Origin of the sequence: Kribbella sp. NPDC051936, from assembly GCF_040680955.1 — a bacterium.
In the GTDB taxonomy this organism is placed as follows: Bacteria; Actinomycetota; Actinomycetes; order Propionibacteriales; family Kribbellaceae; genus Kribbella.
On sequence record NZ_JBFAXS010000013.1, the window covers coordinates 111817 to 160525 of the forward strand.

48 protein-coding genes and 1 tRNA gene (1 of these 49 cut by a window edge) are annotated in these 48709 nt (G+C 70.0%); 11 read left to right on the forward strand and 38 right to left on the reverse strand.

All coding sequences use genetic code 11. The features are described from left to right. The 5 genes in view from metG to AB0L64_RS38010 are tightly spaced (at most 29 nt apart) and all read right to left on the reverse strand, a layout consistent with a single transcriptional unit that may run on beyond the window. On the reverse strand, positions 1-1074 hold the 5' portion of the coding sequence (metG, locus tag AB0L64_RS37990; RefSeq protein WP_363717816.1) for a methionine--tRNA ligase. Its footprint begins 492 nt before the window's first position; 1074 of the gene's 1566 nt are visible here — the first part of the coding sequence; the start codon lies at positions 1072-1074; the stop codon falls past the left edge of the window. Between the two features lie 29 nt (positions 1075-1103). Continuing rightward, on the reverse strand, positions 1104-1946 hold the full coding sequence (gene rsmI, locus AB0L64_RS37995; protein WP_363717817.1) for a 16S rRNA (cytidine(1402)-2'-O)-methyltransferase: 843 nt from the start codon (positions 1944-1946) through the stop codon (positions 1104-1106). After that, entirely contained in the window at positions 1943-2170 is a 228-nt protein-coding gene (locus AB0L64_RS38000) for a PIN domain-containing protein (RefSeq protein WP_363717818.1), read from the reverse strand. The genes rsmI and AB0L64_RS38000 overlap by 4 nt, the downstream gene beginning before the upstream one ends. Further along, positions 2098-2358, reverse strand: a complete 261-nt coding sequence (locus tag AB0L64_RS38005; protein WP_363717819.1) for a PIN domain-containing protein — start codon at positions 2356-2358, stop codon at positions 2098-2100. Before AB0L64_RS38005 ends, AB0L64_RS38000 begins: the two co-directional genes overlap by 73 nt. Then, positions 2355-2594 (reverse strand): hypothetical protein, encoded by a 240-nt coding sequence (locus tag AB0L64_RS38010; RefSeq protein WP_359926831.1) that lies wholly within the window; start codon positions 2592-2594, stop codon positions 2355-2357. The genes AB0L64_RS38005 and AB0L64_RS38010 overlap by 4 nt, the downstream gene beginning before the upstream one ends. A gap of 83 nt (positions 2595-2677) precedes the next feature. On the opposite strand from AB0L64_RS38010, the gene AB0L64_RS38015 reads away from it, so the two are divergent. Then, positions 2678-4360, forward strand: a complete 1683-nt coding sequence (locus tag AB0L64_RS38015; RefSeq protein ID WP_363717820.1) for a phospholipid carrier-dependent glycosyltransferase — start codon at positions 2678-2680, stop codon at positions 4358-4360. 552 nt (positions 4361-4912) lie between these two features. Here the strand turns inward: AB0L64_RS38015 and AB0L64_RS38020 are convergent. The 14 genes from AB0L64_RS38020 to AB0L64_RS38085 all read right to left on the reverse strand — a co-directional run bounded on the left by AB0L64_RS38020 (position 4913) and on the right by AB0L64_RS38085 (position 17665). Further along, positions 4913-5392: a hypothetical protein gene (locus AB0L64_RS38020; protein WP_363717821.1), complete on the reverse strand. Its 480-nt coding sequence runs from the start codon at positions 5390-5392 to the stop codon at positions 4913-4915. Positions 5393-5437: 45 nt separating this feature from the next. Then, complete coding sequence (locus AB0L64_RS38025) at positions 5438-6109, reverse strand: DUF1707 domain-containing protein (RefSeq protein ID WP_363717822.1); 672 nt, start codon at positions 6107-6109, stop codon at positions 5438-5440. 62 nt (positions 6110-6171) lie between these two features. Next, the gene (locus AB0L64_RS38030) at positions 6172-7389 is read right to left on the reverse strand and encodes an MFS transporter (protein ID WP_363717823.1); all 1218 of its coding nucleotides are present in this window, start codon (positions 7387-7389) and stop codon (positions 6172-6174) included. Next, complete coding sequence (locus tag AB0L64_RS38035; protein ID WP_363717824.1) at positions 7386-8183, reverse strand: DUF364 domain-containing protein; 798 nt, start codon at positions 8181-8183, stop codon at positions 7386-7388. Before AB0L64_RS38035 ends, AB0L64_RS38030 begins: the two co-directional genes overlap by 4 nt. After that, a complete protein-coding gene (locus tag AB0L64_RS38040; protein ID WP_363717825.1) occupies positions 8176-9261 on the reverse strand; it encodes a pyridoxal-phosphate dependent enzyme in 1086 nt (361 codons plus the stop codon). The genes AB0L64_RS38035 and AB0L64_RS38040 overlap by 8 nt, the downstream gene beginning before the upstream one ends. Then, positions 9258-10892, reverse strand: a complete 1635-nt coding sequence (locus AB0L64_RS38045; protein WP_363717826.1) for an ATP-binding cassette domain-containing protein — start codon at positions 10890-10892, stop codon at positions 9258-9260. The genes AB0L64_RS38040 and AB0L64_RS38045 overlap by 4 nt, the downstream gene beginning before the upstream one ends. Continuing rightward, positions 10889-11692: an ABC transporter permease subunit gene (locus AB0L64_RS38050; RefSeq protein WP_363717827.1), complete on the reverse strand. Its 804-nt coding sequence runs from the start codon at positions 11690-11692 to the stop codon at positions 10889-10891. Before AB0L64_RS38050 ends, AB0L64_RS38045 begins: the two co-directional genes overlap by 4 nt. Continuing rightward, a complete protein-coding gene (locus AB0L64_RS38055; protein ID WP_363717828.1) occupies positions 11689-12627 on the reverse strand; it encodes an ABC transporter permease in 939 nt (312 codons plus the stop codon). The genes AB0L64_RS38050 and AB0L64_RS38055 overlap by 4 nt, the downstream gene beginning before the upstream one ends. Next, positions 12628-14160 carry an ABC transporter substrate-binding protein gene (locus AB0L64_RS38060; RefSeq protein WP_363717829.1) on the reverse strand — a complete coding sequence of 511 codons (1533 nt, stop codon included), beginning with the start codon at positions 14158-14160 and terminating at the stop codon, positions 12628-12630. A 219-nt stretch (positions 14161-14379) separates the two neighbouring features. Further along, positions 14380-14862 (reverse strand): MarR family winged helix-turn-helix transcriptional regulator, encoded by a 483-nt coding sequence (locus AB0L64_RS38065; RefSeq protein ID WP_363717830.1) that lies wholly within the window; start codon positions 14860-14862, stop codon positions 14380-14382. 43 nt (positions 14863-14905) lie between these two features. Next, complete coding sequence (locus AB0L64_RS38070) at positions 14906-15901, reverse strand: CopD family protein (RefSeq protein WP_363717831.1); 996 nt, start codon at positions 15899-15901, stop codon at positions 14906-14908. Beyond that, positions 15901-16407 (reverse strand): copper resistance CopC family protein, encoded by a 507-nt coding sequence (locus AB0L64_RS38075; RefSeq protein ID WP_363717832.1) that lies wholly within the window; start codon positions 16405-16407, stop codon positions 15901-15903. The genes AB0L64_RS38070 and AB0L64_RS38075 overlap by 1 nt, the downstream gene beginning before the upstream one ends. Positions 16408-16409: 2 nt before the next feature. Next, positions 16410-17099, reverse strand: a complete 690-nt coding sequence (locus AB0L64_RS38080) for a YcnI family protein (RefSeq protein ID WP_363717833.1) — start codon at positions 17097-17099, stop codon at positions 16410-16412. Positions 17100-17146: 47 nt separating this feature from the next. Then, entirely contained in the window at positions 17147-17665 is a 519-nt protein-coding gene (locus tag AB0L64_RS38085; protein WP_363717834.1) for a hypothetical protein, read from the reverse strand. Positions 17666-17805: 140 nt separating this feature from the next. Here AB0L64_RS38085 and AB0L64_RS38090 point away from each other — a divergent pair, with 140 nt between their 5' ends. From AB0L64_RS38090 to AB0L64_RS38110, 5 genes are all read left to right on the forward strand, one after another. Continuing rightward, positions 17806-18327, forward strand: coding sequence for a SigE family RNA polymerase sigma factor (locus AB0L64_RS38090; RefSeq protein WP_363717835.1), 522 nt, complete (start codon positions 17806-17808; stop codon positions 18325-18327). Beyond that, on the forward strand, positions 18324-19094 hold the full coding sequence (locus tag AB0L64_RS38095; RefSeq protein WP_363717836.1) for a hypothetical protein: 771 nt from the start codon (positions 18324-18326) through the stop codon (positions 19092-19094). The genes AB0L64_RS38090 and AB0L64_RS38095 overlap by 4 nt, the downstream gene beginning before the upstream one ends. 20 nt (positions 19095-19114) lie before the next feature. Then, on the forward strand, positions 19115-19948 hold the full coding sequence (locus AB0L64_RS38100) for an ROK family protein (protein ID WP_363717837.1): 834 nt from the start codon (positions 19115-19117) through the stop codon (positions 19946-19948). A gap of 139 nt (positions 19949-20087) precedes the next feature. After that, a complete protein-coding gene (locus AB0L64_RS38105) occupies positions 20088-20750 on the forward strand; it encodes a pentapeptide repeat-containing protein (RefSeq protein ID WP_363717838.1) in 663 nt (220 codons plus the stop codon). Positions 20751-20812: 62 nt separating this feature from the next. Next, on the forward strand, positions 20813-23029 hold the full coding sequence (locus AB0L64_RS38110; protein WP_363717839.1) for an NADP-dependent isocitrate dehydrogenase: 2217 nt from the start codon (positions 20813-20815) through the stop codon (positions 23027-23029). Positions 23030-23081: 52 nt separating this feature from the next. On the opposite strand, the gene AB0L64_RS38115 is transcribed toward AB0L64_RS38110, so the two are convergent. Then, on the reverse strand, positions 23082-24095 hold the full coding sequence (locus tag AB0L64_RS38115; protein ID WP_363717840.1) for a metallophosphoesterase: 1014 nt from the start codon (positions 24093-24095) through the stop codon (positions 23082-23084). A gap of 154 nt (positions 24096-24249) precedes the next feature. Between AB0L64_RS38115 and proS the strand changes: the two genes are divergently transcribed. Beyond that, entirely contained in the window at positions 24250-25662 is a 1413-nt protein-coding gene (gene proS, locus AB0L64_RS38120; RefSeq protein WP_363717841.1) for a proline--tRNA ligase, read from the forward strand. Positions 25663-25670: 8 nt separating this feature from the next. Here proS and AB0L64_RS38125 read toward each other — a convergent pair whose 3' ends face one another. The 9 genes from AB0L64_RS38125 to AB0L64_RS38165 form a co-directional block, all read right to left on the reverse strand. Continuing rightward, a complete protein-coding gene (locus AB0L64_RS38125; RefSeq protein ID WP_363717842.1) occupies positions 25671-26654 on the reverse strand; it encodes a LuxR C-terminal-related transcriptional regulator in 984 nt (327 codons plus the stop codon). Positions 26655-27028: 374 nt separating this feature from the next. Beyond that, positions 27029-28468 carry a GuaB1 family IMP dehydrogenase-related protein gene (locus AB0L64_RS38130; protein ID WP_363717843.1) on the reverse strand — a complete coding sequence of 480 codons (1440 nt, stop codon included), beginning with the start codon at positions 28466-28468 and terminating at the stop codon, positions 27029-27031. A gap of 46 nt (positions 28469-28514) precedes the next feature. Then, entirely contained in the window at positions 28515-29345 is an 831-nt protein-coding gene (locus AB0L64_RS38135) for an NAD(P)-dependent oxidoreductase (protein ID WP_363717844.1), read from the reverse strand. Continuing rightward, a complete protein-coding gene (locus tag AB0L64_RS38140; RefSeq protein WP_363717845.1) occupies positions 29342-31618 on the reverse strand; it encodes a hypothetical protein in 2277 nt (758 codons plus the stop codon). Before AB0L64_RS38140 ends, AB0L64_RS38135 begins: the two co-directional genes overlap by 4 nt. Further along, entirely contained in the window at positions 31615-33912 is a 2298-nt protein-coding gene (locus AB0L64_RS38145; protein WP_363717846.1) for a hypothetical protein, read from the reverse strand. Before AB0L64_RS38145 ends, AB0L64_RS38140 begins: the two co-directional genes overlap by 4 nt. Beyond that, complete coding sequence (locus AB0L64_RS38150; protein WP_363717847.1) at positions 33909-34775, reverse strand: carbohydrate ABC transporter permease; 867 nt, start codon at positions 34773-34775, stop codon at positions 33909-33911. The genes AB0L64_RS38145 and AB0L64_RS38150 overlap by 4 nt, the downstream gene beginning before the upstream one ends. Further along, positions 34772-35707, reverse strand: a complete 936-nt coding sequence (locus AB0L64_RS38155; RefSeq protein ID WP_363717848.1) for a sugar ABC transporter permease — start codon at positions 35705-35707, stop codon at positions 34772-34774. The genes AB0L64_RS38150 and AB0L64_RS38155 overlap by 4 nt, the downstream gene beginning before the upstream one ends. Then, positions 35704-37074, reverse strand: coding sequence for an extracellular solute-binding protein (locus AB0L64_RS38160; RefSeq protein ID WP_363717849.1), 1371 nt, complete (start codon positions 37072-37074; stop codon positions 35704-35706). The genes AB0L64_RS38155 and AB0L64_RS38160 overlap by 4 nt, the downstream gene beginning before the upstream one ends. Before the next feature lie 78 nt (positions 37075-37152). Beyond that, positions 37153-38127, reverse strand: coding sequence for a LacI family DNA-binding transcriptional regulator (locus AB0L64_RS38165; RefSeq protein WP_363717850.1), 975 nt, complete (start codon positions 38125-38127; stop codon positions 37153-37155). Positions 38128-38287: 160 nt separating this feature from the next. On the opposite strand from AB0L64_RS38165, the gene AB0L64_RS38170 reads away from it, so the two are divergent. From AB0L64_RS38170 to AB0L64_RS38180, 3 genes are all read left to right on the forward strand, one after another. Further along, positions 38288-39427: a mandelate racemase/muconate lactonizing enzyme family protein gene (locus AB0L64_RS38170; RefSeq protein ID WP_363717851.1), complete on the forward strand. Its 1140-nt coding sequence runs from the start codon at positions 38288-38290 to the stop codon at positions 39425-39427. Between the two features lie 111 nt (positions 39428-39538). Beyond that, positions 39539-39787 (forward strand): hypothetical protein, encoded by a 249-nt coding sequence (locus tag AB0L64_RS38175; protein WP_363717852.1) that lies wholly within the window; start codon positions 39539-39541, stop codon positions 39785-39787. Between the two features lie 61 nt (positions 39788-39848). Further along, the gene (locus tag AB0L64_RS38180; RefSeq protein ID WP_363717853.1) at positions 39849-40073 is read left to right on the forward strand and encodes a hypothetical protein; all 225 of its coding nucleotides are present in this window, start codon (positions 39849-39851) and stop codon (positions 40071-40073) included. Positions 40074-40121: 48 nt separating this feature from the next. Here AB0L64_RS38180 and katG read toward each other — a convergent pair whose 3' ends face one another. From katG to AB0L64_RS38195, 3 genes are read right to left on the reverse strand one after another with little or no spacing between them, the layout of a single operon-like run. Beyond that, entirely contained in the window at positions 40122-42335 is a 2214-nt protein-coding gene (gene katG / locus AB0L64_RS38185) for a catalase/peroxidase HPI (RefSeq protein WP_363717854.1), read from the reverse strand. Between the two features lie 36 nt (positions 42336-42371). Further along, positions 42372-42797 carry a Fur family transcriptional regulator gene (locus AB0L64_RS38190; protein ID WP_355700780.1) on the reverse strand — a complete coding sequence of 142 codons (426 nt, stop codon included), beginning with the start codon at positions 42795-42797 and terminating at the stop codon, positions 42372-42374. A 54-nt stretch (positions 42798-42851) separates the two neighbouring features. Continuing rightward, positions 42852-43736, reverse strand: a complete 885-nt coding sequence (locus AB0L64_RS38195) for an SDR family oxidoreductase (protein WP_363717855.1) — start codon at positions 43734-43736, stop codon at positions 42852-42854. Positions 43737-43822: 86 nt separating this feature from the next. On the opposite strand from AB0L64_RS38195, the gene AB0L64_RS38200 reads away from it, so the two are divergent. After that, on the forward strand, positions 43823-44398 hold the full coding sequence (locus AB0L64_RS38200) for a helix-turn-helix domain-containing protein (protein ID WP_363717856.1): 576 nt from the start codon (positions 43823-43825) through the stop codon (positions 44396-44398). A gap of 224 nt (positions 44399-44622) precedes the next feature. Here AB0L64_RS38200 and AB0L64_RS38205 read toward each other — a convergent pair. The 6 genes from AB0L64_RS38205 to glp form a co-directional block, all read right to left on the reverse strand. Then, positions 44623-44695 (reverse strand) — tRNA-Ala (locus AB0L64_RS38205). Between the two features lie 72 nt (positions 44696-44767). Next, positions 44768-45550 carry a hypothetical protein gene (locus tag AB0L64_RS38210; RefSeq protein ID WP_363717857.1) on the reverse strand — a complete coding sequence of 261 codons (783 nt, stop codon included), beginning with the start codon at positions 45548-45550 and terminating at the stop codon, positions 44768-44770. 97 nt (positions 45551-45647) lie between these two features. Beyond that, positions 45648-46265: a GNAT family protein gene (locus AB0L64_RS38215; protein ID WP_363717858.1), complete on the reverse strand. Its 618-nt coding sequence runs from the start codon at positions 46263-46265 to the stop codon at positions 45648-45650. Further along, on the reverse strand, positions 46265-46753 hold the full coding sequence (locus AB0L64_RS38220; RefSeq protein WP_363717859.1) for a MogA/MoaB family molybdenum cofactor biosynthesis protein: 489 nt from the start codon (positions 46751-46753) through the stop codon (positions 46265-46267). The genes AB0L64_RS38215 and AB0L64_RS38220 overlap by 1 nt, the downstream gene beginning before the upstream one ends. Then, a complete protein-coding gene (gene moaC, locus AB0L64_RS38225) occupies positions 46750-47232 on the reverse strand; it encodes a cyclic pyranopterin monophosphate synthase MoaC (protein ID WP_363717860.1) in 483 nt (160 codons plus the stop codon). Before moaC ends, AB0L64_RS38220 begins: the two co-directional genes overlap by 4 nt. Beyond that, complete coding sequence (gene glp / locus AB0L64_RS38230; protein WP_359926935.1) at positions 47232-48452, reverse strand: gephyrin-like molybdotransferase Glp; 1221 nt, start codon at positions 48450-48452, stop codon at positions 47232-47234. Before glp ends, moaC begins: the two co-directional genes overlap by 1 nt. Between the last annotated feature and the right edge of the window lie 257 nt (positions 48453-48709).

Below are 48709 nucleotides of genomic sequence, written 5' to 3' on the forward strand. Positions count from 1 at the left end.
CAGGCCGTTCGCGAGCTCGGAGGTGTAGACCGCGCTCAGGTGCTCCCACGAGAACGAGCCGTCGGACCCGAACTGGATCGTGCGCAGGAAGTAGTACCGGAAGGCGTCGGAGCCGAAGTGGTCGGTGATCTCGTGCGGCGCGATCGCGGTCAGCTTGGACTTGCTCATCTTCTCGCCGCCGACGAGCAGCCAGCCGTGCGCGAACACCTGCTTCGGTACGGCGACCTCGGCGGCCATCAGCATGGCCGGCCAGATCACCGCGTGGAACCGGAGGATGTCCTTGCCGACCAGGTGCACGTTCGCCGGCCAGAGCTCCTCGAACCGCTCCGGGTCGGTGCCGTAGCCCGCGGCCGTCACGTAGTTGAGCAGCGCGTCGATCCACACGTAGAGGACGTGGTCCTCGTCCCACGGGACCGGGATGCCCCAGTCGAACGTCGAGCGGGTGATCGACAGGTCCTGCAGGCCCTGCTTGACGAACGCGATCACCTCGTTGCGGGCGCTCGACGGCGCGACGAAGTCCGGCTGCGACTCGTACAGCTCCAGCAGCTTGTCGGCGTACGCGGAGAGCCGGAAGAAGTAGTTCGTCTCCGAGACCGTCTCCAGCTCGGTCCCGTGGATCATGCACCGCTGGGTGCCGTCCTCGTCGGTGCGGATGTCCGCGGGGAGCTTGAACTCCTCGCAGCCCACGCAGTACAGCCCCTCGTACTCGCCCTTGTAGACGTCGCCCTTGTCGTAGAGCGTCTGCCAGAACTCGCGGACCCGCTCGGTGTGCCGCTGCTCGGTGGTCCGGATGAAGTCGTCGTACGCGATGTCGACGTCCACCCAGGCCGGCTTCCAGGCCTCCTCGACGAGCTTGTCGGTCCACTCCTTCGGGGTCATGCCCTGGGCCTGCGCGCTGCGCATCACCTTTTCGCCGTGCTCGTCGGTACCCGTCAGGTACCACTTGCGCTCGCCGCGCTGCGCGTGCCAGCGGCTCAGGACGTCCCCGGCCACCGTCGTGTACGCGCTGCCGATGTGCGGCGCGGCCGTGACGTAGTAGATCGGGGTGGTGACGTAATAGGCCTTCTCGGACATGTCAACAAGGGTAGTGGCGCGCGCCAGTGCTATTTACCGGGGTCCCGGGCAGCGAGTACGGCGTCGTACACCGTCCGTTTCGGCACGTTGAAGCGCTTCGCGACGTCGGCGATCGCCTGCTTGCGCGGCGTCCCCGCCTCCTCGTCCACGGCCACCTCCCGCGCCAGGTCCTCCGGCGTCATGACCCGGTGCGGGTCGGCGCCGGACACGACCACGGTGATCTCACCCCGGACACCCTCCTTCGACCACAGGACGAGATCGTCGAGAGGGCCGCGCTTGACCTCTTCGTACGTCTTGGTGAGCTCCCGGCACACCGCCGTCCGCCGATCGCCCCCGAACGCTTCGGCCATCGCCTCCAGCGACTGCGTGAGCCGGTGCGGCGCCTCGAAGAACACCATCGTCCGCTGCTCGTCCTTCAGCTCGCCGAGCCGTCGCCCGCGCTCGCCGGGTTTGCGCGGCAGGAACCCCTCGAAGGTGAACCGGTCGACCGGCAGCCCGCTCAGCGCGAGCGCCGTCAGCACCGCCGACGGCCCCGGTACGGCGGTCACGTCCACGCCGGCCTCGATCGCGGCCGCCACCAGCCGGTACCCGGGGTCGGACACGCTCGGCATCCCCGCGTCCGTGACCACGACGACCGTCTGCCCCTGCTGGAGCGCTTCGAGCAGCTCCGGAGTCCGCTCCCGCTCGTTCCCCTCGAAGTAGCTGACCACCCGCCCACCGACGTGAATCCCCAACTCGGAGGTCAACCGCTTCAACCGCCGCGTATCCTCCGCGGCCACCACGTCCGCCGCCGCCAGCACCCGCCCCAACCGCGCCGACGCGTCCCCGACATCCCCGATAGGGGTCCCTGCCAGCACCAGTCGCCCGCTCATGGCAGAAGGGTGAACGCGTCGAGGTGCCGAGGCCGGATCACACTGAAATGCCGCCGATCAAGCGTGGCGATCTCCCGTGCGCCGAGCGCCTCTGCAACAGCCACCACGGAGGCATCGGCCAGTCCGAGCGGCAGGTCGGCGTAGTTGTGCATCAGATCCGCGATCCGATCCAGCTCGGTGTCGCACTCGGCGATCGTGAAGTCGCCCGCAGCGAGCGATTCCACGAAATCGGCTTCCACCTTCGCACGACCTCACGCTGGATGAGGTAGCAGACCTCGGGTATGACGAAGCTCGGGACGACCAGCTGCTCCCGGTTCAGGTGCGCGGCGGCGAAGAGGTCGACGCACTCACGATGGTCGGCGTCGTTGGACAGTACCGCGGCGACAAGTGGGCCGGTGTCTACGACGATCACTCGGGCCGACCGAACTCGTCCCGCAGGATCTCCTCACTCCGCCGCGCGATGTCAGGCCGACTGCCGGTGCCGGCGCCGAACCAGGACGGTGGCCACGGCCGCGGTTCGGCCGCGCGGCGCCGGCGCACCTCCAGGCGGTGCTTGAGGATCTCTCGCATGTCGGGAACGAGCTCCGCGGCGGCTTCGTCGGGCAGCTCGTCGATCAGCGCATGCAGTTCCTCGCGGGGCGTGCTCATACGGGTGATTCTAGGAGGTCGGGCGCCGCGGGTTCCGGTTTTCCACAGGTCGGAGGAGGCAGTGGTACCGCCGCGTCCGTACGATGGCGGGCGTGGCTGCTGTGATCGAGGACGGTACGGCGCGGCGCGGTGACGCCGGCGCGGAGCGGGAGACGCTCGGGCGGGACGTGCTCGGACGACGGCTGCCGCCGCTCAAGGAGCGGTTGTACCCGGCGATGCCGCGGGACTTCGACGGGGGCTGGATCGCCACGCTGGCGATCACCCTGCTGGCCGGCGTGCTGCGGTTCTGGCACCTGAGCAACCCGGTGAAGTTCGTCTTCGACGAGACGTACTACGCCAAGGACGCGTACAGCCTGCTCAAGTTCGGCTACGCACGGCAGTTCATCGACCAGCCGGAGGGCGCCGCCGACAAGGCGATCCTGGCCGGCAACCTGGACGTCTTCAAGGACACCCCGAGCCTGACCGTGCACCCCGAGGTCGGCAAGTGGATGATCGCGGCCGGTGAGCAGCTGTTCGGGATGACCCCGTTCGGCTGGCGGTTCATGCCGGCCCTGTTCGGCACGCTGACCGTGCTGCTGCTGATCCGGACCGTCCGCCGGATGACCCGGTCGACCCTGATCGGCTGCATCGCCGGCCTGCTGCTCGCGGTCGACGGCCTGCACTTCGTGATGTCCCGGGTCGCGCTGCTCGACATCTTCCTCGCGTTCTGGCTGGTCGCCGCGATCTCCTGCCTGGTCGCCGACCGGGACTGGACCCGCCGCCGGCACGCCGAGACCCTCGACACGCCGACCCCGGACGGCGAGCGCCGAGGTGTCGGCCGGTGGCTGCTGATCCGGCCGTGGCGGCTCGCCGCCGGCGTCTGCTTCGGCCTGGCGCTCGGCACCAAGTGGTCGGCGATCTGGGTGCTCGCCGCGTTCGGCGTGATGACGTTCGCCTGGGACCTCGGCGCCCGCCGCGCCCTCGGCGTCCGGTTCGCGTTCGTGAAGTCGGCGCTGGTCGACGGCATCCCGGCGTTCGTCAGCCTGGTGCTGGTCGCCTGTGTCACGTACGTCGCCACCTGGACCGGCTGGCTGCTGCACGACAACGCCTACGACCACAACTGGGCCGCGAGCAACCCGGCGCACGGCGTGATGAAGGTCGTGCCGGACGACTTCCGGTCGCTGGCCTACTACCACAAGGAAGTGCTCGCCTTCCACACCGGCGACTACATCAAGCACGCCACCCACCCGTACGCCTCGAACCCGGCCGGCTGGCCGATCATCGCCCGCCCGATCGGCTTCGACGCGGTCAACGACATCAAGCCCGGTACGCCGGGGTGTGACGCGCCCGCCGGCACCAACTGCCTGCAGGTGATCTCTGCCCTCGGCACGCCGCTGCTGTGGTGGGGCGGTGCGCTCGCACTGATCGCCGCGCTGGTGCTGTGGATCGGCGCGCGCGACTGGCGGTTCGGCGTGCCGATCGTCGGGTTCGTGACGTGCTGGGTGCCGTGGTTCGCGTTCGACGACAGACCGATCTTCTTCTTCTACGCCGTCACGATGATCCCGTTCACGGTGATGGCGCTGGCGCTGGTCCTCGGCAAGATCCTCGGCCCGGCCCGCGCCGCGATGAGCACCGCCACGCCCCGCCGCCTGATCGGCAGCGCGGTCGTCGGCGCCTTCGTCGTCCTGGTCGTCCTGAACTTCGCCTACATCTGGCCGATCCTCACCGACAAGGTCCTCCCGCACCCCGACTGGCTCAGCCGCATGTGGTTCAAGTCCTGGATCTAGCCTGAGTACCCCGGGCGGGACGCCCGGTTCCGGCCGCTGCAATTGCGCAGCGGCGCGCTCCTGGCGGCGGCGAACTGAGCGGCGGATCCATCACCGTTTCGGTGATGCGAGGGACCGTGTCACCAAGTTGCGGTGACCTGAGACAAGACGTGGTGTGTGGGGACCTGATATTGCCTGTCTCAGGTCACCGTTGCCTGTTCCGGGTCCCGGGTCGAGGCATCCCGTCGCCCGGCCTGCCCCCGCACAGTGCCACCGCTGCCGACCTCGGCGTCGGGCACAACCCGGCGCGGCCCGGGCCACCAGGTCCGCGGTCAGCACGGAGCCTCGCTACGACGAGCAGGCGAGCAGGCCGCCCACTGCCCCCGGCCACTGCACGGCTTAGGGGTTGACCCCTCGGCTGGCGGGTTGACCCCTCGCATTCCGAGGGCCAACCGGCAAGCTCAGGGGTCAACCCCTCGAATGGCCGACTCCGCTCGACCGCCCGGGCCGGACGAGCAGGGCCCGACGAGCGGGGCCCGACGAGCGGGGCCGGATGAGCGGGGCCGGACGACTTCAGGACCCGGACGGGTCTTGGAGCGGCTCTGGTGAGCGGGACGCGTAGTCGATGGATTCGAACGGCCAGTCCTTCGTCAGCCAGGCGCATACGGCGTCGTACAACGGCTTGTCCAACGCCGCGCGGTCGCTGCGCACCCACGAACGGACGTCGGTGATCCGCTCGTCCTGGCGGGACGGATAGATGTACACGCACCCGATCACCTCGCCGGTGCCGGGCTCGAGCACCGTGAATGTGAAGCCCCGGCGTCCGGCGAAGTCGTCCGCGTGACGCTGCAGGTCGGCGAGGTTCCGCTCGAGTGACATGCCGTCGGCCGGCGGCCAGCTGCCCTGGAACCCCGGGGTCGCGCGGACATAGTCGATGCTGCCGGTCCACGCGGCGTGGTCGGAGACGTTGTGCTCGGGACCGAGCGGTTCGAGGCGGAACCGCGGCGTGATCAGTTCGGTGGGCACGTCGAAATCGGCCGGCACGAAGTCCATGGCCGAAGGTTAGGTCGCGCCGCCGCCGGGTCGCACCCGAATTGCTCAGTGCAGCTCGTGGTGGCCTTTGCCCTTGTTCTTCTTGCCGTGGCGTTTGACCGAGGACTGGCCGCCGACGCCGCCGAACAACGCCAGGCCCTTGACCACCACGACGGGGGCATTCGGGTCCGGGTCGTCGCTGCCGCGGGCGCCGAAGCCGCCGAAGATGCCGACGCCCTCGTTGCGCACCGTCACGCCCTCGGGGACGGTGATGTCGATCCCGCCGAACACCGCGAACGCGTAGATCGTCACCTCACGCCCCTCGAAGACCGCGTTGGTCATGTCCAGGTCGTGCCCGCCGAAGACCGCGAACGCGTTCGTCCGGCGCTTCACCCGCCAGCGTCCCTTCCGCTCACCGCCGCCGAAGATCGCGACCATGGTGTCGAAGCTCTGCGACGGGTCGGCCGGCTCCTCGATCGGGACCAGGCTGGTCGACGCGACGGGCACCGGCTGCGCTGCGGGCAGCGGCTGACCGGGGACGACGAGGTCGCGGGTGATCGGCTCCAGTTCGCCCAGGGTCTTCGCCCCCAGAGTCTGCTCGAGCCGCTCGGCGTGCTCGTCCTGCGTCAACCGGCCCGACATCAGGGCCTCCCGCAGTACGTCGACGACCTGGTCACGATCGGTGTCGGACGCCCGCAGATGCGCGTGCGGGTGCGGGCGGTCGGGCAGGTTCTCCATAAGACCGAACGATATATCGTCAGCGGCTCGGTGAGGACCCCGATTCATCCCGGAACCAGCCCCTACCCGGCGATCCTCCGGCGCTGCACGCGCAGTGCGCACCCCACCGCGGCGAGTGTGATCGCGGCGAACGTGATCGCCGTACCGGGGTAGCCGCCGAGGCCCAGGCCGAGGCCGCCGATCGCGGCGCCGAGAAACGTGCCGAGACTCATCCCGGCCGCGTTGACGCTGAGGGCGGAACCGCGCAGCGCACCGCTGCGGTGCACCAGCAAGGTCGTGACGCAGGCCGCCACCGTCGCGTGACTGGCGCCCATGACCGCGGTCAGCAGCAAGGTGAGTGGGAGCGACGGCGAGAAGTAGAACGCCGACACCGCGATCAGCGCGACGGTGATCCCCGCGAGGAGCAGCCGCTCGGGCGCGATCCACGGACGTGAGGTCGCCAGGTACCGGCCGGCGAGCAGGTTGCCGAGGAAGAACGACGCGCCGCTCAGCGACCAGACCAGCGCGAACCAGCCGGGCGGGAGGTCGAACTTCTCGTCGTAGAACGCGGCCAGGTACGCCAAGTAGCCCATGAAGGCGGCCGTCCTCAGCATCGCCACGGCCAGCAGCGGCAGGGCACCCGGGACCCGGGCGAGCTCGCGGTACGTCGCCAGATAGCTCACCCGCTCCTCGCCGGTGATCGGCGCCTTCCGGCCGCGCCCGCGCCAGAAGAAGGCCGCCGACAGGGTGAGCGAGATCGCCGAGGCCGCCAGCAGGTTGCCGCGCCAGCCCCAGACCAGCCCGGGCCCGGCCAGGACCGGAGCCGCCAGCATCGCCATCGCCGAGGTCGTCGCGGAAACCAGCGTCGCCGCGCGACCGGCCGCGGCCGGCGGCCTGAAACGGTCGGCCGCGGCGGCGCCGATCGACGGTGCGAGGATCGAGGTCGAGGCGCCGATCAGCAGGCAGAACGCGGCCAGCGCGAAGACGTTGCCCACAGCCCCCAATGCCGCGGAGACACCGAGCAGAGCCAGGCCGCCGGCCGCGACCAGCTCGCGCGGCGCCCGGTCCATCAGCGGGGCGAGCAGGACCCCGACCGCCAATGCCGCCAGCCCGCCGAGCCCGCGCAGGCCGCCGATCTCCGCCACGCTCCCGCCGGCGGCGTCCGCGATCGGCACCAGGTACATCCCGAACACCGTGAACGGGACCAGGCTCACCGTCGAGGCCAGCAGGAACGGCCACAGCCGCTTGGCCATCCGGAGGTCGCCCGGCACCTCGGTGGTGACCGGCTGGGTCTGTGTCATGTGTCCGTCCTGTAGCGATAGAGGCTGCTCGGGCGGGAGCTGAACTGGGAGAAGGGGAAGGGTTCCGCCGACAGCGCGGTGACGCCCGCACCGAGGAACGCGCGGGCCACGGCGCTGCCGGTCTGAGCGTAGACCGCGAGCGGCCTCGATTGCTCACGGCAACGAGTCAGGAGAAGGTCGAAGCTGCCGTTGGACAGCGTCATCCCGGTGGCGACGACCGCGTCGGCGGCGTCGACCACCTCGGCCATGTCACGGGAAACGGGCAGGCCGGACGCGGTTTCCCGAAGATTGAAGTCGCACGGCAGACAGCTGCCGCCGCGCTCGGTGATCGCGTCTACGAGCGGATTGACGACGCCGATCAGCGCGACCTTGGTGCCTTCGGCAACGTCGAGCAGTCCGGCGACGGCGGCGTCGCGGGCGCGGGCGCGGACATCCGGCGTACCGGCGGGGAGGACGACCTCCTCGGCGTACGGCGAGGTGTGGTGCGGCTCGACCGCGGCCAGGTACGCGTCCAGCGCCGCGATGCGGACCGGGAGCGGATCGTCGGACGAGAGTACGTCGGCGAGCGTGCGGCCGGAGGTGTCGGCGCAGTACGCCGGGTCGAGCTCGCCGGCCTCGAAGGAGCAGGCACCGAAGACCTCGCCCACTCGCAGCAGCACGTAGTAGTTCCGGTAGGTGACGTCGGCGCCGGGCAGCCGGGTGGTGTGGTGCAGCCAGAACGCACTGGTGACGTCGAACTCTGCGGGTGCAGGACCACGCGATCCGGCCAGAACGGAAGCGATGAGATCAGCCACGTGAGCGGTCATGGGAGATCGGCCAGCCTTTCGGGTTTGTGGTGCACTCCTCGCGCCGGGCCTGCGCGGACTCCCGGCGGTCCCAGGACATCGCCGACCATGGCACCGCGAGCTCGTCCAGCGAGTCGATCTCGCGCGGCCGCAGCGACGCCAGCGGCCGCGCCTCGGCGTGCCGCGCGAACGCGGACTCGACGTACCGCGTCCCGGTGTCCGCGGCCAGGAAAACGTGTTTCCGCCCGCGGTCGCAGTTGTGCTCCCACAACGCCGACAGGTACGCCGCACCGGCGGAAAGTCCCGCGAAAACGCCGGACGTGCGGAGCAGGTCGACCGCCGCCGACATCGCGTAGTCGAACGAGACCCAGTGCAGCCGGTCGTACAGCTCGTGCCGCACGTTCCGGAACTCGATCGAGCTGCCGATCCCGGCGATGATCATTTCCGGGTCCTGCGTGTGCCCGGCCCCGAACGTGACGCTGCCGAACGGCTGCACGCCGACCAGGTTCACGTCCCGCCCGCGCTCGCGCAGGTACGCCGCGATCGCGCCGGTCGACGCTCCGGTCCCGACGCCGCCGACCAGGCACAGCGGACCCGCCGGCACCAGCCGCGCCACGAGGTCCGCGACCGCCCCGTACCCGAGATAGTGGATGTCGTCGTGGTACTGCCGCATCCAGTGGTACGACGGGTTGTCGCGGAGGATCTCGCCGATCCGCCGGACCCGGAGGTTCTGGTCGAGCTGCAGGTTGTTCGACGACGGCACCTGCTCGACGGTCGCACCGAGGATCTCGAGCTGGATCCTCAGCGTCCGGTCGACCGTGGTCGAGCCGACGATGTGGCACTTCATCCCGTACCGGTGGCAGGCGAGCGCGAGCGCGTGCGCGTAGATCCCGCTCGAACTGTCGATCAGCGTGTCGCCGGGCCGGACCCGCCCGGTCTCCAGGAGATGGCGTACGGCGCCGAGCGCGGAGTACACCTTCATGGTCTCGAACCGCAGGCAGATCAGGTCGTCGCCCGCGGCGGAACTGACCCGGATCGGATCGGGATCCTTGATGGCCTCCGCCAGGTGGTCGTGCAGTCGCGTCATCGGCGCGGTTCGCTCCTTGTGTCGATGGATGGCACGGGCGGAGATGAGGGGTGACCGATCCGGGCAGCCGCGACGAGTCGGCGGGTCAGGGCGTGGCGGGGTTCGGTGGTGAGGGTTTCGGGCGGTCCCTGCTCGACCACGCGGCCGGCGTCGAGGACCATCACCCGGTCGGCGACGGCCGCGACCAGCCGCAGGTCGTGACCGATCCAGATCAGCGCCGTACCGCGCTGCTTGAGCTCGGTCAGGAGGTCGAGGACCAGCTCCGTACCGAGGTCGTCGAGGGCGGTGGTGATCTCGTCGCAGATCAGGACGTCGGGGTGCGCGAGCACTGCACGCGCGAGGGCGGCCCGTTGCAGCTCGCCGCCGGACAGACGGCTCGGCGGACGGGCGGCGGTGATCGCGGCGACGCCGAGCCGGGCGAGCGTGGCGGCGGCCTCGGCGTGGGCCCGGTCCGGCGCGAGTCCACGCAGGCGTTGCGCCGTACGGGCGACCTGCTGGTCGACGGGACGGCGTTCGTCGAAGGAGCCGCGGACCTCCTGCCAGACGTACTGGACGCGGCGGTGCTGGTCGCGGGTGCGCTTGCGCAGGACCGGCAGCGGCTGGTCGCCGAGCAGGATGCTGCCGGTGTAGCGCTCGTGCAGTCCGGCCAGGCAGCGCGCCACCGTGGTCTTGCCGCTGCCGGAACGCCCGACGATGCCGAGGCAGGCGCCGGCGCGGACGGACAGATCGGCCCCGTGCAGGACGACGTCACGGCCGCGCGGACGCAGCGAGGCTTTCAGGTTCATTGCCGTTAGCAACGGTTTGCCCGCCGTGGTGGTTCCCGGGGTGTCCAGGTCCGGCGCGGGCGGAAGTACGTCGGTGCTGCCAGCGGCGACCACTTGACCGGCGTCGAGGACGACCACGCGGGTGGCGAGCGCACGGACCAGGTCGAGATCGTGACTGAGCAGCAAGATGCCGAGACCGGCGGCCGTGAGCTCCCTCAGCTCGTGGACGAGCTGCAGCCGGGTGACCGAGTCGAGGCCGGTGCTCGGCTCGTCGAGCACGAGCACCTCAGGGCGGCAGGTGAGCGTCTGCGCGAGCGCCACGCGCTGCCGCTGACCGCCGGAGAACTGATGCGGAAAACGTTTGAGGACGGCGTCATCGCCGGGTAGCTGCGCCTGGCGGACAGCCTCCTCGGCATCGCCGCCGTGCAGCTTCGCCAGCTCCCGCAACGTCGCGCCGATCCTCCGCGCCGGGTTGAGCGCGCTTCCCGGGTGCTGCGGCATGTAGGCAACCACTCGGCCGCGCACCGCCGCCGCGGCGGCGGTCACGCCGTTGCCATCGACAACCACGCGCCCGCCGACCTCGACCCGCCCGCCCAGCCGAACCCCGTCGCCATGTTCCCCGAGCAACGCCAGCGCCGAGGTCGTCTTCCCCGATCCGGACGCCCCGACCAGCGCCGTCACCTCCCCCGCCACAACCTCGAACGACACCGCGTCCACCAACACCCCCACCCCGGCAACCGCAGAAAGCCCAACCACCCGCACCAACGCTTCGCCGGCCGCCGACTCCCCGTGCGGCTCGGCCTCGCGAGGCTCGACCGCGCCGGGCTCACCCACCAGCGGCTCGGTCGTCTGCGGGTCGCGGCTCATGCGGGGCTCCCGACAAGACGACGGGAACGGTGGACGAGGCGGTCGGCGAGGAGATTGAAGCCGAGCGTGAACGAGACGAGCAGGAGCGCGGGGGCGAGCACCGACCAGGGCTGGAGGAGCAGGCCCTCGCGGTTGCGGGACACACTGACCGCCCAGTCGGGCGCGGTCGGGCTCAGGCCGAGGCCGAGGAAGTTGACCGAGGCGACGAGGAACACCGCGAGCGTGATCCGCGTGCCGAGATCGGCCGCGACCGGCCCGAGCACCGAGCGTCCGACGTACCCGAGCTGGATCGTGAACCACGACTCCCGCTGCATCCGGAGCGCCTCGACCACCGGTCCGCTGGCTGCGTCCAAGGCCGCTGCCCGGACCAGCCGCGCGACGGTCGGCACGTTCACCATGGCGACGGCCACCGTGATCGCCGGCGCGGACGCCTGCCAGCCGACGGCGACCACGCTGATCACCAGCAACGACGGAAGCGGCAGCAGGACGTCGAGGGGCCGCATCATCCCCTCGTCCAACCAGCGGTGCCGGGTCGACGCGGCCGTCAGGCCGACCAGCCCGCCCACGAGGTACGCCAGCACCACCGCGCCGAACGCCATCCCCAGCGCCGTCCGCCCACCGACCAGCAACAACCCCAGCACGTCGCGCCCCAGCCCGTCCGTCCCCAGCAAGCCTTCGGACGAGTAGGGCAGCCCAGCGCGTGCGTCGTACGGCAGGAACGGCCCCACCACAGCCACCGCCAACGGCACCGCACACAGCGCGACCGCCACCCATCCCGCGGCCCCGCGCAGCACGCTCATCGGAGCGCCTCCGTCCGGGGTACGAGCCGGTTGCAGACGAGGTCCGCACCGAGGTTGATGAGCAGCGCGGCGACGGCCAGCACAAGCGTCAGGCCCTGCACCGTCGGGACGTCCCGCGTCTCCACACCGTCCACGAGCGCCGTCGCGAAGCCCGGGATCGCGAAGATCGCCTCGACCACCAGCACTCCGCCGAGCAGCGTGTCACCGGTCCGCGCCAGCTCCTGTACGCCGGGAACCGCCGCGTTGGGCAGGACATGGCGCAGCAGCAGCTGACGCCGTGGGATGCCCAACCGCCGGGCCTGGGTCACGTACTCGGCGTTCAAGGCCGCGACCGTCCCCGCCCGGACCTGACGCGACAACAGGCAGACCGTCCGGCCGAGGAGCACCCCGACCGGCAGGATCAGCAGAGCCGGCGACGCCAGGAGATCCCCGCCGACCCAGGTCGCGGGCAACCACCCGAGTTTCAGCGCGAACACCGCGACCAGGACCACCGCGATCACGAAGTCCGGGATCGCCGACAACGCCAGCGTGACGGACGTGATCGCCCGGTCCAGGCGCCCGTTCTCGCGTGTGCCCATCACGAGGCCGAGGGCAACGGCCAGCGGTACGACGACCGCGAGTGTCGTCAGCGTGAGCACGAGCGTCGCACCGATCGAGTCCCGCACGATGTCGGCCACCGGTCCCCCGCTGATCAGTGACGTCCCGAGATCACCCGTCAGCACGTCCCCCAGCCAGTGCACGAACCGCTCGGCCGGAGGCTGGTCGAGGCCGAGCTCGGCCCGGAGCGCAGCGACCTGCGACGGCGTCAGCGTCTCGGTGAACCGCATCTCCGCCGCATCCCCCGGCAGCAACGAGGTCAGCACGAACACCAGCACGGACAGCACGGCCAGCTGCACGACCGCGAGCCCTGCCCGCTGGACGGCGTAGGACCGCATTCAGGCCAGCCACACCTTGTCGAACCGGCCCTGGTCCAGCGTGTTCGGCGGCACCGCCTGCACGCCCTGGACCTTGGCCGACACCGCGATCAGGTAGTCCGGCAGACCCCACGCGAGGATCCCGCCCTCGTCGCGCACCGTCTTCTGCAGTACGCCGTACTTCGCCGACCGCTCTGCCTCGGACGTGACCGCCCGCGCCGCCGCGAACGCCGCATCGAACGCGGGCCGCCGCCAGTGCGTCACGTTGAACGGCGAGTGTGACAGCAGCCGGTCGGTGACGTACTGCGGGATCGGCATCGCGCCGGACCGGTGGTTGCCGATGGCACCCTTCGTGAGCAGGTCCTTGGCGTAGGTCTGCGGGCTCCCGGTGGTCACCTTGAGCCGGACACCGGCCTCCGCGACCTGCTCAGCGAACAGCGTCGCCGCCTCGACGAACCCGGCCGACGCGTCCGCGGTGAAGATCTCGACTTCCTTGCCCGCCAGCCCGGCCTTCGCGAGCAGCGACTTCGCGCGGTCGACGTCCCGCTCGAGCTGCGGCAGGTCGGCCGGGTAGTACTGATATCCCTTGCCGAACAGGTCGTTCCCCACCTCGCCGCGCCCGGCGAGCACCACGTCGACCAGCCGCTGCCGGTCCGCCACCAGCTTGAACGCCAGCCGTACGTCGGGGTTGTCGAACGGCGGCCGGTCGACCTTCATCACGAACGCCTGCATCGTGCTGGCCTTCGACGCCACGATGCGGACCGTCTTCCCGGCCTCCGCGGTGCGCGCGAACGTCGCGGTCATCTCGTTGGCGTACTCCGCCTGCCCGCCCTGGACGGCGGTCGCCCGCGCCTCGGAGTCCGCGGACAGGATGTGCAGCTCCTCGATCCGCGCGGGCTCGTCCCAGTACCCGTCGTACCGCGAGGCGACCAGCGAGCGCCCGGCCTCGAACGACACGTGCCGAAAAGCACCCGTGCCGATGGGCTTGGCCGGATCCTTGAAGCCGTCCCGCACGATCTGCGTGCCGATGCCGGCCAGCAACGCGGGGAACTCCGCGTTCGGCTGCTTCAGCACCAGCTCGACCGTGGAAGGGCCGATCGCCTTGCTGCGCTTGAGATCCAGCGTCGCGAGCGAGGACTGCGCGACCCGCTCCGGCACGGCCGGATCCACGATCCGGCTCAAGCTGTACAGCACGTCGTCCGCGACCAGCTTGGCGCCGTCGTGGAACGTCGCGTCCCGCAGCCTGAACCGCCAGGTGGTCGCCGTGGCGTCGTGCTCCCACGTCGACGCCAGCCGGCCCACCGGCCGCAGATCGGGCCCGAGCTCGACGAGCTTCTCGTAGATCGCCTTGTGCCGCGCTATGTCCACGAACAGGCTCTGCACGTGCGGGTCGAGCACCTCCTTCGCCCCGCCCCCGGCGTACACAGCGCGTAGCCGCCCGCCCTGCTTGGGCTGCGCCGCCGCACCGCCGTCCGCCCCGCAGCCGGCGATCGCCGCCAGCCCGGCACCCCCGGCCATCCCCAGGAACCCACGCCTACCCAAAGCCTCGGACACGCGCCACATCCTCACCTTAGTGAAAACGATTGTCAAATCCAGCGCGCATCCGAACCCGACGCGATCATTCTTCCGGGGGCATGCCGGAACCCGCCCACCGTAACGGCGTGTCACCGGCCCCGACGGACAGGAGGTGTCCGCCCGACCGGTGCACGCGCGCGCTCTGCCGCCGAGCCAAACGGTCGGCAAAGGGCACTACGTCCTGTCCTTCGGTCCCGCCTACTCGTCGCAGTCCGGGGTGACGCAGGTCCTGGGGATGCCGGCGGCGACGCGGTCCAGGAGGATGGCGAGCTGGGTCTGTTCCTCAGCGGTGAGGTGGTCGAAGAAGTAGGTACGAACGGCGGCGACGTGGTCGGGGGCCGCGGAATCGATCGCCTTGCGGCCGAGCGGGGTGAGGCGGACCATCGACCCGCGGGCGTCGGAGGTGCACTCCTCACGGCAGACCAGGCCGCGCTTCTCCATCCGGCTGACCTGGTGCGACAGGCGGCTGCGTTCCCAGCCGACGGACCGGCCGAGGTCGCGGGTGCGCAGCACGCCGTCCTCGGCCTCGGACAGCGGGTGCAGCAGGGCGTAGTCGGCGCCGGACAGTCCCGAGTTCGTGATCATCCGCGCCTCGAGGGCACGCATCAGTTCACGATGCGTGTCGCGGTACGACTGCCAGAGTGCGGCCTCCTGCTCGCCGAGCCACCGCGGTTCCACCATCTGCCCATTGTACGGACAAAAGTTGACATGTCATCGACTCGCGCTAGGGAGTGCGCGAGAGAGCAACGGCGAGGCCGACGGTGCCGGCCATGACGAGGAGCTCGACCGCGGCCAGCCGGCGGAACGCGGCCGGGTTGCCGGCGGTGAGCTCGGGCAGCGTCGTACGGCGGTGCCACCAGCCGATCGTCACGAGGATCGCGAACGCGACGGCCTTCGCGAACACCAGCGCGCCGTACCCGGTCGTCACCCACTGCGTGACCAGGCCCCAGCCGCTCTGCCGTCCGTCGAGGTGGATCTCGGCGGTGAGGAGCCCGGTGACCCCCATCGTCGCCGCGCACACGAGGGCGAGCGTGCTGAAGATCTCGACGGCCTCGCGCGAGCGGGTGTAACGCAGCACGGCACCCAGACCGCCGATCCACGCGGTCGCGGCGACGACGTGGACGACGAGCGAGGTTGTCGCGAGGACGGACCACAGGTCGGTGCGGTCGAGCGCGCCGTGACCGGTGAGCAAGGGGCCGGTCAGAGCCGCGATCGTGAGTACGGCGGCCAGCCGCGCGGTGCGGAGCGTCTTGGTGCCGCTGAGGACGACGGCGAGTACGGCGGTGAGCACGACGGCCGCCGCGAGCGCACGGACCTGGCTCAGCTGGCCGGCCGGTTCGGCGTGCTCGGCGAGGTGGGACAGCGGGATGCCGAGAATCACCGTCGCGGTCGCGACCAGGCCGCCGATGCTCGCGACCGCCCAGATCCCGGCGGCCAGCGCGGCGTCCTGACAGGCGCGGATCGCCTTGGCGCCGAGCTGCCCGTCCTTCGCCGGCAGGAAGAGGATCACCGCCACCACGGCCCCGCCGGTCGCCACCGCGGCCGCGTCCGCGAGGAACCGCAGGACCGGAACCGCCCAGGACACACCGAGCGACGCGCCGAGCAGCCCGTCGGCCGGCTTCCCCGGGGCACCGCCGGCGGCGAGCAGCGCGACCAGCATCACACCGATGCCTGCGGCAACCATCGCCAGGACGAGCAGCCGGGGACGCCTGACCTCCATCAGGCGGCCGGGCGGCGGCGGACGATGACGACGGCCAGCGCCACGACGACGAGCATCACCAGGCACATGGCGACGATCGTCACGACACTGGAGTTCCCCTCGGCCTGGGTCGGGGCCCCGGCCGGCTGGGTCGCCGGGTGACCGGCGTGCGTGACCGTGAAGGACCCGGCGACCGTGATCGGGTGACCGTCGGCCGAGACCACGCGGGCCTCGACCGTGTATTTGCCGGCCTCGATCATCGCGCCCACCGGTTGGGTGACCGTGTTGTCGACCACCTGGACGTCGCCGGTCGCGACGTTCGTGCCGCCCGGCGACTTCACCTGGACCTGCGTCCCGGCGGCGCCGACCGGTTCGCTGAAGGTCAGCACCACCTTCGTCGGCGGCGCGGCCATCGACGAACCGTCGGTCGGCGTCATCGACTCGAGCTTGGCGTGCGCCGCCGCCACGCCGGTGGAGACCACCAGCGCGACCAGCGACGCGACGAGTATTGCGATCAGTCGGCGCACGGCTACTGCTTCTCCCCTGCGACCGCCACGGGCCGGCGGGACCGGAGTCCGAAGGCGAGACCGAGTAGCCCGACCACCAGTCCGCCGACGCCCAGCCAGCGCGCGACGGTGTCGGAGGAATCGGTCGACGTCGTCGCCGCGACCGGCGTCACCGCCGCGGTCAGCTTCAGCACCGGCGCCGGGTGCTCGGGCTCGTCGGCGCCGTCCTTCGCGACGTCGGCCCACTTCACCACCTCGCCGTCGCTGTAGGTCTGCTCCGCCGGGAAGCTCAGCGAGTCCACCCCCTCGGGCAGCTTGCCGACCGACAGCGCGAACTCGTCGAAGTCGTTCGCCGGGATCCCGCCCGCGGTCGCGGTCCAGGTGACCATGGTGATCGCCTTGGTCAGCGTGACGTCCCCGACCTTCACCGCCGCGGGCAGTTCCGTCTCCTTCTTCTCCACCTTCCACCCGTCCTTCACCTGTGCACCGACGTGCGCGAACGGATGGTCCGTGGGCAGTGAGACGACGAGTTTCGTGGTGCTGGTGTCGTCGGACTCGGTCGGCACGCGGAACACGAGCTTGGCGTACCCGCCGGGCTTGGCGTCCGGCGACGACACCGAGACGTGGGCCGACGCCGAACTCGCGGCGCCGATCACGACGAGTGCGGACGCCGCGCCGATCGCGGCGGCACGCAGGGCGAATCTCCTGGGCATGAGAGAACCTTTCGGGGCATACGAGTAGTCCGGCACGGTCGGCCGGTTCAGGCAGCTGCGATGCCTCGTACGCCGGGAGGCCCGCGCCCGGACAGGCTCGTGCCGAGCGTGGACCCGCCCGGCGTCCAAGCCGCGAAGAAAACGTGTTCCGCCGCGAGCCGCCGTACCGGGCGGAGCACCGGCAGTTCGGGCAGCAGGCGCGCGAACAGCCGCCGTACCCGATGGAGCCAGCTGTGCGCCCGGCCGATCGCGAGAACGCCCGCCAGCAGCGCGGCGAGATGCGCCGCGGTCATCAGCACGCTGGTCGCGAGAGACATGCCGTGGTGCATGGTCACCGAGTCCAGCGTGACGTGGACGAACAGCTGCACCCCGCCGAGCACCAGGCCGGTCAGCAACCGCTCGCCTGCCAGATACTCACCCAGCAGCCAGCAGACACCGGCCAGCGCGGCCAACGGAGGCACGACGCCCAGCGGCACGCCGCCGCCCCCGACCAGGGCATGACCGACCACCGCCACCGCGACGCTCAGCGCCGCGACCACGGACGTCGTCCTGCTCTCGGTCGGCATCTCATCCCCTCGCAGTCACTGTACGGTCGGGAGGGCGCGGGCGTTCCCTCAGTGCTCAAGCACTGAAAAGAGTGCCGTCGTCGTGCAACCGAACGTGTACCCCACCACGTTTGACCCGGCATGACTGGGGAGAGTCGCGGGTGAGACCGGAGACGGAGCAGGACTATGTCGAGTTCGTGACCCACCACGCCAACTCTCTGTGCCGGACCGCTTACCTTCTGTGCGGGGACTGGCGCCGGGCCGAGGACGCGACCCAGGAGGCACTGATCCGGCTGTACCGGATCTGGGGCCGCATCCAGCGCAAGGGCGCGACCGGTGCGTACGCGCGGAAGGTGGTCGTCTCCACCACTCTCGACGGGCTCCGCCGCAAGTCCAGCCAGGAGGTCGTCGGAGGCGACGAGTACTTCGCCAACGAGGCGGACGCCGACGCGCTGGGCGTCGTCGAGAACCGGCTGGTGATCACCAAGGCGCTCGCCGAGCTGCCGCCCCGCCAGCGCGCCTGCGTCGTCCTGCGGTACTTCGACGAGCTGTCCGTCGAGGAGACCGCCATCGCGCTCGACTGCCGCCCCGGAACCGTGAAGAGCCAAACGCTGCGCGCTCTGGACAAACTGCGCGAACACCCGTCCTTGGCCGAGCTCTCCGAGTTTGTGGGGACAAGATGACGAACGACCTGAAGACCCTGCTGGACCGGGCCACCGAGCGCGGTACGTCGTTCGCGCCGGACGTCACGGAATTGGTCGCCGCCGGCCGGCACCGGACCCGGGTCCGTCGCGCGACTCTGACCGCTGCGACGGCCGTCACCGCGGCGACCGCCGTGGTCGCCGCGGTACTGGTCGGCCGGATCACCACGCAGCCACAACCGGCGACGACGCCCAGCGAGCCCGCTCCCGCCGCCGTCACCGATCTGTGCGCGAAGTCCGACGACTTCTTCCGGACCGCGAACGACGGCGCCTGGCGCCGGCAGGTCAGCAGCGGGTGGACCGACAAGGTCGTGGAGGCGAGCGATGCCGACGGCACGATCACGGTCCGCCGGTCGCCCGACGGATCGCAGTACGCGTACTGCGTGGCCGGCGTACCGATCCGCGGCCACCAGTTGGGCGGCTTCGGGGCGACCCTGCTCAATACCGGCATCATCACCCGCGCCTACCAAATCCAGCGGTACTGGAGTCAGGCGTGCGGTCCGACGAAGGTCGAGCGGCCCGATTTCGCGGCCTGTATGGGCGTCGTCTACAGCTACGCGGGCCGGGTGCCGGAGGGAGTCACCCGGATCGCGTTCGCCGGCCTCGGACAGCACGCGGACGCCACGATGAAGGACGGGTACTGGGTGCACCGCGTGTACACCGCCGACATCAGGAACGGCAACGCCGACCCGATCTACATCAGCATGTACGACCGCGCCGGGAAGCAGGTGTTCCGGGCGGAGTACTGACCTGCTGCGATGATGTGCGGATGGACGTAGCTGTGCTGGAGATCGGGGGAAGCCACGTCACGGCGGCCGTGGTGGCGCCCGGAACGTGGGACGTGACCGAGGTGGACCGGGCCGAGCTCGAGTCCCGGGCGGCCGCCGAGGCGGTGGTCGCGCAGCTCGCGGACGCGGCCCGGAAGTTGCCGCTGGCAACCGGTCTGGCGATCGCGCTGCCCGGTCCGTTCGACTTCGCCACCGGCGTCGCGTGGTACCGCGGGCAGGGCAAGTTCGACCGGCTGTACGGGTTCAACCTCGGCGCCGCCCTGAGCGAGGAGCTGGGGATCGACCGGCTGCTGTTCGTGAACGACGCGGAGGCGTTCGCGGTCGGCGAGTGGACCGCGGGCGAGGTCCGCGGCGCCGCACGCTGCGTCGGCGTCACGATCGGCACCGGCATCGGTACGGCGTTCCTCGCCGACGGCCAGGTGGTCCGCGAGGGCGACACGGTCCCGCCGGGCGGTGAGCTGTACAAGACGTCGTACGCCGGGAAGCCGCTGGAGGACTCGATCTCCGCCCGCGCGATCCTGCGCCGCTACGCCGAGAGCACCGGCCGCGAGGCCCCCGGCGTCAAGGAGATCGCCGACCAGGCCCGCGCCGGCGACTCCACCGCTCTCGCCGTCCTGCGCGCCGCGTTCACCGACCTCGCGGACGCGCTGAGGCCCTGGCTGGAGCGTTTCGGGGTAACTCACACAGTCCTGGGCGGCTCGATCTCGGGCGCCTTCGACCTGGTGACATCGGCTCTCGACTTCCCGGCCTCGGCGACCAAGGACACCGAACACTCCGCCCTGATCGGCGCCGCCGCGCACTACCTGCGCTCCTGAGGCGGACCTGCGCCACTCACCAACCTCGACTGATGGCCTCACCACGACGCCGCCTGAGCGTGAGCCAGGCCGCGTGCCCGGCGCTTGGTGAGTGGCGCAGGTCCGCCACCTGTCGGTGACCCCGGCTACGGTCGGGACCGTGAAGATCGCCGCGCCCCGCGTCCGTGCCCAGCTCGAGTCCGGCCTGCCCGACGAGATCGAGGACGAGGAGCGACTGCTCGATCTCGGGCTGGAAGATGTGGACCTGAGCGATCTGGAGGCCGAGCACGTCGAGATCCACGGCTGCCGCTTCACCCGGAGCAAGTTGGCCGGTTCGGATCTGGAGAAGCTGATCCTGGTCGACACCGAGCTCACCCAGTGCGACCTGGCGAACTCCCGCTGGTCCGACGCGGCGCTGACCCGGGTCGCGATCGCCGGCGCCCGGATGATCGGGTTCGCCGGTCCGGGCGCGGTGCTGCAGCACGTGACGATCCGCGACACCGTGCTGGACTTCGCGTCGTTCCGGTTCGCGAAGTTCGTCAAGGTCGAGCTCACCGACTGCCGGCTGCAGAACGCCGACTTCGTGTCCGCCGACCTGACCGGCGCCGTGTTCCGGGGCTGTGACCTGGCCGGTGTGGAGTTCTCCCAGGTCAAGGCGGCCAAGGCGGCGTTCGTCGACTGCACCTGGGACGGCGCCAAGGGCCTCGCCTCGCTGGCCGGGGCGACCGTGGCGGCGGCGTCCCCGATCGACACGCTGGCCTTCACGAGCGCGGTGACCGTCGCCGCCGGGATCACGTTGGCGCACCCGGACGACCTGTGCTAGCTGCCCTCGGTGCGTGATCCGGCCCACGTAGGAGTCCGACGTCCGCCGGATAAGGTGGGCCCGTGACTGACTCGACGATCATCTACACCCACACCGACGAGGCTCCGGCGCTCGCCACGTACTCGTTCCTCCCTGTCGTCCAGGCGTACGCCGGCCAGGCCGGTGTCGGCGTGGAGACCCGGGACATCTCACTGGCCGGCCGGATCCTGGCGGTGTTCCCGGAGTACCTCCAGGACGACCAGCGGATCGCGGACGCGCTCGGCGAGCTCGGCGAGCTGGCCAAGACGCCGGCCGCGAACATCATCAAGCTGCCGAACGTCTCGGCCTCGATCCCGCAGCTGAAGGCCGCGATCGCCGAGCTGCAGTCCCAGGGCTACGCGCTGCCGGAGTACCCGGACGAGCCGAAGACCGACGAGGAGCGGGAGATCCAGGCCCGCTACGACAAGGTCAAGGGCTCCGCGGTGAACCCGGTGCTGCGCGAGGGCAACTCCGACCGCCGCGCCCCCGCCTCGGTGAAGAACTACGCCAAGACCCACCCGCACCGGATGGGCGCGTGGAGCGCCGAGTCGAAGACCAACGTCGCGACGATGGACACCGACGACTTCCGGGCCACCGAGAAGTCCGCGGTGATCGAGTCCGACGGATCGCTGCGGATCGAGCTGGTCGGCGACGACGGAACCACGACGATTCTGCGCGAGTCCGTCCCGGTGCTCGCCGGTGAGGTCGTCGACGCGTCCGTCCTGCACGTGGCCGCGCTGCGCGAGTTCCTCACCGCGCAGGTCGCCCGGGCGAAGGCCGAGGACGTGCTGTTCTCGATCCACCTCAAGGCCACCATGATGAAGGTGTCCGACCCGATCATCTTCGGCCACGTGGTCCGGGCGTTCTTCCCCGAGACGTTCGCGCAGTACGGCGATGTGCTCGCCAAGGCCGGCCTGACGCCGAACGACGGCCTCGGCGGCATCCTGCACGGCATCGCGTCGCTGCCCGAGGGGCCGGCGATCAAGGCCTCCTTCGACGCCGAGCTCGCGGCCGGCCCGAAGCTGGCGATGGTCGACTCCGACAAGGGCATCACCAACCTGCACGTCCCGTCGGACGTGATCGTGGACGCGTCGATGCCGGCGATGATCCGGACGTCGGGCCACATGTGGGGCCCGGACGGCGCGGAGCACGACACCCTCGCGGTCCTGCCGGACCACAGCTACTCGGGCATCTACCAGGCGGTCCTCGACGACTGCCGCGCCAACGGCGCCTTCGACCCGGCCACCATGGGCTCGGTGCCGAACGTCGGCCTGATGGCGCAGAAGGCCGAGGAGTACGGCTCGCACGACAAGACCTTCGAGATCCAGACCACCGGCAGCGTCCGCCTCGTCGACACCGCGGGCACCGTCGTCCTGGAGCAGGCCGTCTCCGCGGGCGACATCTTCCGCGCCTGCCAGACCAAGGACGCCCCGATCCAGGACTGGGTGAAGCTGGCCGTCAACCGGGCCCGGGCGACGGGCGACCCGGCGGTGTTCTGGCTGGACGAGACCCGCGCGCACGACGCCAACCTGATCACCAAGGTGCAGAAGTACCTGTTCGACCACGACACCGAGGGCCTGGACATCCGCATCCTGGCGCCGGTGGACGCGATCACGTTCTCGCTGGAGCGGATCCGCCGCGGCGAGAACACCATCTCGGTGACCGGCAACGTGCTGCGTGACTACCTGACCGACCTGTTCCCGATCCTCGAGCTCGGCACCAGCGCGAAGATGCTGTCCGTCGTTCCGCTGATGGCCGGTGGCGGTCTGTTCGAGACCGGCGCGGGAGGCTCGGCCCCGAAGCACGTGCAGCAGCTGGTCAAGGAGAACTACCTGCGCTGGGACAGCCTGGGCGAGTTCTTCGCGCTGGCCGCGAGCTTCGAGCACCTGGCGCAGGCGACCGGCAACGCCCGGGCGCAGATCCTGGCCGACACGCTCGACCGGGCCACCGCCACGTTCCTGAACGAGGACAAGTCCCCGACCCGTCGCGTCGGCGGGATCGACAACCGCGGCAGCCACTTCTACCTGTCGCTGTACTGGGCGCAGGAGCTGGCGCAGCAGACCGACGACGCCGACCTGGCCAAGGCGTTCGCCCCGCTCGCCGAGACGCTCGCGGCGAACGAGCAGACCATCGTCGACGAGCTCCTCGCGGTCCAGGGCACCCCCGTCGACCTCGGCGGCTACTACCAGCCCGACCCCGCGAAGGCAGCCGCCGTCATGCGTCCCTCCAAGACCTGGAACGACGCGCTCGCTTCGCTGTGACGTAGTACGCAAAGACGCCCGGCGACCTGCTCACCGGGCGTCTTTGCCTTGTTCAGGAGGTGAACGGGACGCGGGTCCAGCTCAGGACCGCGGGGTGACGGGAGTCGATCGTGACGCGGAGGTAGTCGTTGTCGCCGGTCGAGCCGTCAACGGTGATCCGGGACAGATTGTCCACCGGCGCGGTCACACCGTAGAACTTCGTCCACGACGATGTGGCCGCGAGCGGCTTGTCGCTGTTGTAGACGTGGCTGTCACCGTTGAACAGGTACACCGGGCCGCGGAAGTTCGCCGCCTCCCGGGCGATCTCCTGCACGATCGGCTGGAACGCGTAGTAGTCCGCGAACGACGGCGACGTCACCGTCGGGTCGAACATGTCGGCCTGGGTGAGCAGTACGACGGCTTTGTTGTGCTCGTCGCGCGCCTGGGCAAAAGTGTCGCGGATGCTCTGCATGACCGCCGCCGTCCGGTTCAGCACCTCGGCGGTCTGCTCCGGCGTCGGCGCCGTCCGGCCGGTCCACGGCGCCATACTGTTGTTGCTGCCAACGATGTGCAGGGCGGCGAACGCCACGTCGCCCCGGGTGAAACGGACGTCTTCCGGAATGCCCTGCGCGACCTGGCTCTCGACCTTGACCGAGTGCCGCCCGAGCGTGCGGCCCGGTTCGGGGAAGAACACCTTGCGAATCCTGGCCAGGCGCTCCAACGGGTTGTAACCGCCGTTGTTGACGCGGTGGCAGTCGGTCCACTCGTTGTCGCCGACGGTGTAGACGAGCGGATCCGCGAAGCGGTCGAACTGGGTCTTCACCTGCGCGAAGTACTCGTCGCTGCAGACCGAGGAACCGTCCTTGATGTCGCCGAGGTGCGTCACCAGCTGCACCGGCCGGTCCGCGTTGATCTGGTCGACGACCGCCGGGAAGCGGGCGATCTGCGCCGGGCCGTAGGGGATGTCGCCGATCACGGCGAAGGTGTAGGTCTGCGGACCACTGTCCGCGGCGGCGGCGGGACCGCCGACCGCGAGCCCGATCAGCGCCAGGCAGACGGAGATCACAGGCGTACGACGTACTCTCACAACTCCTCCAAGTCCACGGGGAACACGAGCCAACTTTTCGGCCCGACGATGAACGACCGTGGACCGCGATGTGAATTCCACCGACTGAGTTTCGGCTGAGCGGCCGTCAGAAATGCGTGGCCGGGCCCACGATCGGGTTCCTACACTGGCCGGCATGACAGCTTCCCGTTCCGTTCTCGCGTCGCAGGAGACGGACTACCCCCGATGGTTCCAGGACGTGATCGCCAAGGCCGAGCTCGCCGACAACGGGCCGGTCCGGGGGACCATGGTCGTGCGACCGTACGGGTACGGGATCTGGGAACTGTTGCAGGAGGCAATGAATCGCCGGATCAGGGCGACCGGCGCGCAGAACGCGTACTTCCCGCTGCTGATCCCGCAGAGCTACCTGCAGCGCGAGGCCGAGCACGTCGAGGGCTTCAGCCCCGAGCTCGCGGTCGTGACGCACGCCGGCGGCAAGCAGCTCGAGGAGCCCGCGGTGATCCGGCCGACGTCGGAAACCGTGATCGGCGAGTACATGGCGAAGTGGGTGCAGAGCTACCGCGACCTGCCCCTGCTGCTGAACCAGTGGGCCAACGCGGTCCGCTGGGAGCTGCGCCCGCGGCTGTTCCTGCGGACGACGGAGTTCCTGTGGCAGGAAGGCCACACCGCCCATGTCTCCGCCGAGGACGCGCGCGTGTTCGCGACCAGGATCCTGTCCGACGTCTATCGCGACGTCATGGTCAACGTGCTGGCGATCCCGGTCGTCGCCGGCCGGAAGACCCGGCGGGAGCGGTTCGCGGGCGCGATCAACACGATGACGCTCGAGGCGATGACCGGCGACGGCAAGGCGCTGCAGATGGCGACCTCGCACGAGCTCGGGCAGAACTTCGCGCGCGCCTTCGACATCGGCTACCTGTCGGGCGAAGGCCGGCGCGAGCTCGCCTGGACGACCTCCTGGGGCAGTACGACGCGCATGGTCGGCGGACTGATCATGGTGCACGGCGACGACGCCGGTCTCCGGGTCCCGCCCGCGGTCGCTCCGGTGCAGGTCGTCGTCCTCGCGGTGAAGGACGAGTCGACCGCCGCCGCCCGGCGGATCGCCGACGAGCTGAGCGCGGCGGGCCTGCGGGTCGGCGTGGACGATCGCACCGACCAGCCGTTCGGGCGACGCGCGGTGAACTGGGAGCTGAAGGGCGTCCCGGTTCGTATCGAGCTCGGCCCGCGCGATCTCGCCGCGGGCACCGCAACCGTCGTACGGCGCCTGCGCGACTCGGCCAAGACCGCGGTCGAGCTGTCCGGGCTCGCGATGGCGGTGGTGTCGGCGCTCGAGGCTGATCAGGCGCACCTGCTGGCCGAGGCAACCGCTCGCCGGGCTGCTCGCGTCACGGCTGTGTCGACGGTGGACGAGGCGATCGAGGCGGCCGCGTCCGGCTGGGCGACCCTGCCGTACGACGCGGTCGGCGAGGAGGGCGAGGACCGTCTGGCCGAGTCCGGCGTCACGGTCCGTTGCCTGCAGCGTGCCGACGGCGCGCTCCCGTTGAGCGACGACGAGCCCGGTGTGGTCGCGTACGTGGCCCGCTCGTACTAGGGCATGTCCTAGCGGGCGAGGTACTTGCGGACGTCGTCGGCCACCTGGGACCGGCTGCGGAGGCCGTACTTGCGGAGGATCGCGCTGAGGTGGGTCTTGACGGTGTTGAGACTGACACCGAGCTCGGCGGCCAACTGGTCGTTGTCGAGCCCGTCGGCCAGCAGCAGCGCGACCCCCTGCTGCGCCTTCGTGAGGCTGGTGAACCGGCGTTCCGGCGCCTCGTCGGTCTCCATCAGCATCTCGATCAGCTCGGACTGGATGTGCTCGGCGGTGTCCACGATCCGCTCCAGATGGGTGCGGACCGGCGCCCCCAGCCCCGACTCGTCCAGCGCCTCGGTCGCGATCTCCCGGATCGACGCGACCCGGTGCGTCAGGTACTCCATCACATGGTCGGACGTCAGCAGGTTCGGGCCGACATCGCCCGCGGGCAGACGGCGCAGCGCCTCCCGGTCCTCGCCCTCCCGGCTCAGCACCCGCTCCACCACCTCGCACAGCCACTCGAACGCCCGCACCGCGTTGTCGTCGTACGACTTCGGGATGTAGCTCTGCATCGAGAGCAGCCCGAACAACTGGTCGGGCCCGTCCTTGGCCGGCCGGAAGATCGGCACCGTGACCGCGTCCCGGGACCGTCGGGCCGGGTCGCCGACCGGTACGCCGGCGTGCAGCACGGCACCGTCGTCATAGGCGAAGCGGTAGGTGTGCCGGTGCTTGAGCAGCCAGGCCGTCTGCCCGTCCGGGCCGAAGATGTGGGTGTCCGGGGTGACGTAGTCGCCGTCGTCGTAGCCGTACGGGTACCGGACCCGGTTGCTGCCCTGGAGGAAGCCGACGAAGAACGCGTCGACATGCGCGATCTTGCCGGCCACCACCCGGACGTAGTCGTACAGACCGTAGTGGTCGGATCTGAACAGCGCCTCGATCTTGTGGTACGCCTCGCGCAGGATGATCGCCGTCTCCGCGTCAACCCGCAGCGGGACGGCCCTTTCTCCTTCCACGACGGCGACTCCCCACAACCAGTGCGGTATCGATCACTCGACTATGCGCCGTCACCCGCACGTGATCAAGGGCCGTCCACCGCACAGCAGTCGCGGGTGGTGGGATGCAGGCCCCCGAGTCGCCCTCCCAAGCCTCGGTCGAACCTTCTGCCACCACCCGCGACCACGAGCAGGACACCGGTGACTGTTGAGCCCCCGCGTCGATCGGACCCGCTGCCCCCAGCGAGATCCCCGACCCCCCGACGGATGGTTCCGGTGCCCTTCCTCCCCCTGTTGCCTACAAGGTCCCACCGATGGCCGACCGTCACCATCGCCCGGGGCATGATTCCGGCCGCCCGGCGATCTCATCCTGGGGATGAGGGCGTTGTCCACGATCACAGCCAGCTGGTGTCGAGCGGCTTGCCTTCGGCGTACCCGGCGGCCGTCTGCAGGCCGACCACCGCGCGTTCGTGGAACTCGGGCAGGGTGGCAGCGCCGACGTACGTGCACGAACTCCGGATGCCGGACACGATCGAATCCAGCAGGTCCTCGACGCTCGGGTGCTCCGGGTCCAGGTACATCCGGGCGGTCGAGATGCCTTCCTCGAAGATGGCCTTACGGGCCCGCTGAAACGCGGAGTCCTCGGCAGTCCGGGAGCGGACGGCGCGGGCGGACGCCATCCCGAAGCTCTCCTTGTAGATCCGGCCCTGGCTGTCGCGGTGCGGGTCGCCGGGCGACTCGTAGGTGCCGGCGAACCAGGACCCGATCATCACGCTCGACGCGCCCGCGGCCAGCGCCAGCGCGACGTCGCGCGGATGCCGGACGCCGCCGTCCGCCCAGACGTGCTTGCCGAGCTCCCGCGCGCGGGCCGCACATTCGAGTACGGCGGAGAACTGGGGCCGGCCGACCGCGGTCTGCATCCGCGTCGTGCACATCGCCCCGGGCCCGACGCCGACCTTCACGATGTCCGCGCCGGCGTTCACCAGGTCGGTGACACCTTCGGCGGTGACGACGTTGCCGGCCACGATCGGCACCCGCGGCCCGAGGGCACGGATCTGTTCGACCACCTCGAGCATCCGTTCCTGGTGGCCGTGGGCGGTGTCGACGACCAGGACGTCGATCCCGACCTCGAGCAGCGCCTTCGCCTTCTGTTCCGCGTCGCCGTTGATCCCGATCGCGGCGGCCACCCGGAGCTTGCCGTTGCCGTCCAGCGCCGGGTCGTACAGGGTCGCCCGGAGCGCGCGCTGGCGGGTGAGGATCCCGACGATCCGGTTGCCGGCATCGACCACCGGGGCGAGCCGGTGGCGGCCGTCGTGCAGCAGCTCGAACGCGGCCTCGGGATCGATCCCCTGGGGCACCGTCAGCAACTCGCGCGACATGACCGCGTCGAGCTGGGTGAACCGGTCGGCCCCGGAGCAGTCGGCCTCGGTCACCACGCCGACCGGCCGGCCCTGGTCCACCACGATCACCGCGCCGTGGTTGCGCTTGGGCAGCAGGTTCAGCGCCTCGCCGACGGTCCCGGTCGGCGGCAGCGTCAGCGCGGTGTCGTGGACCGGGTCCCGCTCCTTGATCCAGGCAACGACCTCGGACACCACGTCGACCGGGATGTCCTGCGGGATCACCGCGAGGCCGCCGCAGCGCGCGATCGTCTCGGCCATCCGCCGCCCCGACACCGCGGTCATGTTCGCCGCCACGACCGGAATCGAGGCTCCCGTACCGTCGCTGGTCGAGAGATCCACGTCCAGTCGCGACGCCACGCCGGACCGATTGGGCACCAGGAACACATCACTGAAAGTGAGGTCTCCCGCCGGCTCCCGATCATGGTGAAACCGCATGTCAGACCCCTTCCGCCCGTGTCCGAACGCGACCAGCGTAGCGCCGTTACACCGTGTGTTCGGCGGTGAACCCGAGCAGCTCGCGCGCGGGGCCGAGGTCGAGCGGGGTGGTACGGCCGGGCAGGTCGGCGCGGATCGCGGTGCTCGGGTGGTAGCGGCGGAGCAGGTCCAGGGTCGGGTACGGCGCCAGCGTGTCCGGGGCCGCGACGTGGAAGACGTGCGAACCGCCCTGGACCCGCAAGGCCAGCACGGCGGCGCGGGCGGCGTCGCGGGTCTCCAGGTACGACCACAGGTCGGCGGCGCCGAGCGCCGGGTCGCCGGCGACCTTGCGGGCGTGCTCCTCGAGGCGTTCGGCGAAACCGCCGACGAACGGGTACCGCAGCGCGACGACGGTCGTCCCGTGCCGGCGCGCCATCATCGCGGCGGTCTGCTCGTCGGCGAGTTTCGACAACGCATACGGGTCCTCGGCCTGGCTCGGCACCGCCGCGTCGAGCGGGACGTACGCCGGGCTGAGCGGCCCGGCCGCGAACGGCAGCCCGTTCGCGGCCAGGCTGCTCGCGACCACCGCGTTCCGGACCCCGGCGCGCCCGGCCTCCTCCAGCACCGTGAACGTGCCGAGCGTGTTCTCGCCGAACACCTCGTACGGCGTCCCGCGGTGCGGCGCCGGCCGCGCGGCGAGGTGGACGACACCGTCCACCCCGGCCATCGCGGCCCGCACCGCGGCCAGGTCGCACACGGATCCCTCGACCACTCGATCCGCCTGGCACGGTGTCCCCGGCAGGACCAGGGCGGTGACCGCGACGCGGCGTACCTGCAAGGCGTCCACCACGGCTCGCCCGATGCGGCCGCCGGCTCCGGTGACGAGGACCCGGTTCACGCGAGCCGGAGCTGCTGTTCGGGCTGCGCGGACAGCCCGCGGTACAGCTTCGGAGCACCGTCGAGGGTGAGCTTGATCCGCGATCCGCTGAGCGTCCGCCGCCGACCGATGCAGTCGATCTCGACCAGTTCGCCGCCGCGGACGGTGAGGTGGGTCTTGGTCGGCCAGTCGTCCTCCCACACCTCCGGGTGCGGGTAATACGCCTGGCCCTCGGTGTGATCGACGTTCAGCAGGTACCCGTCCTTGCGGCTCCACAGCACCGACAGCGGCCCGTCCGGCGTCATGAACAGCAGGCCCTGCAGATGCCGCTCGATCTTCGAGAGGTCCAGCCAGCGCACGAACTCGGCTTCCTCGAGCACCCGGGTGCCGGTCGCGAACGCCAGCAGCGACGGCTTCGCCGACAGGTCCCGGTTCATCAGGCCGAAGTGGTACTCCGGGTTCGCCGGATCGGCCTCCTGCGGATGGTGGATCGTGCTGTCGTACAGCTGGTACCAGTTCACGCCGTCGACGCCCTCGGCCTTCGCCAGCGCCATCGTGAGCAGCACGTTCTCGGCCGCCTGGCGCATGGTGTCGTTCCACCACTGGTTCGGCCGGGTGCACGCGTACGCCTCGGTCAGCCACAGCTCCTTGCCGCCGCCGTACTCGCGGATCCGCCGCTTGGCCTCGCGGACGCCGCCGAGGAAGTTCCAGTAGCTGCCGTTGGACCCGGTGACCCACTCGTCCGGCGTCGGCGCGTAGTCCGGCGTGAAGTTGCCGCGGCCCGGGTGGAACGCGAACGCGTCGATCAGGTCCCAGCCGCCGTGCGCGTGGAAGCTGTCGACCCAGTTCACGTCCATGCCGCCGAGGCCGTTGTTCATCACCTTCACGTCGGACCCGACCTCGGCGAGCCGCTCGACCACCGGGCGCAGGCCGTCGCGGATGTACTTGTCGGCGTACAGGCCGGACATCCACGGCTGGTTGCGTTCGTTGTCGACCTCGAAGTACCGGGCGCGGGCGTCCACGACCACGTCGACCAGCTCGGCGGCCCAGGTTTTCGCCTGCTCCGGGGTCGCGTCGAACACCACGTCGCCGTGCTGGATGTTCGGCGTGATGCCCAGCGCCTCCAGCTCGGCCGGCGGGATGCCGGGCGCGCCGTTGTAGGCGATCCGGACCGACGCGACGCCGATCTTCTGCAGCAGCGTCGCCACGTCCGCCTTGCTGGGCTTGAGCAGCCAGGGATAGTTCGCGATCCCGAACATGCCGCCGCCCTGGTAGTCGTACGACGGGAGCACGGAAAGCGTGGTCCGCGCGAACGCCTCGCCCGCCTGCACCTCCAGGAACGCGACGCCCTGCTGTTGCAGCGCCGGTACGACGATCGTGTGGTCGGCGCTCTGGCCGGGCGCCAGCGTGAGCACGGTCGATCCGCTCGTCAGCGTCGTACCGTCGAAGTCGCGGGCGAACCAGCTCAGTGTCACCGGCGCGGTGACGGTGCTGCCGGCCACGACCTGGACGTTGACCGGCATCGCGTGGCCGGTCTCGTACCAGAGGTTGAACGGCTGGTCGGTCCACACGTCGAGGCCGACCGGGCGGCCGACGGCAGCCGCGTTGGCGGAAACTTCACGGAGGTTTCCGAACACGAGATCCGCCTCGTGCCGCAGGACGCCGAGCGCGTCGTACGTGCCGACGATGTGCATCCAGGAGGCTGTCGTCCAGTCGGGGCGGCTCGACTGAAGCCGGAAGTACGCCTTCGTGTCGGCCCAGGTCTCGGTGTAGAGGATGCCGTCGTTGGTCTCGTACGGCACGCCGCCGCCGGCGTCGCGGTTCCAGCGCGTGACCGCGGTCGAGTACTCCGCGGCGGTCGGGCCGACGACGGTGCGGGTGAACTGCGAGTTCAGGTACATCTGGTTCGAGCTGGTCGCGTCCCAGCGCATGTGCAGGCGCCGGGCGGTGACCTCGAAGGTGCCGGTCACCGTGATCGTCTTCGCGGCGGCGCCCATCACGTAGTCGACGCGGATCGCCTGGCGACCGTCCGGGAGCGTGACCAGCGACGGCTTGCCGCCGAACGTGCGCTGCCCGCCGAGCACGGTGTCCTTGACCTGGAAGTGCGCGATCCGGATCCGCTCGGTGCCGTCGCCGACGACGATCGTGCCGTCGGTCTCGGCGGACACGGTGATGCCGTCCGCGGTGATCGTGTACGCCGTCGCGGCGCGGGCGACGCCCGCGGGGAGCAGGCCGCCGGCCACACCCGCGGCGGCGAGCGATCCGGCGACGAACGTCCGCCTGGTGGGTTTCATGACAATCCTCCGGTGGTCTGGAGAGGCAGGGAGAGACCGATGAAGATCCGCGGTGCGCCGTCGAGGGTGACGGTCACCTGGGAGTTGCTTGCCTGGTGTGTGCCGACGTCCATGCCGAGGCAGTTCAGTTCACGGACCGACGTGGTCGCGGCCGGCGTCGGGACGGTGACGTTCGTCTTGGTCGGCCATGGGTCTTCCCAGGCCTCGGGACTGCGGTAGTAGGCAGGGCTCGCCTGACTGCGGCGGGCCGGGTCGTTGTTGAGGATGTAGCCGTCCTTGCGGGACCAGAGCAGATTGACCTTGCCCGTCGGGGTGTTGAACACGAGCCCGAACAGGTCCGGATCGCCCAGGTCCGCCCAGCCGGCGAACGTGGACTGGTCGAGCCAGCGTGCGGCGGTTGCGAAGGCGAGCAGCGAGGGTTTCGCGCCGAGGTCGCGGTGCAGCAGTCCGTGGTGGTACTCGACGCTGTCCGGATCGGCTTCCATCGGCTGCTGCTGGATCGAGTCGTTGAGCGTGTACCAGGTCACGCAGCGGACGCCGTACGCCTTGGCCAGCGCGAGCTGGAGTAGAACGTTTTCCGGGGCGTTCCGGTAGGTGTCGGTCCACCAGCGGTTCGGCTGCGTTCCGGCGTACGCCTCCGTCAGCCAGAGCTCTTTGGTGCCCTTCGCCGTGGTTGCCTTCTTCAGGGTGCCGAGGAAGTTCCAGCGGGTCTCGTTCGTCCACGGTTCCGCGGGCTCGTAGTCGGCGGTGTAGTTTCCGCGGCCCGGGTGGTACGCCAGTACGTCGACGTGGTCCCAGCCGCCCGCGGCTCCGAAGTCCTGCACCCACTGCTCGGGGTATCCGGCCAGGCCGCACGTCATCACCTTGAACGTCGCGCCCTTGGCGGTCATTGCCGCGCGCAGCGGTTCGAGGACGTCGTTCACGTACTGGGCCGGTGTCTTGTCCGACGCGGTGAGGTTCAGCTCGTTGGCGCATTCGTAGTACCGGGCGCCGGAGTACGTCGCCCTGCCGACCATGTCGTCGGCCCAGGCCGCTCCGTCCACGCCCCACGGCAGCGTGCCGGCGAGCTGCATGTTGTGCAGGAAACCGGCCTGGTCGAGTGCGTCCACGGTCGGGCCCGGCGAGGCCGGCAGCGCGTTGTACTGGCGATACGCCGTCCGGATCCACTGCATGCCGACAAGCTTCATGAGCCCGAGGACATCCGTGCTCGACGGCTCCGACAGGTAGGCGAAGTTACCCATCCCGAACATGCTCTGCTCGGAGTCGCCGTACGTGTAGGCGGACAGCACGGAAAGCGTTGTTCGGGCGAACGCCGCCTCGGTCGAGCCGTCGTACACGACCGCCTCGACGAAGCGGATGTCGCGGGCGCCGAGGGTGACGGAGAAGTTCCCGTTCCAGACCGCGCGCGGCCCGACCGATGCACTCGCCGTACCGCTGGTCGAGCCGCCGTTCCAGTCCCGCGCGACCCAGTCGACGCGCACGGTCCGGGTGCTCAGCGCCGCGTTGACCACCTCGAAACTGACAGTCCTGGCGCCGCCGGTGTTCCAGAGGCCGAACGGCTGCGCGGTCCACAGGTCGATGCCAAGATCGCCGTCGCGCGCGATGACGCCGGCCGAGTGCGGCCGCATCGCGCCGAGCACGATCGTGCTCTCCAGGAAACCACTGTCGTCGCCGACCGCATGCAGGAAGCCGTTGTTGCTGAACGCAACCGTGCTCTGCGGAAAACGGATGACGGCACGGTTGTCGGCCCAGGTGTAGGAGTAGCAGACACCGTTGGTCGTCTCGTACGGTACGCCGCCGCGCAGCGCGCCGGTGCCCGGATCCCGGTCCCGGTTCCACAACACGACCGGGTCGAAGTGCTCGGTCGCCGTCCCCGACACGACCCGCGCGACGCGGAAACTGTCGGTCCGCAGGTCCGTCACGCCGGTCACGTCCCAGCGGATCCGTGCTTTCCGCAGACCGACCGTGAACGTGCCGACGACCTGGCCGACCGGAGCGCCGTACGTGACCGTGAACTGCTGCCCACCGTTCGCCTCGATCTTCGTGATCCCGGTGGTCCGGACGACGACCTTGCTCGTGCCGGTCCCGTACGCGTATTCGAACGTCGTCAGGGCGAAGCGCTGAACCCCGCCGCCGTCGAGCACCCTGACCTCACCAGTGTCAGGTGCCCCGATCAGCGTGATCGTGTTCGCGGTGTCGGTGATCTGCACATCGGCCGCGTACGCCGGACTCGTGGCGCTCCCGGCGGCCGCCGCGGCCACGGCGCCGCCGAGGACTGCTCGCCGGCTGATCATCCTTTGACCCCGGTGAATCCGAGCCCGGCGACCACGTAGCGCTGCAACACGAGGAAGACCAGCACGGGCGGCGCCAGTGCCATCGCCATCGCCGCGATCAGCTCGTCGAGCGGAGCCGAGTCGACCAGGTTCGCCAGCGCGACGCTGATCGGTTGCAGCCGCGGGTCGGAGATCACCACGAGCGGCCAGATGAACTCCTTCCAGGAGTGCATGATCGCGAGCAGGCTGATCACCGCGATCACCGGCCGGCTCATCGGCAGCACGATCCTCGTGAGCAGCTGCCAGGTACTGGCGCCGTCGACCTTCGCGGCGTCGTACAGCTCCTGCGGCAACGCCTCGAAGAACCGCGTCGCGAGCAGCACGTTGAACGCGTTCGCTCCCGCGGGCAGCCAGATCGCCCAGTAGGTGTCGAGCAGGTTCACGTCCAGCACAGTCAGGAACAGGCTGACGAGAGAGACGGTGTACGGCACGAACATGGTGGCGAGAATCGCGCCGTACACGTACCGGCCGATCCGCGGGCGGATCACCGCGAACGCGAACCCCGCCGTCATCGCCACCAGCAACTGCACCGCCCAGGAGCCGATGACCACCGTCACCGTGTTGGCCAGGTAGCGCCCGACGTGGAGCTCGGTGAAGGCCCGGGCGAAGTTGCCCAGCTCGGCCTCGGCCGGCCACAGCCGCAGTGGGTTCGTCACCATCTCGGTCGGCGACGACACCGCGCCCTTGACGGTCCAGTACAGCGGCCCGATCCCGATCGCCACCAGGACCAGCAGCGTCAGTACCTGGACCGCCCGGAGCGCGAACGCCGTACCCGGTCTGCGCAGGTCGTTGCTCGACGTGAACGTCGTCATCGGTTCGCTCACTTGGTGCTCCAGCTTCTGGTCAGGCGGAGGTAGACCGCGGACAGCACAGCGAGAACGAGCGCGAGCAGGACGGACAACGCGGCGGCCTGCCCGTAGCGGCCGTCCTGGAACGCATACCGGAAGATCAGCAGCAGGACGGTCAGCGTGGCGTCGTCCGGACCGCCCTGCGTGAAGATGTACGGCTCGGTGAAGACCTGGATCGTGCCGATCAGCTGCAGGAGCAGCAGCAACCCGATCACCGGACGCAGCTGCGGCAGCAGCACGTGCCAGATCCGCCGCCAGATCCCCGCTCCGTCGCTCTCGGCCGCCTCGTAGAGCTCCGCGGGTACGCCGGTCATCGCCGCCAGGTAGATCAGTGCGGCGCCGCCCATCCCGGCCCACGTCGCCTCGAGCACCAGGCTCAGCATCGCGGTGTGCGGCGACTGCAGCCACGGGTACGGGCCGAGCCCGACCAGGCCGAGCAGCTGGTTGAACAGACCGGAGCCGGGGTCGTAGAACCACTTCCAGAGCAGGATCGCGACCACCGGCGGTACGACGACGGGCAGGTAGACGACGACCCGGTACACGCCGGCGAACCGCCGTACCGTCGACATCACCGCTGCCAGCACGATCGGCGCGGGGAAGCCGATCACCAGCCCGAGGCCGACGAACAACAGGGTGTTCGTCATCGCCGTCCCCACCAGCGGATCGGTCAGCACCGCCTGGAAGTTCCCCAGGCCGACCCACACCGCCGGGTCGACGAGATTGGTCTCCTGGAACGAGATCAGCAGACCGCGCACGATCGGCCACCACGAGAACAGCCCGAAGACCAGCAGAGCAGGCGCCAGGAAGAGCAGGCCGAGGAGTTCCCGGCGCAGTCCCGCCCGCCGCCGGGAGGCCACCGCCACAGGTTCGGCTTTGGTGACCTCCGGGCGCTCCAGCAGTGTTGTCACTTCTGCTCCGCGGCGAGCATCTTGTCGGCGTCCGCCTGCGCCTTGGTGAGCAGCGCGTCCACGTTCGCGTCCTTCTTGGTGAGCACGGACTGCACCACGGTGTCGAGGATCGTGTAGAGCTTCTGCGCCGCGAGCGGCGGCTCGGGCTTCAGCGTGAGCTTCGGCGTACCCTCCAGCCAGGGCCGGAAGTGCTCGAGCTCCACGTTCACGTACGGCTTGATCGCCGCGTCGATCTTCTGCTGCTGCGCGGTGCTGAACATCGGCAGGGTCGGTACGCCGACCGCGGCCTTCGGATCCTTGGCCAGCTCCTTCGCGCGCTCGGCCGCGACCGCCGGCTCGTACTGCGCCTCGGCCTGGGCGAACAGCAGCCACTTCACGGCCGCGTCGACCTTCTCCTTCGGCACCGACGCCGGGACCATGAACACCTCGGCGCCGCCAAGGGTCGCGTTCCCGCCGGCCTGCGGCAACGACGTGACGCCGTAGTCGGCCGTGCTCTTCATGCCGAATTTCGTCTTGGCCAGCTTGTACGTGCCCGGCGTACCCATGAACATGCCGACCTGACCGGCGGCGAACTGCTTGACCACGTCGTCCTGGTCCATCAGCTGGTTCTGGCCCATCGAGTTGTCGGCCCAGCGCATCGCCTTGAGCAGCTCCAGCGACTGCTTCGTCGCCGGGTCGTTGACGGCAGCAACCACCTTGCCGTCCTGCTCGGTCTCCATCGAGCCGCCGTGGGTGTAGGTCAGCATGGTCAACTGCCAGCCACCCGTGTTGCCCTTGGACTCGTGGACGAACCCGGCCTTCCCGGTCTTGGCGCTGATCTGCTTGGCGGCCGCACGAACCTCGTCCCAGGTCGCCGGCGGCTTGTCCGGGTCCAGACCGGCCTGCGTGAACAGCTTCCGGTTGTAGACCAGGCCCTGCGCGAACGGCGCCTGCGGAACGCCGTACACCTGCTTGGCGCCGTCACTCAGCGGCTGCAGGACCTGCGGGTTGAACTCCTGGTAGTGCGTCCACTGCTTCAACTGCTCGGTGATCGGCTGGACGTGCTTGCGGGCGATCAGGCCCTGCGGCTCTGTCAGCGGGACCTGGATGACGTCCTCGATCGTCTTGCCGGCCAGCTTGGCCGAGAACGTCAGCGGATCCCACCGGTTCTCGCTGCCTTCGATCGTGATGCCGGGGTTCTTCGCCTGGAAGTCCTGCACCAGCCGGTTGAACTGGGCCAGCGCGGCGCTGTCGGTCGGCGCCGGCATGCCCTGCACCCGCAGTACGACGTCGCTGCTCTTGGTGTCGTCCTTCGCGGGCGTGAGTCCCGCGCAGCCGGTCAGTGCCAGCCCGGTCGCGGCCGCCACCAGGGCAGCACGAACACGCATGGGTGTAGCCATTGAATGTCTCCAGGAGGGATCGGTACGGCGGGGCGGCGCGCCGTACTGTGGTGGGACCTGCTCGGGTCAGGCGCGGTGTGGCGCGGGACCTGTGGAGGCGCGGGGAATCAGCCGCGAGCCGACCTCGGCGGACTGCGGCTCCGCGCCGTTGATGGTCTCGACGATCAGGTCGGCGGCGTGGGTGGCCACGGTCTGCGGCGAGATCCGGATGGTGGTGAGGGCCGGGATCGACATCGCGGCCAGCAGCGTGTCGTCGATGCCGATCACGCTGACCTGACCGGGCACGTCGACCCCGGAGTGTGCGAGTTGGTGCAGGACGCCGATCGCGACCAGGTCGTTGTGGGCGAGGATCGCGGTGGCGCCGTTCGCCACGGCCAGGGTCGCGGCGTGCAGACCGGTCTCGAAACGCGGCTCGTACGGGCCGAGCTCGACGACCGACAGCCCCTGGGCGTCGAAGGTTTCTCTTATCGACTTGCCCCGCAGGTGCTCCGGGCGCGAGCAGTTGACGAAGACACAGCTGGTGTGACCGAGCGCGCGCAGATGTTCCGCGGCCTGGCTGATGCCGGACGTCAGCGAGATGTGCAGCTCGGGGATGCCTTTGACCTGCCGGTTCACCAGGACCAGCGGGATCTCCCGGGCCAGCTCCTGCAGCCGGCCGTCGGACAGGGTCGAGGCCCACAGCACCAGACCGTCGACCTTCTTCACGATCGCGTCGATGGTCTCCAGCTCGTCGGACTCGCGCTCGTCGCAGTCCGCGACCAGGAGCGTGTAGCCGTGGTTGCGGGCCCGCGCCTGCATCGCCTTCACGATCGGCGGGAAGAACGGGTTCGCGATGTCCGGGACGACCAGGCCGAGCGATTCCGTGCGGCCGCTGCGCAGCGTCCGGGCCGCGGGGTCGGGCCGGTACCCGAGCTGCCGTGCGGCGTCGGTGACCCGCTGCCGGGTCGCCTCCTGCACCTGGTCCGGCGCGGTGAAGACCCGGGACACCGTCGACGGGGACACACCCGCCAGTTGCGCGACTTCCCTGACCGTGGCGGCCATCCGGATCTCCTTGCTCTCGGACTCAGCGTTGAAACATGTTTGCAATCGTTCCTGGTTGTGTCAACAGCTCGTTTCTGTTTCATCACAGAAGCTCTGGCGTACGCCTGAAATCGTGGGATACGGTGCGATGACAACGTTCCTGAAACAGAGCAGGGGTCAGATGAAGATCACGGGCTGGGAAGTGCTCACCCTCCCCGACCGGGGCGACGCGATGATGCTCGTCGTGGTCGACACCGACGAGGGCATCCACGGCATCGGCGAGGTCGGGCTGCGGTCCCGGCAACAGGCCGTGGCCGGCGCGCTGTCCCATCTGGGCGGGCTGGTGCTCGGCGAGGACCCGCTGCGGACAGAGCAGCTGTGGCAGCTGATGTTCCGGTCCGGGTTCTACCCCGCCGACCGGGTGATCGCGTCCGCGATCGCGGCGATCGACGTCGCGTTGTGGGACATCCGCGGCAAGGCATACGGCGTCCCCGTGCACGAGCTGCTCGGCGGGCAGGTGCGGGAGTACGTGCCGTGCTACGTCCACCTGGGCGACGGGATGGCGGACCGCCCGCGCTTCCTCGAACGGTGCCGCACGCTCGTTGCCGACGGTTGGACCCACCTACGATTCTCGGTGCCGCACGACGGCGACGTCCTCGACGAGCGCCGGACACTGCGGGACGGGATCGCGTTGTTCCACGAGGTCCGCGACGCGGTCGGCGACTCCGTGGAGCTGATCCTCGACGTCCACACCCGGCTCGACCCACCCGAAGCGGTCACGCTGTGCCGCGAGATCGAATCCGCCCGCCCGTACTTCGTCGAGGACGCGCTCCGCGCCGAACACCCCGACTCGTACCGCATGCTGCGCGCGCGAACCGGCGTACCGCTGGCGGCCGGCGAACAGTTCGCGTCCAAGTGGGAGTTCGCACCACTGATCGAGAACGAACTGATCGACTACGCCCGCGTCGACATCGCCATCGCCGCCGGCCTGACCGAAGCCCGCAAGATCGCCGCCGCCTGCGAAACCCACAACATCAAACTAGCCACCCACAACCCCCTGGGCCCCGTCACCGCCGCCTCATCCCTGCACCTCAACCTCACCACCCCCGTAGCCGCCATCCAGGAACACCAGTCGGACCCCGACGACACTCTGGCCCGCTTCTTCACCCACCGCCCCACCATCACCCCCGGCCGAGTACTCCCCTCAACCACCCCCGGCCTAGGCATCGACATCGACCGAGACCTAGCCCGAGCCCACCCCACCCCACCCCGCCCCCTCCCCACCCTCCACCGCCCCGACGGCTCTTTCACCAACTGGTAATCCCCTCTGCAACAACCTGCAGCCCTGTGGAATGCGGGCGAGGCCGTGTCCTGCAAAGGTGCCGGGCCGCCGTTCACGCGTCAGATGGCAGCCGGCAAGTCCCTGAAAGACATGCCTGCTTCACCGACCTGCGGGTTCAGATACGCCAAGTCCTCGCGCTGTGAGAAGTCCGGCACTTACAACGTCACAGCGACGGCGTACTGGACGGTGCACTGGACCGGCGGCGGTATGCAAGGCGACATCCCGCTCGACTTCAGCCGCTCGATCCCCCTTCGGGTCACCGATCTCCGACCGGTCCTCGTGGATCCCGACGGCGGCTCGGAGCAGCCGTCGGCCCCGCCGCGTACCTGCGTCAACTGACTGAACCCGTCCTGCGGAAAGATCTCGGGTCAACACGCTGCGAATATCCGAGGAGTGCTGAATGGCCGACGAGATCAGCGAAGAAGAGACCCGGGCCCGGCTGGATGATGCGCGGGACCCCCGCGAGGCCGCGGGGCTGGTTGCCAAGTTCACCGGATCCGGCTTTCAGGCGCCGCCCGGCAGCCCGCACGAGAACTACCAGCAGCTGAAGGACGCCGGCGTCGACGACAAGACCCTCGCCGCCGTCATCCGCGGCAAGGAAGCCAAGCAGGGTCACACCCGCTGAAAACGCGAACAGGCTCCCCCCGGCGCGGGGGGAGCCTGTTCGGTTTCGTCAGCGGTGCAGGTCGAAGCGGTCGAGCTCCATGACCTTGTGCCAGGCGGCGACGAAGTCGGTGGCGAACCGCTCCTTGGCGTCGTCACTCGCGTAGACCTCGGCGACGGCGCGGAGTTCGGAGTTGGAGCCGAAGACCAGGTCGGCGCGGGTGCCGGTCCACTTGACCGCCCCGTCGACGGTGGCCTCGAACGTCTCCTCGCTCTCGTCGGTGGCGTGCCACTCGGTGCCGAGGTCGAGCAGGTTCACGAAGAAGTCGTTCGTGAGCGTGCCCGGGTTCTCGGTCAGCACGCCGTGCTTCGAGCCGTCGTAGTTGGCGCCCAGGACACGCAGGCCGCCGACCAGCACGGTCAGCTCCGGCGCGCTCAGGGTGAGCAGGTTCGCGCGGTCGAGCAGCAGGTACTCGGCCGGCAGCCGGTTGCCCTTGCCGTAGTAGTTGCGGAACCCGTCCGCGACCGGCTCGAGCGCGGCGAACGAGTCCGCGTCGGTCTGCTCCGCCGAGGCGTCGACCCGGCCGGGCGTGAACGGTACGACAACGTCGTACCCGGCGTTCTTCGCGGCGATCTCGACACCGACACCGCCGGCGAGGACGATCACGTCCGCGAGCGAGACCGGCTTCGCGAACGACTGCTGGATGCCCTCGAGCGTCCGCAGTACCTGCGCGAGCTCGTCGGGGTTGTTGACCTCCCATCCGCTCTGCGGCTGCAGGCGGATCCGGGCGCCGTTGGCGCCACCGCGCTTGTCGCTGCCACGGAACGTCGACGCGGACGCCCACGCGGTCGAAACCAGCTGCGACACCGACAGGCCGGAGGCAGCGATCGCGGCCTTCAGCGCGGTCACGTCGGCGTCGGTGATCAGCTCGTGGTCGACGGCCGGAAGCGGGTCCTGCCAGATCAGCACCTCGCTCGGGACCTCGGAGCCGAGGTACCGCACGATCGGGCCCATGTCGCGGTGGGTCAGCTTGTACCAGGCCCGCGCGAACGCGTCCGCGAACTCGTCGGGGTTGTCCTTGAACCGCCGCGAGATCGGCTCGTAGATCGGGTCGAAGCGCAGCGACAGGTCGGTGGTCAGCATCGTCGGCAGCTTCTTCGGGCCGTCGTACGCGTCCGGGATGATCGCCTCGGCGTTCTTGGCGACCCACTGGTTCGCGCCGGCCGGGCTCTTGCTGAGCTCCCACTCGTGGCCGAACAGGATCTCGAAGAAGTCGTTCGTCCACTGCGTCGGCTTCGTGGTCCAGGTGACCTCGAGACCACTGGTGATCGAGTCCTTGCCCTTGCCGCTGTTGTACGTGCTCTTCCAGCCCAGGCCCAGCGCCTCGATCGGCGCGCCCTCCGGCTCCGCGCCGACGTTCTCGGCCGGGCCGGCGCCGTGGGTCTTGCCGAACGTGTGGCCGCCGGCGATCAGCGCGACGGTCTCCTCGTCGTTCATCGCCATCCGGCCGAACGTCTCGCGGATGTCGCGGGCCGCCGCGACCGGGTCCGGGTTGCCGTTCGGGCCTTCGGGGTTCACGTAGATGAGGCCCATCTGGACCGCGCCGAGCGGACGCTCGAGGTCGCGCTCACCGGAGTACCGCTCGTCGGCGAGCCAACTGGTCTCCGGGCCCCAGTACACGTCGGTCTCCGGCTCCCACACGTCCTCGCGGCCGCCGGCGAACCCGAAGGTCTTGAAGCCCATCGTCTCCAGCGCGACGTTGCCGGTGAGGATCATCAGGTCGGCCCAGGAGATCTTCTGGCCGTACTTCTTCTTGACCGGCCACAGCAGCCGGCGGGCCTTGTCCAGGTTGCCGTTGTCCGGCCAGCTGTTCAGCGGCGCGAACCGCTGCTGACCGGCGCCGGCGCCGCCGCGGCCGTCGTGGATCCGGTACGTGCCGGCGCTGTGCCAGGCCATCCGGATCATCAGCGGGCCGTAGTTCCCGAAGTCGGCCGGCCACCAGTCCTGCGACGTGGTCAGCACGTCGGCGATGTCCGCCTTGACCGCGGCCAGGTCCAGCGTCGCGAACTCGGCGGCGTAGTCGAACTCCTCCCCGAGCGGGTTCGACACCGGCTGGTTCTTGGCCAGGATCTTCAGGTTCAGCTGGTTCGGCCACCATCCGCGGTTGGCGTTCCCGCTGGTCGGGTGCACGCCCTGACCGTGGTTCACCGGGCAGCCGCCGGTCTCGGCGCCGCGGCTCTCCGCGGAGGCTTCGCCGGGCAGGGGCTCATGGTTCTCGGACATCGGATTCCTTCCAGGACTGGACGTTTTCAAAGGAAGTCAGGTACGTCGTGCGCAGTCCGCGCACAGGCCCCAATAGATGACCTCGGCCTCGTCGATGACGAACCCGTGGTCGTCCGACGCGGTCAGGCAGGGCGCATGCCCGACCGCGCAGTCGACATCGGCGATGGCGCCGCACGAGCGGCAGACGACATGGTGATGGTTGTCCCCCACACGCGATTCGTACCGCGCCACCGACCCCAGCGGCTGGATCCGCCGCACCAGTCCCGCCGCGGTCAACGTGTGCAGCGAGTCGTACACCGCCTGGTGCGACGCCTGCGGCAATTCGTTGCGCACGGCACCGATAATCGAGTCGGTGTCCGCATGTGGATGCCCGTACACCGCGGCCAGCACAGCCAGCCGCGGCCGAGTCACCCGCAACGACGCTCCACGCAACAACCCCTGGAGCTCATCCACTGTCGGCACGCCCCGCAGTCTTCCGCGTTTTCTGGAATGAGTCAAGATTAGCTTCCGCGTTTCCTAAGCTGGTTGAACGTTCTCCAGGTCCTTCAGCAGGCGCGGGTGGCGCGGTTGCCAGTTGAGGGCCTGGCGGGTGTGGGCGCTGGAAGACGGCTGATCTGCGGCGAAGATCGGGCCGAGTGGGCCGTACGTCTCCGCCGGGACCGACTGCACCGGGAGGCCGAGGCGGCGACCGATGACGGCAGCGATGTCTCGTACGGCGTCACCTTCGTCGTCGACGGCGTGCCACGCGGTCCCGGCCGGCGCGTTCTCGAGGACCAGCCGGAAGAGTACGGCGGCGTCGAGCGCGTGTACGGCGGGCCAGCGCTGCGTGCCGTCACCGGGATAGCCGGAGACACCTGTCTGGCGCGCGATCTGCGTCAGCAGGCCGGCGAATCCTCCGTCGCCTTGATTGTGGACCGTGCGCGGCATCCGTACGGCGGCGCTTCGCACACCGCGCTCAGCCAGCGCGAGGGCTGCCATGACGGACCGACCTCGCCCGCCGACGGGCCCCTCGGTCGGCAGCGGATCAGCCTCGGTCGAGGCGCGGCCCGGAATCCACGGCGTACCCGACACGGTCACGAGCGGACGATTGCTGCCCACCAACTCCTCCCCCATGGCCGCGAGCGCGGCACTCTCCTCGGCGATTCCCGCCGCGAGCGCCTCCGGGCTGCTGAAGTCGTTGCTGAAGGCAAGATGAATCACACCGTCGGACTTGGCCGCACCGGCGCGTAGAACATCCAGGTCGGCGAGCCCGCCACGGACGGCGTCCGCGCCGGCGGCTTCCAGCGTCGCTTCGGACGCGTCGGAACGCGCGAGACCCAGGACCGTGTGGCCGTTGTCGAGCAGTTCGCGGACGACGGCGGATCCGATCAGCCCGGTACCGCCGGTGATGAAGACCTGCATGGAGATGCTCCTCTGGAGTGATGAGACCTTTGTCCCATCACCGTAGCACCTGACGGGACAAAGGTCCCATCACCTAGAATGGCCGCATGGCTCGATGGGAACCCGGCGCGCGCGATCGGCTGGTCCTGGCCGCGGTGGACCTGTTCGCCGACCAGGGTTACGACGCGACGACGGTCGCCCAGATCGCCGAACGCGCCGGCGTCACCAAGAGCACGTTCTTCCGCCACTTCCCCGACAAGCGGGAACTCCTGGTGGCCGGCCAGGAAACGTTGTGCCGCCTGCTCGTCGAGGGCATCACCGAAGCACCCGAGACAGCCACTCCTCTCGAGGCAGTCGCCGTGGGCCTCGAACGCGCCTCGAACGCCATGGGCCCGATCAACCGCGAACTGGGCCCACGCCTCAAAGCCGCCATCGCCGCCAGCACCGAACTCCAAGAACGCGACACCCTGAAACGCGTAGGCCTCGCCACCGCCATGACCGAGGCCCTCCTCTCCCGAGGCATCCCCGACCCCTTGGCCCACCTAGCCGCCGAACTAGGCGTCTTAGCCTTCAAGCGCGGCTACACCGAATGGACAGACCTGGACCACGACGACACCGGCCTGGCCCCACACGTCCTAGCAGCCCTGGAAGACCTCCGCACCGCCACCACCTCACTGACCTGAGCCCATAGCGAGGCTGAGGTCAGGAAGACCTACGACGCGAACCACCGGGCCCGAGCCAAGCTCCGCTTCGACTGCCCAACCCAGCCCAGGAGCCGAGCGAAGCGAAGGCGCAGGGGGTGCGGGTGGCGGAGCCCCCGCTCCGCGGCAAGCGAAGCGCAGCCGCACAAATAACGAAGGCGACCCGGTCTGCGCTTTCCGCAGACACGAGTCGCCCATCGTCTTCGTGGAGCTGAGGGGATTCGAACCCCTGGCCTCTTCGTTGCGAACGAAGCGCGCTACCAACTGCGCCACAGCCCCGAGCTGGTCACCTGGTTTCCCTGGCGACCGCGAAACTCTAACACGTAGAGGCCCGCAGACTAAAACCGGATATCAGTCGCCGACCGCGCGCTTCACCTCGGGCAGTTCTTCGGGCTTGGGGGCGACGGTTTCGGCGATCGCGGGCTTGTCGGCGGGGTCCGTCGTGCGGGCGCTGGAGAAGACCTCGTCGTCGGTCAGCGAGATCGTCCGGACGGTGCGGTCGGGGGCCTTCTCCTTGAGCACGTACGTCGGCAGCGTGACCGGCACCGGGTCCCACAGGCCCTCCGACGGCTGCTTGACCTCGGGCTCCGGAGTGGGCTCGGCGGGGAGCTTGACCTCGATGGTCATCTCCTCGTCGGGCGACGGCGCGGGCTTGCCGGCGGGGCCGCGGTCGTGGCGTGCCCGAGCGCGGGCGCGGCGTTCCGCGGCGGCTTCCGCGCGGGCGCGGGCCTGGCGGCGCAGCTGCACCCGGGTGAGGACGACGAAGGCGGCGATCGACGCGCCCGGGATCGCCACCGACCACCACGGCAGCATCGCCAGTCCGGCGAGGGCCACGACGGACAGCAGCGAAAGGGTCAGGATCGACAGCACCCGCCGACGGCGCATCGCGGCCACCCGGCGGGCTCGGTTGGGAACGTACCGCTTGGGTGGCGACGGGTCGTCGGTGGCGGTCGGACCGGCCGGGCGTACGACGTACCGCGGCCGCGACGGGTCACGGGACAGGACGCGCGCTTCGGCGGACGACGGCACCACCGGGCGGCGCCGCGCCTCGTCGCCCCGCTTCAGCCACATCGGGACGAGGTAGGCGGCCCACGCGGCGACGATCGCCACATAGATCAGCCCTGTCGTCCCCATGCGACGACGCTAAGGCGCGGCGGGGGCCAGATGAGGTACGTGAGCCGGTGTGTCGCAAGAAGACTCGTGTGACTGATGTGAATAGCACGCAGGGTAGTCACACCAGTCGCGCTACGAGACCGGGTCCGACCTCTTCGACGTTGAGCGCGAAGATGCGGTGATCGCGCCAGTCGCCGTCGATGTGCAGGAACCTCGGCCGCTCGCCCTCGTACCGGAAGCCGAGCTTCTCCACGACGCGCAGGCTGGCCTTGTTCTCCGGGCGGATGGCCACTTCGATCCTGTGCAGGCCGAGGGTGAACCAGCAGTGGTCCGCGGCCATCGCGACGGCGGTCGGCACGATCCCGCGACCGGCGTACTGCTCGTCGACCCAGTAGCCGAGGTTCGCCCAGCGCGCCGAGCCGTACGTGATCCCGGACACCGTGAGCTGCCCGACCAGCGGCCACTTCGCCCGCGCGCCGGCGCCCGCGGCACCGCCGTACGTGATGACGAACGGCAGCATCCGCCCATACCGTGCCTGCCGGTTCCAGTCGCGTGCCATCGCGCGGAACGTGCGCGCACCGTCGTCCGCACCCGGTGGCTGCGTCGCGTCCCACGGCCGCAGCCAGCTGACGTTTCGCTGGCGTGCGGCGGCCCACTCGCTACCGTCGGCGGCTCGCAGTGGTCGCAGCCCGACCTGGCCGTGTTTCAGCTCGACCGGCCACTGGACAACTGCCATCAGTCGCCGTCCGTCCGGACGTGGTCGCCGCCGTGCACCTGCTCGACCGCGTGGCGCAGCAACGGCTCCAGCACGGCGAGACCGTCCTTCACACCACCCCGTGAACCAGGCAGGTTGACGATGACCGTGCGCCCGGCGACTCCAGCCAGCCCGCGGGACAGCGAGGCCGTTGGTACGCCGTTGGCCACGCCGTACGCCCGGATGGCTTCGGCGATGCCCGGCACGACCTTCGTCAGCACTGCGGCTGTCTGCTCGGGTGTCTCGTCCGTCGGGGAGATCCCGGTGCCGCCGGTCGTCAGCACAACGTCGTACGCCGCCTCGACCGCTGCGCGGAGCGCATCACCGACCGGGGCGCCATCGGGCACGACCTCAGGCCCTGACACGTCGAAACCCCACGACGCCAGCCGCGACGCGATCAGCGGACCAGTGGTGTCGGTGTAGACCCCAGCGGCCGCCCTGTTGGAGACGCTGACGACGAGGGCCCTCACGGCCGCTCCCAGTGCCCGGTCTTACCGCCTTCTTTCAGCTCGACCCGCACGTCGGTCAGCACCGCGGCCGGATCCAGCGCCTTCACCATGTCGATGACGGCCAGCCCGGCGACGGCGACCGCGGTCAACGCCTCCATCTCGACGCCGGTCCGGTCGGTGGTCTTCACCTGCGCCTGGATCAGCACAGCGTCGTCGGCGACCTCCAGGTCGACCTTGGCGCCGGTGATCGCGATCGGATGGCACAACGGGACCAGATCTGGGGTCCGCTTCGCGCCCATGATGCCGGCGATCCGCGCGACCCCTAAAGCGTCGCCTTTCGGTACGCCGTCGCCGCGCAGCGCCGCGACCACCTCGGCCGAGACCAGAACCTTGCCGCTGGCAACAGCTCGCCGGGCGCCGGTCTCCTTCGCCGAGACGTCGACCATCCGCGCGGCCCCGGTTTCGTCGACATGGGTCAGGCCCGGTGGCGGCTCGGTCATCAGACATCCCCTAACAGCATCAGCTCGACCTGATCGCCGGCGCGGACCGAGGTCACGTCCTCGGGCACCACGATCAGCGCGTTCGCCCGGCTCAACCCGCCCAGCAGGTGTGAGCCGTGCCCGCCGACTGTACTGGCCATCCAGCCCTCGTCGCCGGATGTGGCCGCCGCGCGGACGAACTGCCGCCGCCCCGCGGGCGAGCTGAACCCGTCCAGCGTCACGCCCGGGACCAGCGCCCGCCGGTACGGCATCTGGCCCATCATCTTGCGCAGCGCGGGCCGCACGAACACCTCGAACGAGATGTACGCCGAGACCGGGTTGCCGGGCAGCGTGAAGATCGGGATCTCGTCCTCACCGATCACCCCGAATCCCTGCGGCTTCCCCGGCTGCATCGCGACCTGCGGAAAGTCGACCGTGCCGAGTTTGGACAGCTCCTCCTTCACAATGTCGTACGCGCCCATGCTGACGCCGCCGGTGGTGATGACCAGGTCGGCGCGGACCAACTGGTCGGACAGCGTGTCCATGATCCGTTTGGGGTCGTCGTCCACGATGCCGACGCGATACACCACCGCCCCGGCGTCCCGCGCGCACGCGGCCAGGGTGTAGCTGTTCGAGTCGTAGATCTGCCCGTCGCCCAACCGGCTGCCCGGCTCGCGCAGCTCGGCCCCGGTCGAGATCACCACGACCCGCGGCCGCGGTCTCGCCTTCACCCGCGCCCGGCCGACCGCGGCGAGCACGGCGATCTGCCGCGGGCCGAGGACCGTGTCGCCGTCCAGCACCTGCGCCCCGGCCGTCACGTCCTCGCCCGCACGCCGCACCGACCCGCCGAGCGGCGGCTGCTGCGTGATTCGCACGCTGACCGTCCCGCCGTCGGTCCACTCGACCGGCACCACACTGTCCGCTCCGCGCGGCATCGGCGCGCCGGTCATGATCCGCACACAGGTCCCGGGGGTGACCACGATCGGCTCGCTGTGCCCGGCCCGGAACTCCCCGACCACCGGCAGGCTGATCGGGTTCTCGTCCGAGGCGCCGGCCAGGTCGGCCGCCTGAACGGCGTATCCGTCCATGGCGGAGTTGTCGAAGCCCGGCAGGCTCACCCCCGAGACGATGTCCTCGCAGAGCACCAGCCCGACCGCGTCCATCAACGGCTGGTCGAACGCCGGCAGGGCCGCGACCCGACCGAGTACGACCTCTAGATGCTCATCCACACTTCGTCTCACGAGCTCGACCCTAATCCACGGATCCGCCGTTCCAGGCGATAGTTCCCGGAGGGTGCACCAAGAAGTCCGGCCAGGTTCCAGGTCCTGTGTGGTGATCCAGCGCCGTAGCGACGAGGTGCCGTGCCGAGTGCCCCGCAGTAGGCGATGGATCACCACACAGGGCCTAGCCTCGATCTTTCGTGTGGCTGGTTGATGAGTGGTTGTGGGTTGGGGTTTTGAGGGGGGATCGGGCTGGGCAGGGCGGGGCTCCGGCGCTG

Excerpts from the sequence above, each read along its gene's own strand:
- rsmI (WP_363717817.1), bottom strand. The coding sequence starts at position 1,946 with ATGAGCGGGCGACTGGTGCTGGCAGGGACCCCTATCGGGGATGTCGGG.
- AB0L64_RS38010 (WP_359926831.1), bottom strand. The coding sequence starts at position 2,594 with ATGAGCACGCCCCGCGAGGAACTGCATGCGCTGATCGACGAGCTGCCC.
- AB0L64_RS38015 (WP_363717820.1), top strand. The coding sequence starts at position 2,678 with ATGGCGGGCGTGGCTGCTGTGATCGAGGACGGTACGGCGCGGCGCGGT.
- AB0L64_RS38020 (WP_363717821.1), bottom strand. The coding sequence starts at position 5,392 with ATGGACTTCGTGCCGGCCGATTTCGACGTGCCCACCGAACTGATCACG.
- AB0L64_RS38025 (WP_363717822.1), bottom strand. The coding sequence starts at position 6,109 with ATGGAGAACCTGCCCGACCGCCCGCACCCGCACGCGCATCTGCGGGCG.
- AB0L64_RS38030 (WP_363717823.1), bottom strand. The coding sequence starts at position 7,389 with ATGACACAGACCCAGCCGGTCACCACCGAGGTGCCGGGCGACCTCCGG.
- AB0L64_RS38040 (WP_363717825.1), bottom strand. The coding sequence starts at position 9,261 with ATGACGCGACTGCACGACCACCTGGCGGAGGCCATCAAGGATCCCGAT.
- AB0L64_RS38045 (WP_363717826.1), bottom strand. The coding sequence starts at position 10,892 with ATGAGCCGCGACCCGCAGACGACCGAGCCGCTGGTGGGTGAGCCCGGC.
- AB0L64_RS38050 (WP_363717827.1), bottom strand. The coding sequence starts at position 11,692 with ATGAGCGTGCTGCGCGGGGCCGCGGGATGGGTGGCGGTCGCGCTGTGT.
- AB0L64_RS38055 (WP_363717828.1), bottom strand. The coding sequence starts at position 12,627 with ATGCGGTCCTACGCCGTCCAGCGGGCAGGGCTCGCGGTCGTGCAGCTG.
- AB0L64_RS38065 (WP_363717830.1), bottom strand. The coding sequence starts at position 14,862 with ATGGTGGAACCGCGGTGGCTCGGCGAGCAGGAGGCCGCACTCTGGCAG.
- AB0L64_RS38070 (WP_363717831.1), bottom strand. The coding sequence starts at position 15,901 with ATGGAGGTCAGGCGTCCCCGGCTGCTCGTCCTGGCGATGGTTGCCGCA.
- AB0L64_RS38080 (WP_363717833.1), bottom strand. The coding sequence starts at position 17,099 with ATGCCCAGGAGATTCGCCCTGCGTGCCGCCGCGATCGGCGCGGCGTCC.
- AB0L64_RS38085 (WP_363717834.1), bottom strand. The coding sequence starts at position 17,665 with ATGCCGACCGAGAGCAGGACGACGTCCGTGGTCGCGGCGCTGAGCGTC.
- AB0L64_RS38095 (WP_363717836.1), top strand. The coding sequence starts at position 18,324 with ATGACGAACGACCTGAAGACCCTGCTGGACCGGGCCACCGAGCGCGGT.
- AB0L64_RS38100 (WP_363717837.1), top strand. The coding sequence starts at position 19,115 with ATGGACGTAGCTGTGCTGGAGATCGGGGGAAGCCACGTCACGGCGGCC.
- proS (WP_363717841.1), top strand. The coding sequence starts at position 24,250 with ATGACAGCTTCCCGTTCCGTTCTCGCGTCGCAGGAGACGGACTACCCC.
- AB0L64_RS38130 (WP_363717843.1), bottom strand. The coding sequence starts at position 28,468 with ATGCGGTTTCACCATGATCGGGAGCCGGCGGGAGACCTCACTTTCAGT.
- AB0L64_RS38140 (WP_363717845.1), bottom strand. The coding sequence starts at position 31,618 with ATGAAACCCACCAGGCGGACGTTCGTCGCCGGATCGCTCGCCGCCGCG.
- AB0L64_RS38145 (WP_363717846.1), bottom strand. The coding sequence starts at position 33,912 with ATGATCAGCCGGCGAGCAGTCCTCGGCGGCGCCGTGGCCGCGGCGGCC.
- AB0L64_RS38160 (WP_363717849.1), bottom strand. The coding sequence starts at position 37,074 with ATGCGTGTTCGTGCTGCCCTGGTGGCGGCCGCGACCGGGCTGGCACTG.
- AB0L64_RS38165 (WP_363717850.1), bottom strand. The coding sequence starts at position 38,127 with ATGGCCGCCACGGTCAGGGAAGTCGCGCAACTGGCGGGTGTGTCCCCG.
- AB0L64_RS38170 (WP_363717851.1), top strand. The coding sequence starts at position 38,288 with ATGAAGATCACGGGCTGGGAAGTGCTCACCCTCCCCGACCGGGGCGAC.
- AB0L64_RS38175 (WP_363717852.1), top strand. The coding sequence starts at position 39,539 with ATGCCTGCTTCACCGACCTGCGGGTTCAGATACGCCAAGTCCTCGCGC.
- AB0L64_RS38180 (WP_363717853.1), top strand. The coding sequence starts at position 39,849 with ATGGCCGACGAGATCAGCGAAGAAGAGACCCGGGCCCGGCTGGATGAT.
- katG (WP_363717854.1), bottom strand. The coding sequence starts at position 42,335 with ATGTCCGAGAACCATGAGCCCCTGCCCGGCGAAGCCTCCGCGGAGAGC.
- AB0L64_RS38195 (WP_363717855.1), bottom strand. The coding sequence starts at position 43,736 with ATGCAGGTCTTCATCACCGGCGGTACCGGGCTGATCGGATCCGCCGTC.
- AB0L64_RS38200 (WP_363717856.1), top strand. The coding sequence starts at position 43,823 with ATGGCTCGATGGGAACCCGGCGCGCGCGATCGGCTGGTCCTGGCCGCG.
- AB0L64_RS38210 (WP_363717857.1), bottom strand. The coding sequence starts at position 45,550 with ATGGGGACGACAGGGCTGATCTATGTGGCGATCGTCGCCGCGTGGGCC.
- AB0L64_RS38215 (WP_363717858.1), bottom strand. The coding sequence starts at position 46,265 with ATGGCAGTTGTCCAGTGGCCGGTCGAGCTGAAACACGGCCAGGTCGGG.
- moaC (WP_363717860.1), bottom strand. The coding sequence starts at position 47,232 with ATGACCGAGCCGCCACCGGGCCTGACCCATGTCGACGAAACCGGGGCC.